Source organism: Pseudomonas sp. QS1027 (assembly GCF_002814235.1).
In the GTDB taxonomy this organism is placed as follows: domain Bacteria; phylum Pseudomonadota; class Gammaproteobacteria; order Pseudomonadales; family Pseudomonadaceae; genus Aquipseudomonas.
The window spans coordinates 1-55983 of the sequence record NZ_PHSU01000032.1 but is presented as its reverse complement, the minus strand read 5'-3'; the positions used below and the strand labels follow the sequence as shown (position 1 = coordinate 55983).

Genomic DNA, 55983 nt, shown 5'->3' with positions numbered 1-55983 from the left:
GGGCAGTTGGCGAAGATCCTCATGGCCTGCGAGCGCAACGGTTGGGTCAAGCCGATCAACATGCAGCTGCAACTGAACTGCGCCTACCGCGAAGAAGAGCGCGAGATGCTGCCGTTCTGCCGCGACCAGGGCCTCGGCGTCTCGGTGTTCAGCCCGCTGGCGCGCGGCCTGTTGACCGGCGATGTGCAGTCGACCCGCAACCAGACCGACTTCTTCACCCAGCAGATGTACAGCGATGAAGCGTCTTTCGAAATCGCCCATTCGGTGCAGCGTGTCGCCCGCCGTCGCGGTGTCTCCAATGCGCAGATCGCCCAGTCCTGGGTGGTCAATCACCCGGGCGTGGATTGCATGCTGGTGGGCGCCGATACCACAGAGCAGTTCGATAGTGCCCTGGCGGCCCTGGAGACCCGCCTCGACGCCGACGAGCTGTACGAGTTGGAACGCAACTACACCCCGTGCGATGTGATCAACGACTACACCGCCGGCAAACGTATCCTGCGCTCGGCCCGTCCGGCCGAGGCAGCTTTCACCTTGACCGAGGCCGTGGCATGAGCGAGTTGATCCGTACCGGTAACTACATCGACGGCCAATGGTCCAGCGGTGGGCCGACTTACCCGGTACTGAACCCGGCCAATGGCGAGTTGATCGTTGATGTCCAACGCGCCGGCGCTGAGGAAACTGTCCTGGCCATTGCCGCCGCCGAGCGCGCCTTGTCGGCCTGGCGCAAGCTGACCGCCAAGGAGCGCAGCGTGCGCCTCAAGCGCTGGAGCGAATTGATGCTGAGCAATCAGCGTGAACTCGCCACTTTGCTCAGCCGCGAGCAGGGCAAGCCGCTGGCCGAGGCCATGGGCGAGGTGGTCTATGCCGCCAGTTTCCTGGAGTGGTTTGGTGAAGAGGCCAAGCGTGCCTATGGCGATGTGATCCCGAGCCACAAGGCCGATGCGCGGATCATCGTCACCAAGGAAGCCATCGGTGTGGTCGCGGCCATCACCCCCTGGAACTTCCCGCTGGCGATGGTCACCCGCAAGGTCGGTCCGGCCCTGGCCGCCGGTTGCACGATGATCCTCAAGCCTTCGGAAGAGACGCCGCTGTCGGCCTTTGCCCTGGCGGTACTGGCGGAGCAGGCAGGGATTCCGGCCGGTGTGTTCAACATCGTGTCCGGCGATGCGGTGGCCATCGGCGGTGCGCTGCAAGCCTCATCGGTGGTGCGCAAGCTGTCCTTCACCGGTTCGACCCGCACCGGCAAGTTGCTGATGCGCCAGGCTGCCGACACCTTGAAAAAGGTTTCACTGGAGCTGGGTGGCAACGCACCGTTTATCGTGTTCGACGATGCCGATCTGGACGCGGCGGTGAAGGGCGCGATGGCTTCGAAGTTCCGTAACACCGGGCAGACCTGTGTCTGTGTGAACCGCTTCTTCATCCAGGATGGCGTGTACGAGGCCTTCACCACCAAGCTGGCGGAGGCGGTCAAGGCGCTGCGGGTCGGCAATGCGCTGGACGGCGAAACCGAGCAGGGGCCGCTGATCAACAGTGCCGCCTTGAGCAAGGTCGAGCAGCATGTCGGCGATGCGCTGGAGAAGGGCGCCAAGCTGTTGTGCGGCGGTCGTCGCCATTCCCTCGGCGGGACTTTCTTCGAACCGACCATCCTTACCAACGTCGGCGATGGCATGCTGATCGCCCAGGAAGAGACCTTCGGTCCGGTGGCGGCGTGCTTCCGCTTCAAGGACGAGGCTGAAGTCTTGCGCCGAGCCAATGACACGCCATTCGGTCTCTCGGCGTATTTCTACAGTCGTGATATCGGTCGTGTCTGGCGCATGGCCGAAGGCCTGGAAGCCGGGATGGTGGGAATCAACGAAGGGATCATCTCCACCGAAGTGGCGCCGTTTGGTGGCATCAAGGAATCGGGCCTGGGGCGTGAAGGCTCGCATTACGGTCTGGACGACTACCTGGAAATCAAATACCTGTTGATGGGCGGCCTGTAACCCATCAGCGCCCCCTCCCACACAACCTGTGGGAGGGGGCGGTATCTGCTTTCAATTCTCCTTCAAGAACAATAACTGGAGACGAACATGTCCATACAGCCCGTCAAGATTGACGATCTGCCTATCGGTCGCTTCCATATCAAGATCGCCGGCCTGACCTTCGGCGCCCATTTCACCGACGGCTATATCCTCGGCCTGATCGGTATCGCCTTCACCCTGATCAGCCCGCAACTGCACCTCGATGCCTTCTGGCAGGGGCTGATCGGTGCCTCGGCGTTGATCGGCCTGTTTCTCGGCAGCCTGTTTTTCGGCTGGATCTCCGACCGTGTCGGCCGGCAGAAAATCTTCCTGGTCAGCTTCGTGCTGATCACCCTGGCTTCGGTGCTGCAGTTCTATGCCGAAACCGCGATGCAGCTGTTTCTCTGTCGGGTGCTGATCGGTATCGGCCTGGGCGGTGACTTCAGTGTCGGTCATGCGATGCTGGCGGAGTTCTCGCCGAGGAAACACCGCGGCGTGTTGCTGGGCTCGTTCAGCGTGATCTGGACCTTCGGTTATGTCGCCGCGACCTTTGTCGGCACCGCCATGCTCGGACTGGGTGACGATGCCTGGCGCTGGATGCTGGCCTCCTCGGCGATTCCCGCCGGCTTGATCCTGCTGGCGCGCATCGGCACGCCGGAGTCACCGCGCTGGCTGGTCAACCAGGGGCGTATCGCCGAGGCCCGGGCGGTGGTGCACAAACACCTGGGGGCGCATGTGGTGCTGGACGAAGAACAATCCACGCAAACCCGCTCGGGTTATGGCGTGTTGTTCAGCCCCGAGTATCGCAAGCGCACGGCGTTCAACTGCCTGTTCTTTGTCTGCATCGTCATGCCGTACTTCGCCATCTACACCTTCCTGCCGTCGATCCTGCAGAAGATGGGGTTGGCCGAGGGCTTCGGCACGGAGTTGCTGCTCAATCTGCTGTTGATCGTCGGTGCATTGATCGGCATCTGGTGCACGGTGAAGTTTTCCCGCCGGGGCTTTCTGATCAACTCGTTCATTATCCTGGCGGTGGCTTTGTTTCTGCTGGCGGTGTTGCCGGGCAGTGCGGCATGGCTGATGGTGTTGGTGTTCGGGTTGTTTACCCTGGTGCTGTCGGCAGTGAGCAACCTGGTGGGGGTGTTTCCGGCGGAGAGTTTCCCGACGGAAGTGCGGGCCAGTGGGATTGGTCTGGCGACGGCGGTCAGCCGTCTGGGGTCGGCGGTGAGTACCTTTCTGTTGCCGGTGAGTGTGGCGGGGATTGGCTTGAGTTCGACCATGGGGATCCTCGCGGCGATCCTGGCACTGGGTGCGCTGATCTCCTGGGCCTGGGCGCCGGAGACCAAGTCGCTGACCCTGAGTCAGGCGTGCAAGGCCGAGGAGGTGGTGCCGGCTGAGGTGGTCAAGCCGATGAAGGTGGCGACCCTGTAGGCCTCTTCGCGGGCAAGCCCTGCTCCTACAGGATAGCGTCGAACACAGACTTTATTTACGACGCAAAACTGTAGGAGCAGGGCTTGTCGGATCGCCGCACCGCCGCGAAGGCGTCCTCACAAACACTAAAAACTCAGGGATTGCTCACCAGGCTCAACCACTCGGTAAACAGCCGCACTTTCGACAACCCCTGCTTGTCATTCGCCACATCCAGCCAATAACCATACGGCCCGACCACCTCCACCGGGGTGATGGGCAGCAGGCTGCCATTGGCCAGTTCCTTGACGATCATCTGCCGATCGATCACCGCCAGTCCACCACCGGCCAGTGCGGTGTTGATCACCTGGTCCAGGGTGCTGAATTCCAGCCCTTGCCGGGCATCCACATCCTCCCGGCCCATGGCCGCCAGCCAGTTCTCCCAGACCTTGAGGCGCTTGCCGTCATGCAGGATATGCAGCAGGGGAGAGTGGCGCAGGTCCGGCGCCTCGCCCTGTTCGAACAGCTCCGGGCTCGCCACGGCGATATGCCGCTCCATCACCAGCAACTGACTGCTGCAATGCGGGTCCGCCTCCAGGCCGAAACGGATCTGGCAGTCGACCTCGGCGAGGCTGTCATGGCTGGCCTGGTTGGTCACGCTCAGGCTGATGTCCGGATAACGCTGACAGAAGGCCCGCAGGTGCGCCGACAACCAGCGGGTGGCCCAGGTCGGTGGCGCGAGGATACGCAGGCGCTGGCGCAGATTGGGCACCCGCACGGCTTGCAGGGCGCGTTCGATATGGTCGAAAGCATCGCCCAACTGCGGCGAGAGTGCCGTTCCCGATTCGGTCAGCGACAAGCCCCGTGGTGTACGCACGAACAAGGCGACGCCAAGGTAATCTTCAAGCTGCTTGATCTGTCGGCTGACTGCGCCCTGGGTCACGTTCAGGGACGCGGCGGCCTGGCTGAAGCTGCGATGCCGGGCGACTTCCTCGAACACGCGGAGCATGTTCAGCGAGGGCAGTTGACGCATGAAATAGATACTCCGGACCGGCTGGCACACAGCTGAAGAACACCGTATCGAAAGACGGGGTCGGGGCGTGTGGAGTCGGTTTATTGTTGTTATTTGACGTGCTTTTTCTGTAGGAGATATCTGACTATCAGCGGCGATCCGATGCAAGCGTTGCTTGCGGCTGTTGCATGAAATAGTCGGCGGGAATGGAAAAAGGTGGGAGAGCCCAGGTGCTCCCCCACAAAGATGCGCAACGAAATGAGGAGGTAAAAGGTGGGCGCTCGAACACGACGCAATCTCGTGGACGAGCGCCCATCTGTAGGAGCCGGCTTGCTGGCGATAGCGCCCGCGAGTGCGCTGCAAGACTCACGTGCTTGTCACCCGCAAGCAGCACCCTCAGAAGTAATAACCGATGTTCACATACAGCTGGTTTTTCCAGAGATCGGTACCGCCGGCCGCGAGGCTTTGGGTATAGCTGCTGCCACCGATGTAAGGGTCGTTCTTGCCGATCAGCCATTCGGTGGCGACCCAGAACTTGCTCACCGAAAACGAGGTGCCGAGAATCAGGCGTTGCGAGGTCTTGAAGTCATCCGCCGATTTGTCGAAGGCGCTGTAGTTGGCGTACAGCTTGATCCCGCTGATCTGGTCGAGCAGGTACTTGCCGTCGACGTCGTAGCTCAGGTCGGCGACGTAGAGGTTGCCGCGGCTGGCGACGTTGAAGGTGCCGTCATAACCGCCGAAGGTCACCACCTCGTTGCTGCCGGGATTGCGTGGTGACATCTGCTGGCGCGCCGCCTGCAATTGCAGGCCCCACGGACCGTCCTTGCCCAGGTAGTGGATGGCCACGGCGTTGCGTCGGCCGTCGTCACCGGTGTCGCGGTTTTCCAGGGTCGAGGTCAAACCCGAGATCCCCACCTCGGACTTCCAGTTACCCAGTTGGATGGCCTTGGCCAGGCGCACCACGGCGGTGTTGTGTTCCTGGTTGTTGCTGCCATCGGTCACATAGCTGTCGGCCCGGGAGACCACGGTGGAGTAGGTATCGCCGTTGCTGGTACCGCGCCCTTGCAGGGCCGGGCGCAGGTAGAAGCCGGCTTGCAGGTTCCAGTCGCCGCTCTGCTGGATGTATTTGGCGCCGACTTCTTCCACGTCTTCCAGGCCGACGACGTTGCCCAGGGTTTCATAGAAGGTGCTGCCGAAGTAGGGTTGCAGGCCGAACGGAATCTGGTTCAGGCCGACCTGCACCTGTTGGTCCGGGTTGAATTTGTAGCCGACCCAGGCCGTTTCGGCGAACTGCACCGCGCCGATGCGATCGGTGTACTGGTAAGGGTAGGAGCGCCCGTAGAAGCGATACTTGGCGGCGGCGATCCAGGTGTCGGAGTTGTACTTGGCGGTGAGGAACGCGGTGTCGAAGTCGAACTTCTGGATATCGCGATCCGGGGCGTAGTCCCAGCGATAACGGACGGCACCGCCGATGTCCAGGTTGTCGGTGACCTGGATCGCCATCGCGGGAGTGGAAAGGGCGCCCAACAGCGCCAGCGGGGTTAATGAGCGCAAGGCCCGGGTGGTGTTCAAGTTCATGGTCGCTCCGTCTCTTCTCTAGGTTTATTGTTGGCAACAGCCATCCCGGCCACGGCAAAAGCGCGGTCTGGATGAAAGGGGTAGGGCCCGCTACGACCAAGGCTGTGAACAGCGTCCAGTGGGTAGCGGGCCGGGAGGGTCAGCCGCCGGCGGCACTCAGGTCCGGTGCCGGTCCCGCCTGTGGCGGCGGTCGCACCGAAGCCCCGGGCGCGGCGGCCAGCAGGGTCTGGGTATAGCTATGTCGAGGGTGCAGCAGCACCTGCTCGGCGGTGCCGTACTCGACCACTTCGCCCTGGCGCATCACCGCGATGTGATCGCTGATCTGCGCCGCCACGCGCAGGTCGTGGGTGATGAACAGGATGCTCAGGTTGAGCCGTTGCTGGAGTTCGGCCAGCAGTTCCAGCACCTGTTTCTGCACCGAGACGTCCAGTGCCGACACGCTTTCATCGGCAATCAGGACCTGCGGACGCATGGCCAGGGCGCGGGCGATGCCGATGCGCTGGCGCTGGCCGCCGGAGAACTGCCGGGGCTTGCGTTTCAGCGCGTCGCGCTTGAGGCCGACCTGCTCCAGCAGATCGCCGGCTTCGATCCAGGCGTCCTTGGCCGACACGCCACGCAGTTGCGCGGCACGGGCGATGATGTCGCCGACCCGATGGCGCGGATTGAGCGAGCCGTAGGGGTCCTGGAAAATCATCTGGATCTGCCGCCGGCCCCGGGTCAGCGCCTCGCCCTTGAGGGCGAGGAAGTCGCTGTCGCCGAGCCAGACATGCCCGCTGTCGCTGTCCACCAGACGAATCGCCGCCTTGACCAGGGTGCTCTTGCCCGAGCCGGACTCGCCGACAATCGCCAGGGTCTTGCCCCGTGGCAGTTGCAGTGAGACATCCTTGAGCGCGCAGACCTGACGCCCTTCCACGTGATAGGTCTTGTTCAGGTGTTCGATCCGCAGGGCGATCTCACCGTCGGCGCAGGGCACGTGCAGCTCCGGGTTCAACGCCGGAACCGCGGCGATCAGCTTGCGTGTGTAGGCGTGGCGAGGCGCCTGCAAGACTTGGTCGCGCTCGCCGATTTCCACCAGCCGGCCGCCTTCCATCACGGCGATGCGGTCGGCGATTTCCGCCACCACGCCGAAGTCATGGGTGATGAACAGGATGCCGTGCTGGCCGCGCCCACGCAGTTCGCGGATCAGCTTGAGGACCTGAGCCTGGGTCGTCACGTCCAGGGCGGTAGTCGGTTCGTCGGCGATCAGCAGGTCCGGGTTCATCGCCAGGGCCATGGCGATCACCACCCGCTGGCATTGGCCGCCGGAGAGTTGATGGGGAAAGCTGTTGGCGATCCGTGGTGGCTCCGGCAACTGGGTCGACTCGAGCAACGCGAGCATGCGTTCGCGCCGCTCGGCCGCACCCATCTGCGGGGCGTGGATCTCGAAGATTTCCTCCACTTGCCGACCGATGCGGATCGCCGGATTGAGAGCCGCCATGGGCTCCTGGAAGATCATCGCGATGCGGTTGCCACGCAGGCCGCGCAACTGCGCTTCGGGCATGCTGCAGATGTCCTCGCCGAGGAAATCGATACGTCCTTCGCTGTGGCGCAGGCCCTTGGCGTAGTCGCCCATGATGGCCCCGGAGAGCACCGATTTGCCCGAGCCGGACTCGCCGATCACGCAGAGGATTTCGCCCTTGCGCACATCCAGGTCGATTTTCTGTACCGCATGGCTGCGGTCCGCGCCTGGCGGCAGTTCGATGGACAAGCCCTCGACGCGCAATACTTGTTGGCTGCTCATACTCAACTCCTTGTGCCTTTCTGGGCGTGTTCGTCCAGGCCGTCCGCCAGCAGGCTGAGGCCAAGCATCAGGGTGGAGATGGCAATGCACGGGAAGATCACCAGGTGGGGAAACGCGATGGCCATGCTGCGGCCTTCGTTGATCATGCCGCCCCAGTCCGGGGTTGGCGGTGGCAGGCCGAGGCCGAGGAAACCGAGGGCACCGATCATGATCGCGGTGTAGCCGATACGCAGGCAGAAATCGACGATCAGCGGGCCGCCGCAGTTGGGCAGGATTTCCACGGTCATGATCCGCAACGAGCTTTCACCCTGGGTGATGGCGCTGAGCACATAGTCCCGGGAACGCAGGTCCATGGTCAGGGCGCGCATGATCCGGAAGATCGCCGGGGCGCTGGTGAACGTCACCGCGATCAGGATATTCAGCGCCGAGGCGCCGAGGGCGATGATGATCACGATGTACAACACCAGCACCGGGAACGACAGCACGGTGTCGGCGATATAGGACAGCACCGAGTCGACCCAGCCATTGAAGTAGCCGGCGCACAGGCCCATGGCGATGCCGAAGGCAAACGCGGTGAGGGTCGCCAGGGTCGACCAGAGCAACACCGTGCGGGTGCCCCAGATCAGTCGCGAGAGAATATCGCGGCCCAGCACATCGGTACCCAGCAGGAAGGTCTGGCCGCTGCCGTCGTCGCTGAACGGTGTCAGCAGCGGGGTGAAGCTTTCCAGTGGGTCATGGGGCGCCAGCCAGGGGGCGAAGACCCCGAGGATCACCCAGCCGCCCACCAGGCACAGGCCCAGGGCCGCCAACGGGTTCTTGAATGCATGCAGAAGGTTCATCGGGCGCTCCCGCCAAGGCTGCGCAAGGTGATGCGCGGGTTGAGCCAGGTATAGGCCAGGTCGGAGAAGATCTTGGTCGCGCCCACCACCAGCGCACTGATCATCGCGCAGGCCTCGATCAGGTAGACGTCATGGTTCAGCGAGGCGGTGTAGAGCAGCGAGCCGAAGCCCTTGTAGGCGAAGAACACCTCGACCACGATGACGTTGGACAGCAGCCACGGGATGTACAGCATGATCACCGTGATGGGCGCGATCAGCACATTGCGCAGCGCATGGCGCAGCACGATGCGTGAAGTCGAGGCACCCTTGAGGCGGGCGGTACGGATGTACGGCGCCTGCATCACTTCGACCATCGAGGCCCGGGTGATCCGTGCCAGGTAGCCGACGCCGAACAGGCACAGCACCATCAGCGGCATCGCCAGTTGCAGGGCGCTGAAACCGTCGCTCATGCTGCTCACGCCCGGCAGCCAGTTGAGCCAGAAGACGAAGATCGCCGAGACGAACACCGCACTGGCGAAGTCCGGGATCGAGGTGGTGACGATGGACAGGAACGACACCAGGCGGTCCAGCGGCGAGCCCTGGCGAATCCCGGCCAGCACGCCGAGGGTCAGGGCCACGGGGACCATGATCAACAGCGCCAGACCGGCCAGCATCAGGGTCTGCCCGAGGTTGGGCAGCAGCAGGTCCATCACCGGTTCGCGAAAGTGCACCGAGGTGCCCCAGTGGCCGCTGACGAAGTCCTTCAGCCAGATCAGGTAACGCCACAGGAACGGTTGGTCGTAGCCGTGCTCGGTGAGCCAGGCGGCGCGTTGGTCGGCGGCGGAGTAGGGACCGAGGACGTTGATCGCGACGTCCTCGATATTCAGCTCCAGGGCGAAAAAAACGATCAGTGACACCGACAATAACGTCGCTGCCAGGGCCAGTAGCTTGCGCCACAGAAAATCAGCCATGTTTGCATGCTCCGGCTATACAGTTGCCGGCTCGCCGCACCGGGGTGGGCGAGCTCATTGTTTCAGAGGTCGGATCAGGCGCTGAGCCAGGTTTCGTTCATCGGGTAGAAGTCCGATGGATGAACCTGGAAGCCCTGGACCTTCTGCGACGTGGCGGTGAACTTGTCGGCCCAGAACGGCTGGACGATGACGCAGGCGTCCTGGAGGATCTGCTCGACGCTTTGCATCGCCAGGGAGCGCTGTTTCGGATCGACGATGCCCATGGCCTTGTCCAGGGCGGCGTCGAAGGCCGGGTCGCTGTAGTGGCTTTCGTTCCAGGCACCGCCGCCGCGGTAGGCCAGCTCCAGGGACATCACCCCCAGCGGGCGATGGGCCCAGTAGGTGAGGCTGAAGGCGGCCTTGTCCCAGATCGGCCAGTACTGGGTGGCGGGAATCACCTTGAGGTTGATGCGGATGCCGGCTTCCAGGCAGTTTTGCTGGAGGATCTGCGCGGTGTCCTGCTCGTAGCGACCCTGGGTGTTGCCGACGATCAGGTCGATGTCGATGCCCTTGGGGTGTCCGGCTTCGGCCAGCAGCGCCTTGGCCTGGGCCACGTCGCGGGTGCGCTTGGGCAGCGGGAAGTATTCCGGGTGCGAAGGTGCCACATGGTGGTCCTCGCCCAGGGTGCCCATGCCGCGGTAGGCGATCTTGAGCATCTGCGCGTTGTCGGCACAGAGTGCCACGGCCTTGCGGATGCGCAGGTCGTCGAACGGCTTCTGGTCCACGGCCATGCGCATCACCACGGTCTGTGCCGATTTGCAGGTCAGCAGCTTGGCGTTGGGCAGGCGCTTGGCCAGGTCCAGTTCGGCCACGGTGACGCGGTACAACACGTCGACCTGCCCGGCTTGCAGGGCGGCCAGTTGGGTGGACACGTCGGTGCCCATGTCGACATAGCGCAGCTCGTCCAGATAGGCCGGCTTGCCCCAGTAATCGGCGCGCTTGGCGAAGGTGGCTTCCTTGTTCACGGCGAACGAGGTGAGTTTGAAAGGACCGGTGCCGAGCGGATTTTTCGACCAGTCGTCACCAGCCTTGAAGCTGCGATGGACGATGGCGCAGGTGAAGGCGTTGAGCATTTCCGGAATCGCCAGGATCGGCCGCTTGAGCACCAGCTTGAACTGGTAAGGCCCGAGTTTTTCGAAGGAGGCGATGTCCTGGAACGCGGTGCGGTTGACCGACTTGGACTCGGCGCCGGTCCAGCGTTGGAAGTTGTGCTCGACGTCGTCGGCGTTGAAGGCGTCGCCGTTGCTCCACTTGACGTCCTGGCGCAGGTTGAAGACCCACTCCTTGAGGTCGTCCGAGGGCTTCCAGCTTTCGGCCAGGTACGGATGGGTGATGTTCTGTGCATCGACCCAGGTCAGGTATTCCAGGCTGTTGCGCATCAGGTTCGAGGCTTCGATCCAGGTGATGAGCATCGGGTCCTGGATTTCCTGGATAGCGCAGGCAAAACGCAGGCTGCCGCCGCTACGTGGGGTGCCGACTTCAGCCGCCTGGGCCGAGTCGCTGAACAGCACCGGGCCGAGGAAGCTGCCGGCGCTGGCGGCGGTGATGCCGAGCAGGGTGGCGGTGTGGAGGAATTGCCGGCGGCTGATCTGGCCGCGCTTGGCTTGGGTGCACAGGTCGTCCATGGCTGGATGCGGCGCGGAGCCGTCCAGGGTAGTCAGGTCTTTCATGAGCCTCTCCGATACTGGGGCGTAAATGCGTCTTTTGGGTGCCACTGCGAACAGAGGGTTGGCAGCTAGCGCTGGCGATCCAGGGGAAACCCTTGGTCGGTCAGGCAAAACGTCGACGGCAGTTCAAAGCGCGGAGCATTCAGGAGGCGGGACGTGAGGTTGGACATGGTGCGGCTCTCGTGTTGTTTTTATTTGAGATGCTCGCAGTTTTGTCATCTGGCTCCGGATGAACAAACGATAAATTCAGCGCAGGAAAATTCCTAAAACGCACATTACTGATTGCCCTCCCGCGCCAGACACGCTCCTGATGGCCCTACCTCGCGGGCTGAGTGCCGGCGCGGGGTAGGGCGGCAAGACTTAAACGGGCAGCAGGCGCGGGTCGAACGGATAGTCCGAGAGCAGTTCGATACCGTTTTCGTGGATGTAGATCTGCTCTTCGAGCTTGACCCCTTCACCGCCTTCGTCGTGGCCGATGTAGCTTTCCACGCAGATGGTCATGCCCGCCTCGAAGACCCCGTCGTAGCCCAGTGCATCGATGTCCTCGCGGTGCACCACGTAAGGGTATTCACCGGTCATGCCAACCCCGTGGGCCAGGGCGAAATAACGGTTGGCCTTGTAGTGGTCGGGGATCTTCCAGGCCAGCTCCGCATACTCCTTGAAGCTGCGCCCGGCCTTGAGCATTTCCATATTGGTCTGCACCTGCTCATAGGCCAGCTTGTACAGTTCCTGCTGCTTGTGGGTGGCGGCCTGTTCGCCACAGAGAAAGGTCCGCGAGAAGTCCGCGTAGTAGCCGAAACGACCGACCACATCGGTGTCCAGCGCCACCAGGTCGCCGGCTTCGATGGGCCGCGTGCTGCACTCCTGGAACCAGGGGTTGGTGCGCGGTCCGGAGGACAGCAGGCGGGTTTCCACATAGTCGCCGTCGGTGGCGATCACGTGTTGGTGCAGGTGTGACCAAAGTTCGTTTTCGCTGATGCCGGGTTTGAGCTTGCTTTCCATCAGTTTCACGCCGGCTTCGGTGGCACGCAGGCTGGCGCGGATCATCTTCAGTTCGTTTGGTACCTTGATGCAGCGCGCGCGCTCCAGCGGCTCCTGGGCATCGAAGACCTGGTAGCCGAGCTTTTGCAACTCGAAGGCCGCCGCCGAGGTGGCGCTCTCGATGGCGATGCGCTTGCCGCCCCCGCATTTGCGTACCAGGTCGTCGATTTCAGCGGCCCAGTCGGCGGTGACATTGCTCAGGAAGCTGTCGCAGAAGTAATAGGAGATCGCCTTGGCCGGGCGCACTTCGTCGACGGTATTCAGCGATTCGGCCAGGTGCAGGCAGCCGCCGAATTCGAAGACCACCACCGGGCCTTCGGCGGGAATAAAGGCATAACGCGCCGGGTTGCGCGCCGAGTACACCTGCATGTTGCGCGAGCCAGTGGCGTAGCGCATATGGGTCGGGTCGAACAGCACGCAGGCGGCGTAGTCGCGCTTTTTCAATTCGTTGCGTACCCGTTGCAGGCGGTCCAGCTGGATTTGCTGGATCTCGGCGTAGGTGGGTTCGCAGTCGGCGGGGTTGCGGTTGGGGCCGGAAAGACTCATGGGGTGTTCCTCGCTAATACCGGTCGGTGATGGAAATTCGTTCTTATGGGCACAGCAGTATTTATTGGGTGCGTAGGATCTGTAGGAGCCGGCTTGCTGGCGATGGCGTCCGATCAGGCGATGCAAGATTCACTGGCCCGATTGCCAGCAGGCTGGCTTCTACAAAGGCTGCGTGTATTCAGTCGAGCAGTTGGTCGCTGCGCACCCGGCTGCGCTCGGCCTGCAGATGGGCTTCGGAGAGCCGCCCGTAGAGCTGCTTGGTGCGCTCGGCGCGGCCAATGATTCCGGGCTTCTCCGAGTAGGCGAAAATCGCGGTATTGCGCTCGACCGCGCCTTCGACACGGGTCACCCGGTGCACCGAAAACCGCCCCTTGAAGATCTGCAGGTCGCCGGGATTGAGCTCCAGGTATTTCACCCGGCTGCGGTCCTCCCCCCGCACCACCTGGCCCACCGCGCCGAGGTTTTCCGCCGTGCGCGAGCGGATCATCGGCGCGTATTCGAACAGGCCGCCGGCCTCGGGCTTCTGGGTCATCATGCTGACGATGAATTCGTTGGTGTCGAAGTGCCAAGGCTGCTGGGTGCCCTCCGGCATTACATTGATCACCAGACCGGCAAAGGGGTCGGCATATTCGAAAATCTCAGGTTCCCCCAGGCAGGCACTGATGAAACGTTTCATCATCGGCGAGACGTAGAGCCGGTGAATGATCGCGTCCGGGGCGATCATGTCGCGGGTCACGAAGCCGCTGGTGCGCTCCATGAAGGTGCGACGCGGGTCTTCGGCCGGCAGGGAGGGATCGTCTTCGGTGAAGTAGGCATTGACCTTGCGCACCGAATAAAACGTCTTGTCCGAAAGCGCCTGGCCTTCGAGGCGAGCCTGTTCCAGTACTTCGGGACGCAGGAAGTTCTTCAGCAGGCAGCAACCGTCGATGGCCAGTTCGGCACGGGCATGATCGATCAGCGCCTGTAATTGGACATGGCCCGAATCATGAATGGGATAACGTTCGGTGTTGACGATATCGCTGATATCACCCACTTCGGCATCGGCAAGTTGAAGGCTCATTTCGGGCTCCTGAAGTTAACGATCATTAGTCGCCAGTGCAAGGTTCTAAGTTGTCTCGGCGTTGAATCGATAGTTGCGCAAATTCAGGAGTAATAGAAATGATGAGTTACGATCGAATCCATCGGCAGGAGCGATAGTTATGTCAGGTCATCTGGACGGAACATTGCTCAAGGTGTTTGTGGCGATTATTGAATGCCAGGGGTTTTCGGCGGCGGCCGAGCGCCTGCATAAAACCCAGTCGACCGTCAGCCAGAGTCTGCAACGGCTGGAAGAGGTGGTCGGCACGCCGCTGATCCACCGCACCAGCCGCAGCATCAGCCTGACCCCCAGCGGCGAGACCTTCCTGATCTATGCGCGACGCATCCTCAAGCTGCACAACGAGGCGATCAACGCCGCCCATCTGCCCAATGACCTGGCTTGCATCCATGTCGGGATGCCCGAGGACTACGCGCAATACTGCCTGGCCGGAGTCCTGCGGGATTTTCGCGAACACTTTCCCAAGGTCCGTCCGGACGTTTGCTGTGAAGCCTCGGTAGCCCTGGTCGGGCGCTTGCAGCGCGGCGAGCTGGACCTGGTGCTCGGCGTGCAGCATGCCAATCTGCAACAGGGCGAGTTTCTCTGCGACGAGCCGCTGGTCTGGGTGACCGCTGACAACCGCGCCTGGGCTGATGACCCATCGGTACCGCTGGCGGTCTATGCCGAGGGTTGTGCCTTTCGTGCCAATGCCATCGACGCCCTGGCCGAGGCCGGTCGGGCCTGGCACGTGGTTTACACCAGCCAGAGCCCGCGGGGGATCGGCGTGGCCATCGAGGGCGGCGAGACGGTGGGGGTGACCGCCCGCCGGCTGGTGCCGGAGGGCTGGCGGATTCTCGATGAGCGGGACGGCTTTCCGGCTATCCAACCAGCCCGCCTGATGCTCTGGCGTTCGTCAGCCTGCCAGGAGCCGGGGCTCGAGGCGATGGTGGAGATGCTCGGGCGTCAGTTGCGGCGCTCAGACCGGCTCCTGGAGCAGCGGCCGACGGCGCTGGTGGCGGGCCATGACTTGCAGTAGCAGCAGGCTGGCGAGGACCCAGCCGGCGATCCAGGCATGGATGATGGCGAACGAGCCGCTGGCCTGCAGCAACAGGCCGTTGACCCAGTTCGCGCTGGCGCTGCCCAGGCCGTAGCCGACCATGCTCAGGCTCACCACTTGCAGGCTTTGCACGGGTGTCAGGCGAGCGCTGAGGTAGGCGGCCATCAGGCCCCAGACGGGAAAGTAGAACAATGCGAACAGCCCGGCGGCCAGCCAGGTCAGCAGCAAACCGGGGTGCAGCAGCAGGCCGAGCATGGCCAGGCCGAAGGCGCCGATGCTGATGGCCATCACCCGCAGCGCGCCCCAGCGATCAGCCAGTGACCCCAGGGACATCCCGCCCAGCGCGCCACAGGCACCGATCAAGGTCCAGAGCGAGCCGGTGACCTGCGGGCCGGCGCCCAGGCGTTCGCTGGCGAAGGCCGAGAGGAAGTTGAGGAACGGGCCGCTGATACTGCCGATAAAGCCACTGAGCAGCAGGATATGCACGGCGATGGGTTGTTCCAGGCAGAGGCGCAGCCAGTGCCTGAGTACCCGGCCCAGGGAGGTGGCCGCCCTGGAGCGGGCGTCCGGCTGGCGGCCTAGGGGCGCCAGGGCCCAGAGGGTCAGCCCGGTGACGATCAAGGTGAGCCCGGCGCAGATCAGCCAGAAAGCGCCCAGGGAAATACCCTGGAGCAGGGCGATCAGGATACCGTTCAGGCAGATGGCAAAGGCCGCCCCGGAAGACGCCAGGCCCAGCACCCGGCTGCGGTGAGACGCGGGAATCACTTCGCCGGCCAGGGCGGCAATCGCGTTCCAGTTGGACACCGCGCAAGCCGAGACCAGTGCCAGGCAGAGGGCGAAGGGCAGGACCCAGGGCGTGGCGACCGCCAGCGCCAGCAGCACCGGGCTGAGCAGCATGGTCAGGCGCACCATGTTCAGGGGGCTGATCCAGGCGGCGGCGATCCCGCTGGCAATCGAGGCGCCCATATAGAAGAGTTGCAGCAAGGCAGCGATGGAGGCGGCCTGGCTATAACTCAGGGAGAAGTGCTGGCGGATCTCGGGTAACAAGGCGGAATAAAGAAAAATACTGAAGCCGTGGGTGCTGGCATTGCAGCAGGTGAATATAAAGGCGAGCAGGCCGAGGGTTCTTGTTGGCGTGTTTTTTATTGCTGTCATTGCGCGGCCCAAAGGAATAAGTTGTTGGAAAGGTGCAACACAATGGGGCGAAAGTTGGCGTGGCGCCCAATGTAAGTGCGTGGAAACTTTCTATTTAAAGTTATAGGGCAGGGTAGCGTTTATAAGTTGAAAAGAACCAGTGCTGAATACTCATGAGGGCTGTGCGAAATACTCCTGCTATTTATCTCCAGGCGACGGTTTTCTTGCAAAAGCGACCTTGAGCGACACAACCTGTAGGAGCCGGCTTGCTGGCGATGGCGTCCGGATAGGCGCTGCCAGGCTCCGGGGCCTCATCGCCAGCAAGCCGGCTCCTACAGATCGCGTTCGGCGCGGATTGCGTGACCACTTTTCTGTGGGGGGCTTTGTGTTTTTTGTAGGACGATAGACAAAAAGGAATGTTACCCACCCCGACCCCATGCGATGCTTGTGGCTGTCCGCCCCTTGGTGAGTGTCTTTTCTTGAAACGCAAAATGCCCGCGCTCAATGCGCTCAAAGCCTTCGAAGTGGCTGGCAGCACCGGCAGCTTTACCCGCGCCGCCGAACTGCTGAACGTGACCCAGAGCGCCGTCAGCCGCCAGGTCCGTCAGCTTGAGGAACAACTGGGGGAAAGTCTGCTGGAGCGCCGTCATCATCATCTCGAGTTGACCAGTGCCGGGCGGGTGTTGCTGCGCGCGCTGCATCAGTCCTTCGACAAGATCGAGATGACCGTGCGTGGCATCCAGGAGAAGAACCACGCCAACCGCCTGCGCATCAATGCGCCGCCGACCTTTACCAGCCGCTGGCTGCTACCGCGCCTGGGGCGCCTGCGCCAGCAGCATCCGGGGTTGGAACTGAGCATCACCACACGTCTGCAGGACAGCCTGGCCGAGACCAGTACCCTGGACTGCGCGATCCGTTTCGGCGATGGCGAATGGGATGGCCTGGACAGTTCGTTGCTGATGCACGAGCGGCATATCGCCGTCTGCTCGCCGAGCCTCTATGCCCGCGAGTTGAGCGGACAGGAAGAGATCGACCTGAACCGCCTGACCCTGCTGCATGTGCTGGCCAAGGAGGACCAACGCTACCTGACCTGGAAACACTGGCTGGACGCGGCGCGGATCAGTGGCGTCGATACCTTGAGCGGCTATGAGTTCGACCTGCTGGACCTGGCGATTCGCGCGGCCATCGACGGCTTGGGCATCACCATCGCCGACTGGCATATGGTGGCCGGCGAGCTGGCCTGCGGGCAGTTGACCCAGGTGCTCAACGTGCATGTCGACGGTCACCAGTCCTACTGGCTGGTGACCCGCCAGGAACAGACGCAGATCCCTCAGTTGCAGATTTTCAGCCAGTGGTTGCAGGAAGAACTGGAGCTGGCACGGCGGCATCTCGAGCCGTCTACGGCGGCGCCGATGCCGGTTATCTGAAGGTCCGGCGGTAACCTGCATTTTTTGAATGTTTACCGCCTGAATTAATCGTTTGTTCATCCCGCCTCGGATGACAAGACTGCTGGCTTCTCAGATAAGAAAAGTACGAGAACCAGTACATGTCCACCCAGCGCAATTTTGTTAACGGTCAGTTCGTCGAGCCCGCCGGCACTGCCCGGATCGCGGTCTACAACCCGGCCACCGAGGCCTTGATCGATCACGTGCCGGCCGCCACCTCCAGCGAAGCGGTCGAGGCCGTCGAGGCCGCCGCCGCCGCCCAGAAGCTCTGGGGCAAGCTCACCAGCATCGAACGCGCCGAGCATCTGCGCAGCTTTGCCAGCGCCCTGGAAGCCCGCGCCGAAGACATCGGCCAGGCCCTGGCGGCGGAGTCCGGCAAGAGCGTCGCCGACGCCAGTAACGAAGCCCGTTATGCCGCGCAAATCACCCGCTACCACGCCGAATGGGCGCGGCGTATCGAAGGCGAGATCATTCCCAGCGATACCCCGGACGAAAACCTGTTCCTGCAACGTGAGCCGATCGGCGTCGTCGCCTGCCTGATTCCATTCAACTACCCGGTCTACACCCTGCTGCGCAAGATCGCCCCGGCGCTGATCGCCGGCAATACCGTGGTGGTGCGCCCGAGCAACAACACGCCGATCTCGGCGTTTGAGATCGCCCGTGCCGTGCAACAGTCGAGCCTGCCCGCCGGGGTGGTGAATATCCTCACCATGGACCACGACACCGCCGCCAACGTCTGCACCCACAAGGCCGTCGGCCTGATCACCCTGACCGGCAGCGTCAACGCCGGACGCATCGTGCTCGATTACTGCAAGGCCAATATCGCCAAGCCATCCCTGGAGCTGGGCGGCAAGACCCCGGCGATCATCGAGGCCGATGCCGACCTGGAGCAGGCCGCCAGCGCCATCGTTGCTTCCAAGACCACCCATTGCGGCCAGTTGTGCACGGCGGTGGAACGGGTCTATGTCCACGAAAGCGTGCACGACCGTTTCCTCGCGCTGCTGAAAGAGAAGATCAGCGCTGTGCAGTTTGGCGACCGCGCCACGGATGCCAGCCTGATGGGCCCGCTGGTCAATGCCAGCTCACGGCGCAATATCCACGCCATGGTCGAGCGTGCCGTGGCCGACGGCGCGGTGCTGGAAACCGGTGGTGTGATCCCCGAAGGTCCGGGGCATTTCTATCCGCCGACCCTGCTCAGCGGTTGCCGCCAGGACATGGAAATCATCCAGGAAGAAATCTTCGGCCCGGTCCTGCCGGTGCTCAAGTACCGTGATATCGACGAGGCGCTGGCCATGGCCAACGACCACCAGTTCGGCCTGTCCTCGGTGCTCTATACCGAGAACTACCGCACGGCGATGAAAGTGGCGAATGCCATCGAGTCCGGCGAGCTCTACGTCAACCGCACCCCGGCCGACCCCTACCAGGGTTTCCACGCCGGCTGGAAACGTTCCGGCCTGGGCGGCGATGACGGCAAGCACGGCATGCTCGAATTCACCCAGACCCGACTGGTGGTCATGAAGTACTGAGACAGGTTTTACGCGACACGCTATTCCAATAACAACAATCGATAGAGAAGGGCGACCGTGCACTGCCGGATCGCCCGAGGTCCCCGTACATGTCCAAGCCTGCTGCTGTTCAGGTTCACGCCGCCGCCACGTCCGCCAAAAGCGACAAGGGCAGCCGTTATTTCCAACTGATGTTGCTGGTGCTGGCCGCCGGGGCGATCTACCCGATCCTCTACCTGCGCCAGGTCTACCAGACCACCATGCTCGAAGTGTTCCATATCAATCACAGCGAGCTGGGTTACCTGTACTCGATGCTCGGCACCATCTTCCTGCTCAGCTACCTGCCCAGCGGCTGGCTGGCGGATCGCCTGGCACCGCGCTTCCTGATCTTCTTCTCGCTGGTCGCCACCGGCCTGCTGGGGATCTGGTATTCCACCGCGCCGTCGATGACCGGCCTGATGATCATCTTCGGTTGCTGGGGCCTGACCACCGGCCTGACCTTCTGGGCCTCGGTGCTCAAGCGGGTCAAGATGATCGCCGAAGCCTCCGAGCAAGGACGTTTCTTCGGCATCCTCGACGGCGGTCGTGGCCTGGTGGAAGCGATGCTCGCCACCGTGGCCCTGGGGCTGTTCGCCTACGCCACCGAGACCCGCAGCGAGTCGGCGGCCGAAGGCTTCAAGCATGTGGTCTACCTGTACTCCTTTACCTGTATCGCCATCGGTTGCGTGCTGGTCTCGCTCAAGGACCCCAAGTCCGTGGCGGCCATTGAAACCCAGGAAGAAAAGGCTTCGCACAATCTGCTCAGCGACCTGGCCTTCCTGGTGAAGATCCCCGAGTTGTGGCTGGTGACCGCCATCGTGTTCTGCGGTTATCACATCTTCTGGGCCACCTACAGCTTCTCCGACTACCTGCAAGGCAGCGGCATGACCGCGGTCATGGCCGGCACCATCACCACCATCAAGTTGTGGATGCGCCCCATCGGCGGTCTCGGCGGCGGTTACCTGGGTGACAAGTTCTCGAATATCTCGGTGCTGATCGTTGCACTGCTGCTGGCGACCCTCGGCATTCTCGGGCTGATCGTCTTCCCGGCGCTGGGCAGCATCGGCGTACTGGTGGTCACGGTGATCTTTATCGGTTTGATGACCTACGCCATTCGCGGGCTGTACTGGGCGATCCTCGACACCTGCAAGATCCCGCTGCGGATCACGGGCCTGGCCATTGGCATTGTCTCGGTGGTCGGCTACCTGCCGGACACCTTTATCCCGTTGATCAACGGTTATCTCACGGAAAACTTCCCTGGCGCCCTCGGTTACAAGCTGTATTTCGGCTACATCGCCTTTATCGGCGGGCTTGGAACCCTGGCGGCCCTGGCGCTGCGCGCGCTGGTCAACAAAAAGGCAGGTGCCTGATATGAAAATCGTCTCCCTGGAAACCCATATCGTCGCCGTACCGCCGCCGCACATCGGTGGCATGTACTGGCTGTTCGTCAAGCTCAAGACCGACTGCGGCATCGAAGGCGTCGGCGAGATCTACGCCGCCACCTTCGGCCCCAAGGCCATGGTGCCGATCATCGAGGACGTGTTCGAGCGTTACCTTCAGGACCAGGACCCGCACCATATCGAGCGTTTCTTCCGCCAGGCCTATTCCAGCGGTTTCACCCAGCGTCCGGACCTGACCATGATGGGTGTGGTCAGCGGCCTGGAGATGGCTTGCTGGGACATCATCGGCAAGGCGGCGAACAAGCCGGTCTATGAACTGCTGGGGGGCAAGGTCAACGAGCGCCTGCGCTCCTACACCTACCTGTACCCGGTCAACAGCCGTGGCGAGTACGACTACGACGACCCGGACCTGGCCGCCGAATGCGCGATAGAGAACATGAAGCTGGGCTTCACCGCCGTGAAGTTCGACCCGGCCGGGCCTTACACCGCCTATTCCGGCCACCAGATTTCCCTGGAAGTGCTGGAGCGCTGCGAAACCTTCTGCCGCAAGATCCGCGAAGCGGTGGGCGACAAGTGCGACCTGCTGTTCGGTACCCACGGACAGATGGTGCCGTCGTCGGCGATTCGCCTGGCCAAGCGCCTGGAGAAGTACGACCCGCTGTGGTTCGAAGAGCCGGTACCGCCCGGCCAGGAAGAGGCCATGGCGCAAGTGGCGGCCAAGACCACGATCCCGATTGCCACCGGTGAGCGGCTGACCACCAAGTACGAGTTCTTCAAGCTGCTGCAGGCCGGCGGTGCGTCGATCCTGCAGATGAACGTAGCGCGCTGCGGCGGTCTGCTGGAGGCCAAGAAGATCGCCAGCATGGCCGAGGCCTACTACGCGCAGATCGCCCCGCACCTCTACAACGGTCCGATCGGCGCTGCGGCCAGCTTCCAGCTCGCGACCTGTACGCCGAACTTCCTGATCCAGGAAAGCATCATGACCTGGGGCGGATTCCATGCCGAAGTGCTGACCAAGCCGCTGCAATGGGAAGACGGCTACATCATCCCGTCGACCGAGCCGGGCCTGGGGGTTGAGCTGAACATGGACGTGGTGCGCAAGCACACGCCCTACACCGGCCAGCGGCTGCACCTGCAAATGGCGCCGACGCCCGCCGATGTGAAAGACACGTCGCCGGCCAGGGGCTGAGCCATCCTGCCGCCCTGGGACAGGGCGGCGTTTTCAACGAATCAGCGGTAACCTGCATGACATACGACTACATCATCGCCGGCGCGGGCGCCGCCGGTTGCATCCTCGCCAACCGCTTGTCGGCTTCGGGGAAATATTCGGTCCTGTTGCTCGAAGCGGGCGGCAAGGACGCCTCGTTCTGGTTCAAGATCCCGGTCGGTTTCGCCAAGATGTATTACAACCCGACCTTCAACTGGATGTACTACAGCCAGCCGCAGAAGCAACTGCACAACCGGGAAATCTATGCGCCCCGGGGCAAGGTCCAGGGCGGTTCGGGTTCGATCAACGCCATGGTCTACGTGCGTGGTCAGGCCCATGACTTCGATGACTGGGCGGCCAACGGCAATGACGGCTGGGCGTTCAAGGACGTGCTGCCGTACTTCCGCAAGCTGGAAAATCACCCGCTGGGCGATACCGAGTATCACGGCGGCAGCGGGCCGATCAGCATCACGCCGATGCAGGGGCATACGCACCCGATCTGCGATGTGTTTCTCGAAGGTTGCCAGCAGCTGGGTTATCAGCGCAGCGACGACTTCAACGGGCCGAAGTTCGAAGGGGCGGGGGTCTATGACGTCAACACCCGCAACGGCCAGCGTAGCTCCAGCAGCTTCGCTCACCTGCATCCGGCCCTGAGCCGGCCGAACCTCACCGTGGAGCACCATGCGCTGGTGGACCGGGTGCTGTTCGACAATGACCTGCGGGCCATCGGCATTTCCATCAGCCAGCACGGCGTGGCGCGCTCGTTCAAGGCCAACAAGGAAGTGATCCTCTGTGCCGGGGCGGTGGATACACCGAAGATCCTGCAATTGTCGGGGGTCGGCGACCAGACACTGTTGAGCGAACACCGGGTGCCGGTGGTCAAGCATCTGCCCGCGGTGGGGCAGAACCTGCAGGATCACCTGTGCGTGAGCTACTACTACAAGGCCAATATCCCGACCTTGAACGATGAGCTGAGCTCGCTGTTCGGCCAGCTCAAGCTGGGCCTGCAATACCTGCTGACCCGCAAGGGCGCGCTGGCCATGAGCGTCAACCAGGCCGGCGGGTTCTTCCGCGGCAATGAAGAGCAGGCGCACCCGAACCTGCAGATGTACTTCAATCCCTTGTCGTACCAGATTCCGAAGAACAACAAGGCCAGCCTCAAGCCGGAGCCGTATTCGGGCTTCCTGCTGTGCTTCAACCCGTGCCGGCCGACCAGTCGCGGCAGCGTGCGGATCGCCTCGAAGAACCCGGCGGATGCGGCGCTGATCGACCCGAACTACCTGAGCACCGAGAAGGACATCGACGAGGTGCTGCAAGGTAGCCGGCTGATTCGCAAGATCATGCAGGCGCCGGCGTTGCGGGCGATTACCGTCGATGAGGTGTTGCCGGGCAAGGCGGTGAATGACGACGCGGCGATGCTGGAGTATTTCCGCGAGAACAGCGGGTCGATCTATCACCTGTGCGGTTCTTGCGCGATGGGGTCGGACCCGCAGGTGTCGGTGGTCGACAAGCGCCTGAAGGTGCATGGGATGAAGGGGTTGCGGATTGTCGATGCGTCGATTTTCCCCAACGTGACGTCGGGCAATACCCACGCGGCGGTGCTGATGGTGGCGGAGAAGGGCGCGGACCTGATTCTCGAGGATGCCTGAGCGACCGCCTGACCCGTGTTGATTCGTCATCGCGGTTAACGCTGTCCTTGTAGGAGCCGGCTTGCTGGCGATGAGGCCCGTGAGTCTTGCATCGACTATTCGGCCGTCATCGCCAGCAAGCCGGCTCCTACAGGGTTTGCGGGGCTGGCGCGGGTTATTTCTGCGGGTGCACCAGCAGGAAATTCCCCAGCGCCTCGAACGCCGGCAAGGTCACCGGGTCGTTCGCCGAATTGCTCGCCACCGGATGGGAGGCATAACGCACGATCACCATCTCGGCCTTGGGATCGATATAGATCCGTTGGCCATGGACGCCCCGGGCCATATAGGCGCCGTGGTCGTTATGGGTCACCCACCACATATTGCGGTAGCTCCAGCCCTTGAGCAGCGAGTAGCCGGCCTTGGCAAACGCTGCCCTGTCAGCCCCACGCCGAATATCCTCGACCACGCTCGCGGGTAGGATCTGCTGGCCGTTGGCGCGGCCGTCGTTACGGAGCATTTCGCCGAAGCGCGCCAGGTCCCGCAGGCCGGTGTTCAGGCCACCACCGGCGAACGGCGTCCCAATCGAATCAACGGTGAAATAGGCATCCTGCTCGGCGCCCATCCGGCTCCAGATCCGCTCCGACAGCACCTGCGCCACGTTATGCCCGGTGGCCCGGGCGATCACCCAGCCGAGCACATCGGTATTGACGGTCTTGTAGGCGAAGGCCGCGCCATGTTCGCCTTCCGGCTGCACGGTCTGGAGAAATTCGTAATAGGTACGCGGCCCCTTGTAGTCGGCCGGCTTGGGCAGCGGGTTGCCAGCTTGGGCGTGGGCCCAGACACCGGCGTTCGGGTCGCTGTAGTCTTCGCTGTAGTCCAGCGCCGTGGTCATGTCCAGCACCTGGCGCACACTGGCACTGCCGAAGGCCGACTTCGCCAGTTCCGGCACATAGTCCTTGACCTCCTTGTTCACATCGATCAGCCCTTCGGCCACCAGCGCCGCGCCGAGGGTGCCGATCACCGACTTGGTCACCGACATCGCGGCGTGTTGGCCCTGGGGACTGAGCGAGCCGAAGTAGCGCTCGTACACCACCTTGCCACGGTGCAGCACCACGATGCCGTCGGTATAGGTCGCCGCCAGGGATTGTTCCCAGGTCATCGGGGTTTTCGTGTCGAGGGTGGTGAAGCTCAAGCGGTCGATGTCATTGCGCAAGGCCGATGGCAACGCAACCGGCCCTTCAAGGCCCCGGGACACATTGGTGGTGGGCATCAACTGGCGAAAGTGCGAGACGCTCCAGCGCAGGGCGGGGAAACGGAAATAGCTGCCATCCTCGAAGCGCAGGATGCGATCGGCCGGCGGTGGGGCGCCGATCATCCAGCCAAGTTTCGTCGGGTCGCTGGCGATGGCATCCGGGAAGGTCGGGGGCGCTGTCTCGGCGAAGGCCGTGGAGCAGGCCAGTGCGGTGAACAGCAGGCACAGGCCCGGTCGGGCCCTGTTGAAATACGTCTTGAACATATGAGCCATCCTTGAATCAGTGGGCAGAGCTTGGACAAGCGGGCGCGTTTGTGCAACCCGCTGCGACGTCGCAGGTGATCGGATCGGGGGCGGGAAGAGCGGCTTTCGGCAGCGGGCGGCCTTTTGCGCGGTAGTGATTCGTATTGAGCTGCCACAATGCTAAAGTCGCTTCTTTTTTTCGGCAGGGAACGGTCATGCGGATGTTAATCGGAACGTTGGCGGTAGTGGCGTTGGCGGGCTGCATGGGGCCAGCCATGAACCAGACCCGTACCACCGGGCCGACCAAGAGCTTCACGTCGAGCAAGGCCGAGGATGTCGTGGCCCAGTGCATTCAGTTTGCCTGGCAGGATGAGGCGGTGTTCGGTGTGGATGCGGCGGCTTATCTGCAACCCGGCTACAAGAGTGGCTCGACCGTTTATACCCGTGGCTCGGAGTTCTTTGCCGACGTGCGTCACGAAGGTGCGGACACGCTGGTCGACTACTACGCGACCGCCAGCAAGCCGATTGGCGTGAGAAGGCTGGCGGCAGTGGCAACCTGCCTGTAACTCCCCCTATCTTGAATAAACCGCAACCCTTGTAGGAGCCGGCTTGCTGGCGATGGCGGCCGGACAATCGATGCAGGACTCACGGCCCTCATCGCCAGCAAGCCGGCTCCTACAGGGGGCGTGGGTCTCCGGAAGGCAGGGTTAGCGCGCCCTTGACCGCCCCCAGCGCGATATTGTGCATCAACGCCCGATAGGTCGCCGAATCCAGTCCGGCTTCCTCGGTCCAGGCCGGCAGGTTGTTCAGCAGGCAGAGAAAGGTCCGTACGGTGGTCAGTGCCAGGGTGGCGTCGGTCGACAACCCCAATGGCCCCAGCAACTTGATCAGATGACTTTCATAGCGCCTGCGCAAGACCAGGATCGCCGCCTGGTGCGCGGCTTCCAGGCAGTGGAACTCATGCTCGGCGACCCGGAAGAAATCGCCCTTGGCGCGATGCAGGTCCAGGTGCGCGGCGATCAACTCGTTCAGACGTTTTTCCGCCGAGCGCGCGCTGCGCACCGGCTGTGTGACAATCCCCAACAGCTCCAGGTGCAGGCTCTCGATCAGTTCGAAGAGCAAGGCCTGCTTGCTCTCGATATGGTTGTAGATCGAGCCCGCCTGGATGCCCAGGTGCCCGGCCAGCTCGCGCAGGCCCACCTGGGCAAACCCGCGTCGGGCAAACAGCGCCACGGCCTTTTCGCGGGTCTGCAGATGGCGCGAGGCCCTGGCCTGAAGCTCGGCTTCAGGCACGGCGGCGAGGGCGCTGCGGGGCATGATGATCAGCGCTCGTACGTATGGAAGCCGCGACCGCTTTTACGGCCCAGATAGCCGGCGGCAACCATTTCCTTGAGCAACTGCGCCGGACGGTACTTGGGTTCGTCGAAGCCCGAGTGCAGGCTCTCCATGATTGCCAGCAGGGTATCCAGGCCGATCAGGTCCGCCAGGGCCAGGGGGCCGATCGGCTGGTTGCAGCCCAACTGCATGCCGGCGTCGATATCCTCGGCGCTGGCCAGGTCCTCCTGGAGCACGAAGATGGCTTCGTTGATCATCGGACAGAGGATGCGATTGACCACGAAGCCCGGGCGGTTGCGGGCGGTGACCGCGGTCTTGCCGATCTGGCTGGCCAGGGCCATGGCCTGGGCATGGGTGGCATCGCTGGTCTGCAGGCCACGGATGACTTCCAGCAGGCCCATCATCGGCACCGGATTGAAGAAGTGCAGGCCGATAAAGCGCCCGGGCTGGTCGATGGCCGCCGCCAGTTCGGTGATCGACAGCGACGAGGTGTTGGTGGCGATAATGCATTCGGCGCTGGCCACTTCAGCCACCTGCCGCAGAATGCGTTTTTTCAGCTCGAGGTTTTCCGTAGCCGCCTCGATCACCAGTTCGGCTCGGGCCAGCACCGCGTAGTCGCTGCTCAGGCTGATGCGGCCGAGGGCGGCCTGCTTGTCCTCGGCGGTGATCACCGCCTTGCGTACTTGTCGGTCGAGGTTGCCGGTCAGGGTCGCCAGGCCTTTGTCCAGAGCCTGCTGCGAAACGTCGATCAGCGACACTTCCAGACCTGCCACCGCACAGACCTGGGCAATCCCGTTGCCCATGATGCCGGCGCCGATCACGGCGATACGTTGAATACTCATGTTCTGTTGTCCTTAAACCCGTTCGAAGATGACGGCGATGCCTTGCCCGCCGCCGATGCACATGGTGGCCAGGCCGTAGCGGCCGCCGGTGCGATGCAGTTCATGAATCAGTTTGGTGGCGATGATCGCGCCGGTGGCGCCCACCGGATGGCCCAGGGCAATCCCGGAGCCGTTGGGGTTGACCTTGGCCGGGTCGAAGTCCAGTTCCTGGCTGACGGCGCAGGCCTGGGCGGCGAAGGCGACGTTGGCTTCGATCACATCCAGGTCAGCCACCGTCAGGCCGGCGCGCTTGAGCGCCAGGCGCGTAGCGGGGATCGGGCCCAGGCCCATCAGTTCCGGTTCTAGCCCGGCATGGGCGTAGGCCACCAGGCGTGCCAGGGGTTTCAGGCCGTCGGTCTGCAGCGCGGCGCCGGTGGCCAGCAACAGGGCGGCGGCGCCGTCATTCAGGCCCGAGGCGTTGCCGGCGGTGACGGTGCCGTCTTTCTTGAAGGCGGTTTTCATCTGTGCCAGCTGTTCCAGCGAAGTCGCCCGTGGGTGCTCGTCGACGCTGAACAGTTGCGTGCCCTTGCGGCTGCGTACTTCCACCGGGACGATCTGCGAGGTGAAACGACCCTCTTCGATGGCGCGGCTGGCACGCAGTTGTTCTTCCAGGGCCAGGTCGTCCTGCATCTGCCGGGTAATGCCATTGCGTTCGGCAATGTTTTCGGCGGTGATGCCCATATGGATGCCGTGGAACGGGTCATGGAGAATGCCCAGCATGTAGTCGATGGCCTGGACATTGCCCATGCGCGCGCCCCAACGCGCCGAAGGCAGCAAGTAAGGGCCACGGCTCATGGATTCGGCGCCGGCACCGATGGCGATATCGGCGTCACCGAGCAACAGGGTCTGCGCTGCCGAGACAATCGCCTGCAAGCCCGAGCCGCAGAGGCGGTTGACGTTGTAGGCCGGGGTTTCCTTGGGAATGCCGGCGTTGATCGCGGCGACCCGGGACAGGTAGGCGTCCAGGGTGTCGGTGGGGATCACGTTGCCCATCACCACATGGCCGACCCGCGCCGGATCGACGTCGCTGCGTTGCAGGGCGGCCTTGACGGCGGTGGTGGCCAGTTCGCTCAAGGGAACGTCTTTCAGCGAGCCGCCGAAAGTACCGATGGCGGTACGGGCGGCGCTGACGATATACACTTCGGGCTTTGACATGGGGGCAGTCCTGATTATTGTGAGGATCAGCTTGCATGATCCTGGTTGGAGTGGAGGCAGTTCATCCAGTGCGGCCAGTCTAGGACCGTCGGTCCACTCGGCCTATGCCGAAACTGCTCAGTAAACCTGTGACTTTTTGCCATACGCAGCTTGGGATTCATGAAAGAAAAACATTCGGTGTCGTCCTACTTCATTAAAGCCCTGCTGGTGCGTTTTCTCGACCGCCCGCAGCGCATTGCCGAGCTGCTGCAGGCCGCGGGTTTTGCCGAGCGTTCCCTGGACGAACTGGGCGAGCGGGTCGCGCCCAGGCTGCTGGCGCAACTCTGGTTGACAGTGATCCGCGAACTGGGCGACGAGTTCTTCGGCTTCGATTCCCACGGCATGCCCATCGGCAGCTTCGCCCTGATCTGCCGGGGGCTGATCCAGGCGCCGACCGTGGGCAAGGCCCTGGGCCTGTCGCTGGAGTATTTCGCCTTGTTCCTGCGGGATATCGATGCCCAGGTGCAGGTGCGTGGCAAGCGGGTGGTCGTGGTGATGCGCACCGAGACCCAGGACCCGTACCTGCAAGCGGTGATCACCGAAACCTTCCTGATCCTGATCGTCGGCCTGATGTGCTGGCTGGCCGGACGGCGGATTCCCATCAGCCGCGCCCGTTTCGCCCATGCCCGTCCGCCCCATGGCGACGAGCACCTGTTGTGGGGCGCCTACGTGGAGTTCGATGCAGCGGTGACCGAGATCGAATTCGAGCGCGAATACCTGCGTTTGCCGGTGCTGCAGGATCGCAAGTCGCTCTACACCTTTTTGCGGGACGCGCCGCAGTCGGTGTTTATCCGTTTTCGCAATCGCGAGGGTTTCAGCGCCCGGGTCCACCAGCGCTTGCGCGCCTGCGGTTATGACCACTGGCCGACCCTGGAGCAACTGGCGCTGGAGTTCGATATCCACCTGGCCAGTCTGCGCCGGGCGTTGCAGCGCGAGGGCTTTTCCTATCAGGAAATCAAGGACGAGGTGCGTCGGGCCATTGCCTTCGAGCGTCTGCGCAGTACCACCATGAGCATTGCCGCGATTGCCCAGGAAGTCGGTTTTCGCGAGCCCAGCGCCTTTCACCGTGCGTTCAAGCAGTGGACGGGGGAGAGCCCCGGGAGTTTTCGTTTGCGCGGCTCGCAAGGAACCGCACAGCGCTGACGGATTCAGCTATAACCTTCGTTTCATCCATCGCTGTTCTCTCACCGAGGAGCCGTTCATGCCGTCCCAGCATCTGACCGAATACGAAGACGCCAATCCGGAAGTTCGTGCCGTCTACGACGACATCATGCACACCCGCAAGGTCGAGCAGGTCAACAACTTCTGGAAGTGCCTGGCCGCGCACCCGCCGACCCTGCGCCGGACCTGGGAAAGCCTCAAGGAGATCATGGCCCCCGGCGCGCTGGACCCGCTGACCAAGGAGCTGATCTACGTCGCGGTCAGCGTCACCAACAACTGTCCGTATTGCATCGCTTCCCACACCGCCGCCGCACGCAAGGCCGGGATGACCGACGAGATGTTCGGCGAGTTGCAGGCGGTGGTCGGCATGGCCAACGAAACCAATCGCCTGGCCAACGGTTATCGCATTCCGTTGGATGAGGCATTCAAGCTGGATTGAGGCGACACTTCGCCGCCGCAGAGACCCAAGGAAGGTTTGTCATGTTCAGTCATATCCAGCTCGGTGCCCGTGATCTGCCGTTGATGATCGCTTTCTATGGGGCGGTACTGGCCGAGCTTGGCCTGGTGCGCATGGCCGACGACCAGGACAGCGGTCCGCCCGGTGCCGGCTGGCAGATGCCGGGGCGGGATTGGCCGCAGTTCTTTGTGCAGAAACCGTTCAACGGCCTGCCCGCGACCTGGGGCAATGGCGTGCAGGTGAGTTTTGCCGCCGGGTCCCAGGCCCAGGTTCGCGCAGCCTGGACCAAGGCGCTGGAGCTGGGGGCCCGCGACGAAGGCGCGCCCGGTTTGCGGCCTGACTATGCCGCCGATTATTACGGTGCCTATTGCCGTGATCCGGAGGGCAACAAGCTGTGTTTCGTGCACACGGCTCAGCTGGCGCAACTCAACGCCCGATAATCGTGTTTCGTGATCGGACAGCGCTACACGATCTCCTACAGGGATCGCGGCCAACCCGTCAGCGCAAGGGCCTAGACCTTTGTCGTTGTGCCGCGCTCGAGAAACCGATAGATCCGCTCATCCTCCGAGTGCGCCACGTTGAAGCGCAACCAGGGCACCACTCGCGCATCGGGCATGAACAGTTGGCCCGGTGCGAGCAGGATGCGCTCTTCACGGGCCTGCATCGCCAGTGTCGTGGAGTCCTCCAGCGCCGGATGTCGCGCCCAGAGAAACAGGCCGGCGCGGGGTTCGGTAAACAGCTCCATGCCGACGCCTTCCAACCGCCGGGCCACCGACTCGTGGGCCTGGGCCAACTGTTCCTGCAATTGCTTGACGTGCTTGCGATGCCGGCCCTGCAACAACACGTCCAGCACCAGTTCTTCAGCGAGCTGTGAGGAGGTCAGGCCACTGACCAGCTTGAGCGGCACCAGCTCTTCGATCAGCTCCGCATGGGCGGCGATAAACCCGACCCGCAAGGCCGGTGCGACGGTCTTGGAAAAGCTGCCGATATAGACCACCCGCGACAGCTGGTCCATGCCGGCCAGGGCCTGCTGGCCGCTGGGATCGAGGTCGGCGTAGATATCGTTCTCGACGATCAGGAAGTCGTGTTTCTCCGCCAGTTGCAACAAGCGATGGGCCACCGCCAGGGACAGGCTGGTACCGGTCGGGCATTGCAGGCGGGTGTTGGTGAAGAACACCTTGGGCTTGTGCAGTTGCAGCAGCGCCTCCAGGGCCATCAGGTCGATACCGTCGCGGGTCCGTGGCACACCGATCAGCCGCGCGCCCTGCAAGCGCAGGTTGAGAAACAGGTTGTGATAACCCGGCTCGTCCACCAGCACCGTGTCGCCGCGTTGCACCAGGTAGCGCACCATCAGGTCCAGGGCGTGACTGCCGCCGCTGGTGAGCAGGATCTGTTCCGGGTGGGCGGCGATCCGCGTGTCGGCGAGTTTTTCCGCAAGGCGGGCGCGCAGTTTCGGGTTGCCCTTGGCGTTGCCGTAGCCGCAGAAGCTGTCCGGTTCACTGCGGGCCAACGCGCGCAGGCTGCGCTGTACGCCGTCGTGATCGGACCAGGATTCGGGCAGCAGGCCGATGCCCGGACGCATGTCCATGTCCATGCCCTGGAAGACCTTCTGCAACAGCAGGTAGGCGTCGAAATCGAACTCGTTGTCGTCGTCGGCCAGCGGTGGCTGGGGTTCGCTGCTGACCGCGCCGGCGAGGTCGCGCACATAGAAACCGGCATTGCGCACCGGCGTCAGGTAGCCCAGGGCGACCAGCCGATCGTAGGCCTCGACGGCGGTGAAATGACTGACCTTGTGGGTTTGCGAGAACTTGCGGATCGACGGCAGCTTGCTGCCGGGACGCAGGCGCTGGTCCTTGATCGCCTGGCTGATGCCGGTGACGATCTGGCTGACCAGCGGGGCCTGTGATCCGGGGTCGAGGAACATCATGGGAGCGTTCATCCAGGCAGGGGGTGAGCGGCAGGTGTACTGGTAAAAAGACCATCACAGTGATGCGTGCACGTCGCCTGTTCTGTGCATGGTCGCCGGTAGACCGGTGCTGCAAGATCGGTTCATCGCCGATCACTGTTGTTGGCCAAAACATACCACGAACCAGGATGCCCCATGCACGACACCCACTTGCCGATTGATCGCACGCGGATTTCCAACCAGGAGTGGGAGGCCCGTTGCGAGCTGGCCGCGCTCTACCGACTGATCGCGTACTTTCGCATGACCGATCTGATCGACACCCATATCTCGGCGCGGGTCCCCGGTGAAGAGGGGCACTTCCTGATCAACCGTTATGGCGTGCTGTTCCATGAGATGTGCGCTTCGGACCTGGTCAAGATCGACCATGACGGCGCGGTGGTGGATGCGCGGCCAGGGGAACACCACGTCAACCGGGCCGGTTTTATCATCCACTCGGCGATCCATGCCGCCCGTACCGATGTGGCCTGTGTGGTGCACACCCACACCTCGGCGGGCATCGCGGTAGCGGCCCAGGAAGAGGGGCTGTTGCCCATCAGCCAGCATGCACTGAAGTTCTATCGACGCCTGGGCTATCACGACTATGAAGGCATTGCCCTGAACCCCGACGAGCGTGCGCGGCTGGTCCGTGACCTGGGTTATCACAACGCGATGATCCTCCGTAACCATGGCCTGCTGGCGGTGGGTCGTTCGGTTGCGGAGGCGTTCAACCAGATCTATTTCCTCGAACGCGCCTGTCAGGCCCAGGTCCAGGCCATGGCGGGTGGACGGCAACTGCGCTTCCCATCTCCGGCGGTCTGCGAACTGACCGCGCAACAGTCCGACAACGAACTGGACGAGGATTACCCGAAGCTGGCCTGGCAATCGGCCTTGCGTCTGATTGCCGGGGACCTGCGCGACCACCGTCGCTGAAACCGGGGCGTTCCACCGTGCAACTGGCCCCAGAAGCCAGGCCAAGGGGGCGAGGTCCCCATCGCACACCCATGCAAGGCATGCTTCAACGCTATGAAAGCCCACTCTGCCAAAACCAATAATCCTAGAGGTAGACATGAAGAACAAAGCAATCGGCGCACTGGCCCTGACCCTGATGGCGTCCACGGCCATGGCCGGCGAGATCACCGTGATTTCCTTTGGCGGCGTGAGCAAGGATGTGCAGACGCAAGCGTTCTACCAACCCTTCGAGAAGGCCACCGGCAGCAAGGTGGTGGCGGGGGAGTACAACGGCGAAATGGGGCGGATCAAGGCGATGGTCGATACCCATAGCGTCAACTGGGATGTGGTGCAGGTCGAGGGGCCGGAACTGATCCGTGGCTGTGAGGAAGGGTTGTTCGAGCACCTGGACATGAGTGCCATTGGCAAGCCGGCGGACTTTGTCCCCGGGACCTTGTCCGAGTGCGGCGCGGGGTTGCTGGTGTGGTCGATGGCCATGGCCTACAACGCCGACAAGTTGAGTGTCGCGCCGACCGGCTGGGGGGATTTCTGGGATGTGAAGAAGTACCCGGGCAAACGCAGCCTGCGCAAGGGCGCCAAGTACACCCTGGAAATCGCCTTGATGGCGGACGGTGTACCGCTGGCGGATGTCTACAAGGTCCTGTCCACGCCAGCGGGTGTGGACCGGGCATTCCGCAAGCTGGACCAGATCAAGGGCAGCATCCAGTGGTGGGAGGCGGGCGCCCAGCCGATGCAGTTCCTGGCCAGTGGCGATGTGGTGATGAGCACCGCGTTCAATGGCCGGGTGTTCTCGGCCCAGGAGTCCGGCGCGAATGTGAAGGTGGTGTGGAACGGCAGCATCTATGCCATCGATGCCTGGGCGATTCCCAAGGGCAGCCCGAACAAGGCGCTGGCGGAACAGTTCATCGGTTTTTCCCTGCGGCCGGAGAACCAGAAACTGCATACGGAGAAGCTGGGTTATGGTTCGACCAACCTGAAGATTCAGGCGCTGCTGGCGCCAGCGTTGGCGGCCCGGTTGAATACCGCGCCGGACAACCTGGCCCAGGCGATGCCGATGGACAACGGTTTCTGGGTCGATCATGGCGAAGAGCTGGAACAGCGCTTCAATGCCTGGGTGGCGAAAACCCACTGAGATCGGGTTTCGCGGTGTTCCCAAGGGTTGACGCAAGTGTTGCCTGGGCAACAGCGGTCGAACAGTTTTCCTGTTTTGCCGTACAGTCCAGGTCTCTGTATCTAACCTATCTGTTTGATTTAAATTAATAAATTTTATGGCATGAGCCCTGCAACGGCCTCCGGTGAATTCTTTCACCGGTCGTTCAGCGGAGCCTTCCATGCCTTGCACCTTTCCCTCGTTTTCCCGTTTGATCCGACTTGGCGCGTTGCTGCTGCTGGGCCACAGTGCGGTGTCCCTGGCCGCCGAGAGCAGCGACCCCGTTCCCTCGCTGGCCGGCAAGCGCATTGCCGTGAGCATGACCGGCACCAGTCACTACTTCGATATCAAGGCCTTCCAGGCCCAGGTCGATGAGATCAAGCGCCTGGGTGGCACCCCGATCACCCTCGACGCCGGCCGCAACGACAAGAACCTGGTGACCCAACTGCAGACCGTGGTCACCCAGAAGCCCGATGCGGTGATCCAGACCCTCGGCACCCTGAGCGTGATCGACCCCTGGCTCAAGCGCATCAGCAAGGCCGGCATCCCGCTGTTCACCATCGACGCACCCTCCCAGTACAGCATCAACAACACCACCTCGGACAACGTCGCCACCGGCCGGGCCCTGGCCGACCAGTTGATCAAGGACGCCGGCGGCAAGGGCAAGATCCTGGTGTTCAACGGCTTCTATGGCGTACCGGTGTGCGCCATCCGCTACGACCAGTTGAAGCTGGCGCTCAAGGATCATCCGCAACTGGAAATCATCGAGCCGGAGTTGCGCGACGTGATCCCCAATACGGTCCAGGACGCTTACTCCCAGGTCTCGGCCCTGCTCAACAAGTACCCGGCCGGCAGCGTCTCGGCGATCTGGGCGGCGTGGGACATCCCGCAGTTGGGCGCGAGCAAGGCACTGATCGATGCCAAGCGCACCGAGATCAAGACCTACGGGGTCGATGGCACGCCGGAAGTCCTCGAACTGCTCGGACAGAAGGATTCGCCAGTAGGTGCGGTAGTGGCCCAGCAGCCGGCCTTGATCGGCCGGACCGCGGTGCAGAACGTCGCACGCTACCTGGCCGGCCAGCATGACTTGCCCAAGGAAACCCATGTACCGACGCTGCTGACCACGGCGGCGAATCTGTCCCAGGTCCAGCAACTGCGAGGTGACTGATGACGGCCGCGGCGGCGTTGGAGTTGCAACATATCCGCAAGCGTTTTGGCGCGACCCAGGCGCTGGATGACGCGAGCTTGCGGGTTGAGCGTGGAACCATCCACGGGCTGGTGGGCGAGAACGGTGCCGGCAAGTCGACGCTGATCAAGATCCTCGCCGGCCTGCATACGGCGGACGCCGGTCAGGTGAGCATTGACGGCCAGGTGTATACGTCGCTGTCACCACGTCAGGTGGAGGCGCTGGGGGTGCATTTCATCCATCAGGAGCGCCTGTTGCCGGCCAGTTTCACCGTGGGCGAGGCGCTGTTCTTCGGTCATGAGCGGCGCCGCGGACCGTTGCTCGACCGCGGGGGGCAGCAGCGTGAAGCCGACCGCTTGCTGGCCGAATATTTTGACCTGCAACTGCCGGCAGGGGCGCTGGTCCGTGAGTTGAACAGCGCCCAGCAGCAGGTCCTGCAAATTACCCGGGCGCTGTTGCGCAAGCCGAAGATCCTGGTGTTCGACGAACCCAGCGTGGCGCTGGTCAAGCGTGAGGTCGACCAGTTGCTGCGGATCGTTCGGCGCTTGCGCGAGCAGGGCTTGTCGATCCTCTACATCTCCCACTATCTCCAGGAAATCGAGGCCCTGTGCGACCAGGTCACGGTGCTGCGCAACGGCCGCGATGTGGCGGTGGTCGAGCCGCGCAGCACGTCCACGGCGCAGATCGCCCGGTTGATGGTCAACCGTGAAGTAGCCGAGATGTACCCCAAGGTGCGCGTCGAGCCGGGGCCGGTCCTGTTGCAGGCCCGTACCCTGAACCTGGCACGGACCTACCGCGATATCGATTTGCAGGTCCGCCAGGGAGAAATCGTCGGCCTGACCGGACTGGTCGGTTCGGGGGCCAAGGAATTGCTCAAGACCCTGTTCGGCGTGATACGTGCCGACAGTGGCGAGATCTTGCGCGACGGGCGTCCGGTCAAATGGCGCAGCCCCGGTCAGGCCATCGCCCAGGGCATGGCGTTGTTGCCGGAGGAGCGCCGCTCCCAGGGGATTTCACCGCTGTTGTCGGTGCTGGAAAATATCACCCTGGCGGGGCTCAAGGGTTTCAGCCGCTGGGGCTTGCTGAGCCGGCGCCGGGAGCGTCTGGAAAGCCGACGTCTGGTGAATGAGCTGGTGATCAAGACCGCCGGGGTCGACGCGGCGGTCAGCCAGCTCAGCGGCGGCAACCAGCAGAAGGTGGCCCTGGCGAAATGGCTCAGTCGGCACTCGGCGGTCTACCTGCTGGACGAGCCCTGCGTCGGTGTCGATATCGGCGCCAAGGTGGAGATCTATCGCCTGATTGGCAAGCTGGTGCAGGAGGGCGCCGGGGTCCTGGTGTTGTCCTCGGACCTGCCGGAGCTGCTCGGCATCGCCGACCGTATCCTGGTGCTGCACCGTGGGCAGATCGCGGGCGAGTTCCTGGCGGGAGAGGCGGATGCCGACCAGTTGCTGGGCTGTGCCACGGGAGCGCTGCGTCCTGCACGTCTGGCCTCGGTCACGCGGGAGGTGGAGCATGTCCCGGCCTGACGAGCTGTTGCTGGCCGAGCAGAGTCCGGACACGACCCGACGCTGGCCGGTGTTGTTGCTGCGACACGGCTCCCTGGGTGTCTTTGCGCTGATTCTGTTGGGGTTCGCCGTGGCAGCACCGAACTTCCTGACACCGGGCAATCTCGCCAATGTGTTCAGCCAGTCGGCGATCCTCGGGTTGCTGGCGTTCGGCCTAACCTGCGTGATTATCGGCGGTGGATCGAATGTGGTGGCCGGCGGCCTGGATTTGTCGCTGGCGGCCAACCTGGGGTTGTGCGCGGCGGTGTTCAGTCGTTTGAACAATGCTGGCCTGGAACCCTGGCTGAGTGTCGGCCTGACCCTCGCGTGCGGCCTGGCGGTGGGCCTGCTCAACGGGCTTGCAGTGGTGTTGCTGCGGTTGCCGCCATTGCTGGCAACCCTGGCGAGCATGAACCTGCTGGCGGGACTGGAGCTTGTTTTGACTGAGAACACCGTGGTGCCCACCGATGCGGCCTTGCTCGATCTGCTCAGCAGCGGAACCTGGCTGGGTGTACCGGCACTGGCCTGGGTGTTGTTGGTCACGGCGGGTCTGCTGACCCTGTTGATCCAGCACAGTGTCTACGGGTTACGTCTTTACGCGGTGGGGGAATATCCCCACGCGGCCGAAGCAGCGGGTATTCGGGTGCCGGCCTACGTGCTCTCCAGTTACCTGCTCTCGGGCGTGTGCGCGGCTATCGCGGCGTTCTGCTCGGCGGCGTTTTTCAGCGGCAGCACCACCGGTTCCGGCGAGATGTTGTTGTCGGTGGTGGCTATCGCTTTCCTGGGCGTGGTGTTCTCCCGGCGCTGGGTGGCGAGTATTCCCGGGACCTTGCTGGCAACCTTGTTGATCGGCTTCCTGATCAATGGCTTTCAACTGCTGAATATCTCCAGCTTCTGGGTCAACGGTGTCCAGGGGCTGCTGATTCTATTGGTGGTGGCGGCTTCCAGCGCCCTGAGTCGAGGAGAGGCTTCATGAGTGTCGGCACTGCGTCACTGGGTGGTCGTGGGGGCTGGCAAGTTGTGCTGCCGTTGACCTTACCCCTGGTATTGCTGGTTATCACAGTGCTTTTCGCCTGGCGGGCACCGGGCTTTCTCAGTGGCGGCAACCTGACGAGCCTGTTGCTGAACGGCTTTGTCCCGCTGGCGATTGTCGCTATCGGCATGACCTGCGCGGTGGCGGCCGGGGGCATGGACCTGTCGGTGGGCACGGCACTGGATTTCGCCAGTTTCAGCTTCGTGGTGTTGCTCAATGCCGGTCACGGACTGGGCTTGGCCCTGGTCGGAGCGCTGGGGGCCGGCTTGCTGGTGGGGTTGTTCAATGCGGGGCTGATCGCCGTGTTGCGGATCAGTCCTTTCCTGGCGACCCTGGGCACTCTGTTTATCGGCACCAGTGCCCAGCAGTTGCTCTCGGACGGCGGCCAGCCGATCTATATCGCCGCGGATGTACGGCCGGGCCTGACCAGCCTGACTTTGCTCGGCGCGCCCTTGCCGCTGCTCGCGGTAGGGGTGTTGGCGCTGCTGTACGGGGTGATATTGGGGCGCGGTCGCTTGGGTCGTGAGCTGCTGGCCCAGGGCACGCAACCGCTGCTGGCGTATTACTCGGGCTTGTCGGTGCGGCGTATCGCGACCAGCGTTGCACTTGCCGGTGCCTTGGCCTGTGGCGTCGCCGGGGTACTGCTCGCGTCCACGGTCAATGCCTACGTGCCTTTGTCCGGCAATGCGTTCCTGCTCAATGCGATTGGCGCGGTGTTTATCGGCACCACCCTCAACCGCCAGGGCCGGGCGAATATTCCCGGGACCTTGCTGGGGGTGTTGTTTATCAACGTGATCGCCAACGGGCTGCTGCTGATCGGCTGGAATTTCTACTGGCAGCAGGTGGCGACCGGGGCGTTGATCTTTATCGTGCTGGCGTTCAGCTTTGCCTCACGGCGGCTGGCCGGATAGGTCCAGCCGGTCGGCGCGTCTATGCGGCCTGTGCAGGTCTCAGCATCTTGACCCATTCAGCCGACAGGCGATGGCAATCTCCCGGCCAGCGTGCGGTCAGCAGGTTGCCGTCGCGGACCACGAAGCCACGGCCCGGTTTGGCCGCGGAATCGCGCAGCAGTGCCGGCGGGCCTTGGGAAAAGTCTTTTGGACTGGCCAGTGCCGCCTTGATCTCGGACTCGACGGTTTGCGGATAGGTCCGGTAGTAGCGTCCGAGCCACGGCGCGGTGATCAGCCAGGCGGCCAGTTCCATGGTGGTGGACAGCAACGCGGTGACCTTGCGCCCGTGGAGCACCGAGCGCCCGCTGTCGGGGTCGAGGGTGCGGGCCAGCAGCAGCGGGCCGTGGCACACCGAGCCGACGGGTTTGCCGGTCTTGAAGAAGTGCAGGACGATACGTTTGGCCACATCCGACTCCAGCAGGCTGCGCATGCCCTCGGCATGCCCACCCGGAACGAACAGGCCTTCGAACTGCGTGGGGTCGACATCGGCGTAGGCCAGCGGTTGGCGAAAATGCTCGTCGGTGATCATCGTGTTGTAGCTTTGCAGATCGCTGTCGCGGGTCATCAGCATGGGGTTCAGCAGGCCGAAGCCGTGCTCCACCAGACGTGGATCGGCGTAGGCCGGGGCGCCCAGCGGGGTGGCAAAGCGCACCTCGATTCCGGCCCGGCGCATGGCCTGCCAGGGGACGCTGCTTTCGGTGGGGTCGTAGTCGGAGTGGGGGAGCAGGATAAGGATCATGCAGGTGGCTCGATTTCTACAGGGTAGAGCTCGAGGATAGCAGCAGGATCGTTACCTGGCTGTGCCAGATAACGCCATGAAACTTGTAGGAGATGGCGCAGTGACAGCGTACGCCGACCTGTAGGAGCCGCCTTGCTGGCGAGGGTATCGACGCGGTCTCTGCAAAACCGCGTCGCCTGGATCGCCAGCAAGCCGGCTCCTACAGGATTGGGGGCCGTCGGGCGAGGGTTGCTCGCCCTGGGGAACTAGCGCTCGATCGCCAGCGCCACGCCTTGCCCACCGCCGATGCACAAGGTCGCCAGGCCTTTTTTCGCATCGCGCTTGAGCATTTCATGCAGCAGCGTCACCAGCACCCGGCAGCCCGAGGCGCCGATCGGGTGACCCAACGCAATCGCACCGCCATTGACGTTGACCTTGGCCGCGTCCCAACCCAGCTCCTTGCCCACCGACAACGCCTGGGCGGCAAAGGCTTCGTTGGCCTCGATCAGGTCCAACTGGTCGAGGGACCAGCCGGCCTTGTCCAGGCAACGACGGGTGGCGCTGACCGGACCGATACCCATGATCGCCGGGTCGACACCTGCGTTGGCATAAGCAGCGATCTTCGCCAGCACCGGCAAACCAAGGGCCTTGGCTTTGGCGGCGCTCATCAGGATCACGGCGGCGGCACCGTCGTTCAGCGACGAAGCGTTGCCGGCGGTGACCGTGCCGTCTTTCTTGAACGCCGGCTTGAGCTTGCCCAGCGACTCGGCGGTGGTCCCGGCGCGTGGTTGCTCGTCGGTGGCGAAAGCCACCGGGTCGCCCTTGCGCTGGGGAATCAGGATCGGGGTGATCTCGTCGACGAAGCGCCCGGCTTCAATGGCGGCAACGGCTTTCTGCTGGGACGCGGCGGCAAACGCATCCTGCGCTTCACGGCTGATGTCGTACTTGGCCACCAGGTTCTCGGCGGTGATGCCCATGTGGTAGTCGTTGAACGCATCCCACAGGCCGTCGCTGATCATGGTGTCGACGATCTGCGCATGACCCATGCGCAGGCCGGTGCGGGCGCCGGGCATCACGTAGTTGGACAGGCTCATGTTCTCCTGGCCGCCGGCGATGATCACCTCGGCATCGCCGCAGCGAATCGCCTGGGTCGCCAGGTGCAGGGCCTTGAGGCCCGAGCCGCAGACCTTGTTCAGGGTCATGGCTGGCACCGCGTGAGGCAGGCCGGCCTTGATCGCGGCCTGGCGTGCGGGATTCTGCCCGGCACCGGCGGTGAGCACCTGGCCCATGATCACTTCATCGACCAGCGCACCGTCCAGGCCGGTCTGTTCCAGCAACTGGCGGATCACCGCAGCGCCCAGGTCCACGGCGGAGATATTCGCCAGCGAACCCTGGAAACTGCCCACCGCGGTACGGGTGGCGGCCACAATCACTACATCTTGCATCGCTTCATTCCTCATCAGGAAAACTGCATTTCAGGCACGTGGTCGGGAACGATCAGTTTACCCGCGGTCTTGCTGACAATCTCTTCGACGCTGACGCCAGGCGCCCGCTCCTTGAGAATGAACGCACCGTTTTCGATTTCCAGGTAGGCCAGGTCGGTCAACACGCGCTTGATGCAGCGAGCACCGGTCAGCGGCAGGCTGCAACGCGACAGCAGTTTCGACTCGCCGTCCTTGGACGCATGGGTCATGGTGACGATGATGTTGTCCGCGCCGGCCACCAGGTCCATGGCGCCGCCCATGCCCTTGACCAGTTTGCCGGGGATCATCCAGGAGGCGATATTGCCTTCGACGTCGACTTCAAAGGCGCCGAGCACCGTCAGGTCGATATGGCCGCCGCGAATCATCGCGAAGGACTCGGCCGAGGAAAAGATCGACGCGCCGATACGGGCGGTGACGGTTTGTTTGCCGGCGTTGATCATGTCGGCATCGACTTCGTCATCAGTCGGAAAGGCGCCCATGCCGAGCAGTCCGTTTTCCGATTGCAGCATGACTTCCATGCCGGCCGGGATGTAGTTGGCGACCAGGGTCGGAATACCGATGCCCAGGTTCACGTAGTAGCCGTCCTGCATTTCGCGGGCGACGCGCTGGGCCATTTGTTCGCGGGAAAGTGCCATGTTCTTGTTCTCCGTTAGTCGAGGGATGGGCCGGGGGTCACTTGCGCACGGTGCGCTGTTCGATGCGTTTCTCGAACGTGCCGCAGATGATCCGGTCGACGTAGATGCCAGGGGTGTGGATCTGCGCCGGGTCCAGCTCGCCGGGTTCGACGATTTCCTCGACTTCGACCACGGTGATCTTGCCGGCGGTCGCGGCCAACGGGTTGAAGTTCTGGGCGGTGTGGCGATAGATGACATTGCCGAAGTGGTCGGCTTTCCAGCCTTTGACGATGGCGAAGTCGCCGGTGATGGACTCTTCCATCAGGTACGGACGGCCGTTGAATTCACGGGTTTCCTTGCCGTCGGCGACCGGGGTGCCGACCCCGGTGGCCGTGAAGAAGGCCGGGATACCGGCGCCACCGGCGCGCATTTTCTCGGCCAGGGTGCCTTGGGGGGTCAGCACCACTTCGATTTCACCGCTGAGCAGTTGTTTTTCGAAGAGGGCGTTTTCACCGACATAAGAGGCGACCACTTTACGGATCTGCCGGTCTTCCAGCAGCACGCCGAGGCCGAAACCGTCGACGCCGCAGTTGTTCGAGACCACGGTCAGGTCACGGGTGCCTTTGCGCTTGATCTCGGCGATCAGGTTCTCGGGGATGCCACACAGACCGAAGCCGCCACTCAGGACTGTCATGCCATCCTCGAGCCCGGCCAGGGCTTCTTCATAGGAAGACACGCGTTTATCGAAACCTGCCATATGCACCATCCTCTTGTTGTTTGTCGGACTCGCCGTTGGAGGTCAGTGTTGCTCCGGGAGATATATTTGTTAAGTTGATTTTTAGGGTCGATTGATTGATAAAGATCAACAATACCCTTTTCTTCAGTAGAGACCTCGTTCATGACCGTTAAACAGCTTAGGGCCTTTCTTGCCGTTGCCCAGAGCCTGAGCTTCGCCGTGGCGGGCGAGCGTCTCTATTTGTCGCAATCGGCCCTGAGCCTGACCATCAAGGCCCTCGAAGAAGGCCTGGGCGGGCGGCTGTTCAGCCGCAACACGCGCAACGTCGCGTTGACCCCGGAAGGCGAGGTCCTGGTGCCACTGGCCCGGCGCCTGATCGCCGATTGGGACAATGCCGAGGATGAATTGCGCCAGCGCTTCACCTTGCAGCGTGGTCGCGTGACCCTGGCCGCCATGCCGTCATTCGCCGGTAACCTGCTACCACCGATCCTCAAGACTTTCCGTGCACGCTATCCCCAGGTCAATGTTACGGTCAACGACGTGATCAACGAGCAGGTGCTGGAGATGGTGCGTGATGGCCAGGTGGAACTGGGGGTGGCCTTCGAGCCGCAGCAGGGCTCGTCGCTGACCTTCACGCCGCTGTATATCGACCGTTTCGTCGCCGTGGTGCCGGCGGATTCGCCCTGGGTCGATCAGGCGCAGATCGATTGGCCCACCTTGCTGACGCAACCCTTCATCACCTTGCAGCGCCCGTCCACGGTACGGGTGATGCTGGAGGAGCATCTGCGGGCACGGGACATGAGCTTGCCGGTGGAATTCGAGAGCCATCAACTGGCTACGGTAGGGCGGATGGTCGCCAGCGGGTTGGGGGTGAGCGCGGTACCGGCGTTGTGTGTCGGGCAGATGCGCGAGCTGGGCGCGCGCTGCATCACCTTGTGCGATCCGGTGGTCGAACGGGCCATCGGTGTGCTGACCAAACCCGGCCATGAGCTGTCGGCGGCGGCCCAGGCATTGTTCGATGTGTTACAGGAGGAAAGATCAAGTTACTTGAATTTCGAAAAATAACTGCGTTGCGTGTGGACCTTTTCCGGCGATGCGCAATCATTACCCCATGAATATCCGAAGGAGGTGTGTATGTTCATCCGGTCTTTGACCCTCGCTGTACTGTCCATCGTTGCTGCAAGTCCCGTCTGGGCGGCCGATGATCCGTCTCCGCTGGCCCAGGATCTGGGGAAGAACCGCCCGTTGATCGTGATTGCGCCGAGTACGGTGGATCCCACATTGGTCAGCCTGACGAAGGCCATCGCTGACCCGGCCAACAAGAAGGACATCGATGATCGTCAACTGGTGCTCTACGAAGTGGCCCAGACCGTCGGCAAGCGCGCGGGCAAATGGATGGAGCAGCCAGCTACCATGGCACTGATTCGCGGGCTCAAGCTGGGGGTCACGCCGGAGGACAAGTCCACGGTGATCCTGGTGGGCAAGGACGGCGTGCAGAAGATCCTCGAACACGATGGGCCGATTGCATTCAAGGATGTGCTCAGTGCGGTCGATGCCTTGCCGGCCTCGGAGAAAGCCACTGTCGCGCCTGCGCCACCGGCGCCGCCTGAAGCCAAGCCGGCGAAGGGTGCAAAAGGTGCCAAGGCCGAGAAGGCCGGTAAGCAGGCTGCGCCGCCCCAGGGGCTGGATGACTGACGCTGGGCTGTATTTATCGGGTTAATCCAAAGAGGTTATGGTCATGTCGGGCGTTCACAAGGCAGCACAAGTCGGTTTCAGCGCTGAAGCCAAAACTTATGCCCACGGGCGTCCTGACTATCCTGCCGAGTTGCTGTCGTGGTTGCGCGACAGCCTGGGTATCGTGCCCGATGCGCAGGTTATCGATCTGGGGGCCGGCACTGGCAAGTTCACTCGGCTGCTGGCGACGACCGGTGCCACGGTGACGGCCGTCGAGCCGGTCGAGGCCATGCGGGCCGAATTGGTTGCACGCCTACCGACGGTTCGGGCGCTGTCGGGGACTGCCGACGCCATACCGCTGGAGTCCGAGGTGGGCGATGCGCTGCTGTGTGCCCAGGCGTTTCACTGGTTTGCCCATGAAGCGGCGCTTGCCGAGATTCACCGGGTACTCAAGCCGGGCGGACGGCTCGGGCTGGTGTGGAATGTGCGTGACGAGTCGGTTGACTGGGTGGCCGCCATTACCCGGATCATTACTCCTTACGAGGGCGATACCCCGCGTTTTCACACCGGTGCCTGGCGCAAGCCATTCAACGGCCACTACTTCTCGGCGCCGGAGCTGAGTTGTTTTGAATACAGCCATGTGGGCACGCCCGAGGAAGTCATCATCGACCGCTTTCTGTCGGTCAGTTTTATTGCGGCATTGCCCGCGGCGGAAAAGGCACAGGTCACCGAGCAGCTTCAGACCCTGATTCAAAGCCATCCGGCCTTGCGCGGAAAAGAGATCATTGCCTTTCCTTACCGGACCGAGGCGTATCGCTGCATCCGCCTGGACTGATACCGGCTGGCCAGCTTGACGCCCGCTGGTTAGGATCGTGCCTTGAAACGGATCATGGTCAAGGAGCGGGTATGAAGGGCAGCTGTGCTTGTGGGGCCGTTGAGTATGAAATCGACGCTATCGATATGCCGATCGGGCATTGTCATTGCCACACCTGTCGCAAGACCCACGCGGCCGCGTTTGCGACCACCGCCGGGGTCAAGCGCGGGCATTTTCGCTGGCTCAAGGGCCAGGAAGCACTGACCGCCTATGAATCCTCGCCGGGCAAGCTGCGTCATTTCTGTTCGCGGTGCGGCTCGCATTTGATGGCCGAAAGACCGCATCTGCCTGTGGTGATCGTGCGTGTCGCAACCCTGGATGACAACCCGGGCGTGGTGGCCGAGCATCACATCTGGGTATCCCATGATGTGCCGTGGTTGCAGTATGACGGGCTGGCCGAGCATTCGGAGTGGCAGCCGGGGCGTTGACTGGATGGCTCCGCGCCAATAGGCGGATTGTGATCCGCAGCGCTCGCGTGTCGCGATGGTTATAACGTTAGATTATATTTATATAAAGAGTCATAACGTTAGCCGCTATGCTGCCCGCCAGATTTTTATGTCGTCTCGCTAGATTCTCCAGGGCTTGCTAATGGATGTCGGTAATTTCGGTTTTGTCGTTGCAGGCTTGGTGGTCGGGTTTATTGTCGGGATGACCGGCGTCGGTGGCGGCTCGTTGATGACGCCGATCCTGCTGTGGTTCGGCATCAACCCGGCCACGGCCGTGGGCACGGACCTGCTCTACGCCGCGATCACCAAGTCCGGTGGTGTTCTGGTTCACCGGAAGAACGACAATATCGACTGGAAAATTACCGGTTGGTTGACCCTGGGCAGTGTTCCGGCAGTGCTGTTGACCTTGTGGTTTCTGAGCAGCCTGCATACCGCGCCCGAAGCCTTGAACAGCATCATCAAGCAATCGTTGGGTTTTGTGCTGTTGCTGACGGCACTGGCGGTACTGTTCAAGAACAAGTTGCTGGCGTTTGCCCATCGGCGTGGTGTCGATCACTCGAAGATCAGTGACTCGAAGTTGAACGGGCTGACGGTATTGACCGGCCTGATCCTCGGCACCATGGTCGCCTTGACCTCCATCGGTGCCGGCGCCCTGGGCACGGTGGCCTTGTTTATCCTCTACCCGTTCCTGCCGACCCGGCGCCTGGTGGGCACTGAGATCGCCCACGCGGTGCCGCTGACCCTGGTTGCGGGTTTGGGGCATGCAAGCATGGGCAATATGAATTGGGAGCTGCTGGGCTTCCTGTTGATGGGCTCGTTGCCGGGGATCTACATCGGCAGCCATCTGGCCGGGCGAGTACCCGATGGCATCTTGCGGCCTTTCCTGGCGGTCATGCTGTTTTCCATCGGCTATAAGCTGGTGTTCTGATCGCTATCTGTTGAACCCGGCGAGCAGGGCGTCCAACACACTGCGCACGGCGGGAACCATGCCCCGCCGCGAGGGGTAGATTGCGTGCAGGCTGCCGCTGGGCGATGGGCATTCGGGCAGGATTTGCACCAGGCGGCCCTGCATCAGATCGCTCTGAACCAGGCTGCTCGGTAGCTGCGCGACACCTATCCCCCTCAAGGTTGCTTCCAGCAGTGTTTCCAGGTCATCGGTGGCCATCCTTGGCTGGTGGGTCAACACGACGGGGTGCGGCGCCTGGAAATGCCACTGATACTTATTGTTGGTGTTGGCCATGGCCAATGTTGGCATACGCGCCAGATCGTCCAATTGCGTGAGCGGTGCATGCTGTGCCAACAAGACCGGGCTCGCGACCAGGATGCGCTGGGAGGTCAGCAGTGGCAGCAGCGTCAGTTCGGAGTCATCCAGTGGCAGCAGGCGTACGCGCAGGGCGATATCCAGTCCTTCCTCAATGACATCGACACGCCGGTTGGTCGCATCCAGCATGATTCGCACCGACGGGTTGTCCTCCAGGTATTGCGTCAGGATAGCCCTGGCGCCCATCTGCAAGACCCCCAATGGACAACTGATCCGCACCAGGCCTTGTGGCGAAGCCCGTGTCTGGTCGATGGCTGTCTTTGCCGCCCGGGCTTCCTCCACCAGGGCCACGCAATGCTGGTGAAACAGACGGCCGGCGTCGGTCAGGGAGACACGTCGCGAATTGCGATTGAGCAGGCGCACGCCCAATTCCGCTTCGAGTGCACTGACACGGCGGCTGAGCTTCGACGTTTGCAGCCCCAGCGCCTTCGCCGCGGCCGTAAACCCGCCGTGATCCACCACCTTGGCGAACAGGTACATATTGTTCAAATCCGTCAGATGGTCCATTGCCTGTCTCGTGCTGGTCTGATCGTTCTATTTTCTACAAGGTATCGTTGCTTTTACAGCGGTTCTTCTTTGTTCGTTTCAATTTTATGCTCTTTAACGCGGCAATCAGCCGCTTTTTCAGGAGCTGAAATGTTGGAGCATCGATTCAAGGCCGACCTCGGCGGTGGCGACTATGGCTGGCTCAAGGCTCGCCATCATTTCAAGGTGACGGCCGACGGCAATCCCACACACCGTCCGCTCGGGGCATTGGTGGTTTGGAACGACGACGAGATTGCCCCGGGCACCGGGTTCCCGATGCATGGTCATGAAAGCATGGAGATCGTTTCCTACGTGCTGGAAGGTGCGGTGAGCCATCGCGACAGTCAGGACGGGCAGGGCCGCACCGAGGCCGGTGACGTGCAGGCGATGAGTGCCGGGACCGGCATTCGACATCAAGAGCGCAACGAGGGAGAGGTTCCGTTAAGGCTGTTCCAGATCTGGTTGCGGCCGCGGGAAAACGGTGGGCTGCCCAACTGGGGCACGCGTCCTTTTCCTAAGTCTGATCGGGCCGGTCAATGGGCGGTGCTGGCCAGCGGGAGGCCCGACGATGAGGGCGCCTTGCCGATCCGCGCCGACGCTCGTGTGCTCGGAGCGACGCTCAAGGCCGGCCAGTCCCTGAGCCATTCCTGGTGGATTTCCCGCCATGCCTATCTGGTGCCGACGCTTGGTGCGGTGAGCGTCAACGGAGAGCGGGTCGAGGCGGGTGACGGGATTGCCATCACCGAGGAGTCGATGCTGATTGTCGAGGCGATCGACGATACCGAAGTCGTACTGGTCGAGGTGTTTTGAGCATGAAGACGATCATCATGACCGGCGGGACTTTCGGTCTGGGGGAAGCGACAGCCAGGCAATTGAGCGCCACCCCCGACACCCAGTTGATCCTCGGCGGGCGAGAAACCCGTTTGCCGCTGGAGTTGGCGAGTCTGAACAGTGTCCGGCAATTCGCCAGGCAGGTGCTCGACATGCTGGGCAAGACGAAGATCGATGCCCTGGTACTCAACGCCGGGCTCAGCTTTCCCAAGGCCGCGCGCACGCTGGATGGTTACGAGACCACCTTTGCGGTCAATCACCTGGGCCACTACTTGCTGTTGCGTCTGCTGGCGCCGGCGTTGGCGCGAGATGCCATTGTGGTGATCACCACTAGTAACACCCATGATCCGCAGTTCAGTCCGGTTGCGCCGTTTGCCGTTGTTGATGCGCAACAGCTGGCGCAACTGGATCTTGGTAAAAGCGCGCAGGGTAGCGTGGCGTTCGAGCCCGGGTTTCGCGCCTACGCCACCTCGAAGTTGTGCAATCTGCTGACGGCCCGTGCCTTTGCGGCTTCATCCGAGGTCAAGGCGCGGCGTTTGCGGGTTGTGGCTTACAACCCGGGTTATATCCCCGGCACAGGGCTGGGACGCAATTTGCCTGCCGGAGCGCTTCCGGCGCCGGCCATGGCATTGAGTCCCTACTTTGCCGATGTCATGCGTATACAAGCCGGGGAGGTCCTGGCCGATCTGGCGCTGGGGCGGATTGTCCCGCCGAGAGGGCGGATTTATGCGTCCCTGGTGAGGGGGGAGCTGACGTGGCCGCAGCCGTCCGAATTGGCTCGTCGTGACGATGTGGCGCAGAAACTGTGGAGTGACAGTGCGGTGTTGGTGGGGATGGGGGGCGCTGGGGAGGCGCAGTCAGAGTCGTAAGTGCGTTCAATATTCCTTCGTGATTTGCGCCTGATATGTCGTGTTGTTGATGAGTTTTCCTGCTGGCGCAAATATTGTGCTCCGTGAAGCAATAGTTCACGCTATTGGCCGATTACCTGGGTTTTCACTGTAAAGGAGGTCATCGATGGCCATGCACAATCCTCCACATCCTGGTTTCATGATTCAGGAGATGTTGCCGGAGCTGAATATCAAGATTGCCGAGATGGCTCGGCGCCTGCATTTTTCGCGTGAAATGCTTTCACGGGTGATCAATGGCCGCGCGCCCATCAGTCCTGATCTGGCTGTGCGTCTGGAGCGTTCCGGTTTGAGTACCGCCCGTTTCTGGCTGGGCCTGCAGATGAACTATGACTTATGGCAAGCCGAGCACCGTGAGCAACCTGTAGATCGTCTGGTCGCTGCCTGAGTCTCGAGAAGTCGCTTTGTGCAAGGGTGAGAGCACCGACAAGAGTCCTCGACTTTCCCCAGTACGTTGCTACTTCATCGCAGATTGCTTTTCAGGATCGATTCAGGATAACTGGAACCCTCCGTATCTTGAGGTGAAACACGATGTTCGGTCTGGAATCTGTTGCGACCTACATCGCTGTAGTCATTGGCCTTTTTTTGATCCCAGGTCCAGCGGTGCTGCTGGTGGTCACGCGTACCCTTCAAGGTGGCCGTAAAGCAGGCATCTTGTCGGGGCTTGGTATTGCTTCTGGCGATCTCATCCACACGCTATGTGCGGCACTGGGGTTGTCGGCGCTGTTGATGACTTCTGCGCTGGCCTTTAACGTCGTCAAGGTAGTGGGGGCTTGCTACCTGATTTATCTTGGCGTGCGCGCATTTCTCGCAAAGCCCAGTACTGCTGAGAAGCCTGTATTAACCCAGGTGACACCGGCCAAGGCGTTTGTTCAGGCCGTGGCTGCGGAAGTACTGAATCCCAAGACGGCCATTTTTTTCCTGGCGTTTCTTCCGCAATTCGTTCATCCGGAATCGGGCTCCCCTCTGGTCCAATTTGCCGCGCTGGGTTTGATTTTTTCGGCGCTTAGCGTGGCGTATACCAGCCTCATGGTCATTTCTATTCGCCCTCTGAGCCAACGGCTCAAAGGCCTTTCCAAGCTACGCCAATGGGAAGGGAAAATAGTCGGCACGCTGTTTATGTCGTTGGGACTGAAGGTGGCTTTTCAGCACCGATAGATTAAGCCATCAGTGCTGATGACTGAGTGATTGTCAGGGATATCAGCCTGGAAACTGATCGCCGAACATGGGATGACCACCGACGGAGCTTTCGCGCGTCGCCTCGTCCTGGATGACATCCCAATGTTCGACCATCACGCCGTCCTCAAGGCGCAGGATATCGACCACGATCCAGTTGGTCGGCTGTCCGAGGCCAGAGAACCGGCCATGCAGCATGACAAAATCGCCTTCCGCTACCGCAAGCTGGCATTCGTAACGCAGGTCGGGCGGTCCCGCAGCGACCAGTCCAAACAATCCCTCGCGACCTGCGGGCACATGAGCACTGTGTTGGGTATAAGAGGGCGACCAGAAGTGTTCGGCCGCAACCAGATCCTTGCGATTGAATAGGGTTTCGAAACCTTCGAGAACGATGGCCTTGTTCTCGGTTGCTGTGCGTGTGCTCATGGTCTTGATCCTGTTGGTGATGTGAGGGGCGGACGACCGCTGGGGTCGCCCGGCGCGGTCAGCCGAAAGCCGGACCGTTTGCGATCATGTCGTTGAACTGGTTGACCCACGCATGCTCGTTCGGACCAGGGTTGGCACGCATGGCCTCGGCCGGGGCGACAAGGATTTCATCCACGCCGCTTTCGAACTGTTTCATCGCTTCTGTAATGAATTGATCGAGAGGAATGGCACGCTCTTCCTCGCTGCTATCGAGCAGCTCGGTGCGTACCCAAGGTGGCGCGATTTCGACCAGTTGGATGCCCTGTTCCCGCAGCAGATAACGCTGTGACAGCGTGTAGGAATGGAGTGCGGCCTTGGTCGCCGAATAGACCGCCGTCACGGCCATTGGCACGAAGCCGAGAACCGAAGAGACGTTGACGATCACCGCATCAGGCCGTGCTTTCAGATGCTCGATCAGTGCCGAGGTCATGCGGATCGGGCCGAGCAGGTTGGTGGTGACGGTCGACAATGCGAGTGCATCGTCCACGGGTTTGTCGGCGTGATCCAGCAGCATGATGCCGGCATTGTTGATCAGCACATTCACGTCCGGGTAACTGGAAATGAGCGTTTGCGCTGCCGCCTGGATGCTGCCCGGATCGGTGATGTCGAGCTCAATGGCGCCCATGCCGGGGTTGGCGTCGAGAGTCTCCTGTAGCCGCTCTTTGCGCCGGCCGGAGATGATCACCTGGTTGCCGAGTGTGTGGAAGGCTTCGGCCAGGCCTCGGCCAATGCCGGAGCCGCCGCCGGTGATGAAGATAGTATTGCCGGTCATACGCATGACACTTCTCCTGAAGAGGGAAAATAAAGGCCGTTCAGCGCGACGCCCGGGTGAACAGGTCGACCGATGCGTCGTGCAGGCTGGTGGCACTAAATTGACAACTTCAGCGAGGGCTGAGTAGCCACTCTTTTTCGCTATCTTCTATGCGCGGGATGCATAGGCAAGGCTGCGATCGCCATCAAGCTACACGCTCGAAGTGTCACGGCCCTCACCAAGAAGGTTGGCTACAAGGTGCTCGATCAAGGCCCGGCCGGCACTCCGGGTGCGCGAACCATGGGGGAAGTAGGCGTGGACAGGGACGGACTCGGTCTCCCAATCGGTGAGCAGTGGGACGAGCTCACCCCTTTCTAGCTCGCGTCGGCAAGCCCAGGCCGTTGTCGACGTGATCCCCAATCCAGCGGCCGCGGCCGCGACAGCCCCCTCATTTTCGTCGGTTGAGAAGTGAGCCGCGAGCTGAATGGTCCGAGTCTCTCCGTTGCGGGTGAACATCCAGCCGCTCGGGACAGTCGAGGCAGGCCCCGCGATGATTCGATGGGATTGCAGGTCTTCCGGTGTCGTCGGCTCCCCAGCGGCGCGCAAGTAGGCGGGGGAGGCGAGAATGAATCGGGGAATCGTCATGATCTGACGGCTCGTTGCACTGGAATCCAACAGGTGCCCGAGCCTGATCGCCACATCGATATTTTCGCGGACCAGATCCTGCCAGTGATCGGCGAGCATGACCTGGATATGCAGGTTGGGGTGTATCGACGCGAACGAGGCCATACGCGGAATGATTTCCCTCACGCCGATGCTTGTTGGCATGCTGATCCGGACGACGCCTCGCAGTTCTCCACCGCCGCGGACGCTCTGTTCAGCTTCTTCCACCGCGGCAAGGATGGGCTCTATGCGCGACAGAAAATCCGCGCCCGCTTCAGTGGGCACGACTGCGCGTGTCGATCTGGCCAATAGCAGGGTGCCGAGATCGGCTTCGAGTTCGGCAATACTCCTGGAGACCTGGGATTGAGAAAGACCCACTTCGCGTGCCGCGGCCGAAAAGCTGCCCAGTCGTGCCACCCTTGTGAAGAGCCTGTAGGTGAATAGGTCCTTCATAAGGCTTGGCTCCTCCCATCGGCCAGAATGCACGCTGACAGACGTTTGCGTGATAGGCGTACAACCCCATTGCTGAGGTTATGGACAGCTGGGGCACTATGACCCCAGTGACTAGTGGTGCGGATTATTATGCCGCTTCGGTATGGAAAGGATAGTCCGTGTAACCCACCTCTGTGCCGCCGAAGAACGACTCGCGGTCGTACGGGTTCAGCGGCCAGCCGTTGCGCAAGCGCTCTGGCAAGTCAGGGTTGGCGATGAAGTGGCGCCCAAAAGCGACCAGGTCGGCATCGCCAGCCTCAAGGATCGCTTTGGCCGAATCACCGGAGAAGCCGCCCGCAGCGATAAGGGTGCCCTTGTAGTGCTGGCGGATAAGTTGGGACGCCAACGGATTCTGGTCCCGGCGCTCGTCCTCGATGACACCCAGGATGCGTGGCTCGATCAGATGCAGATAGGCGAGGTCCAGTTTGTTCAGTTCGCGTGCGACATAGGTGAACAGGCCAACGGGGTCGCTGTCGGACATATCGCCGAAATTGCCACTTGGCCCCAGGCGCACCGCCACTCGATTGCTGCCCCAGACGGAGATCACCGCCTCTGCCGTTTCCAGCAGGAACCGGCTGCGGTTCTCGAACGAGCCACCGTAGCTATCCGTACGTTTGTTGCTGCCATCCTGCAGGAATTGATCGAACAGGTAACCGTTGGCCGAGTGCAACTCCACGCCGTCGAAACCGGCTGCGATACCGCGTACGGCCGCGTCGCGGAAGCTTTCCACCAGACCGTGGATTTCAGCGATGGTCAATTCGCGCGCCGGGCTGCCGGGAGTCCAGCCGGTTTCGGTGAAGGCCAGGCCGCCGTGGTCCACGACGGAAGGGGCCACCGGCTGGTCGCCGTTCGGCTGCAGCAGGCTATTGGACTGACGCCCCGCATGGTAGAGCTGCAGGAAGATTTTGCCGCCCTTGGCATGGACGGCGTCTGTTACAAGCTTCCAGCCGGCGATCTGGCTGTCGTCATACAGGCCGGGGGCACCGAGGTAACCGTTACCGTTGGGTGCGGCGATAGTCGCTTCGCCGATCAGCAGCCCGCCGGCGGTGGTACGCTGGGCGTAGTACTCGGCCATCAGTTGGCCGGGAATGGCTCCGGGTTCGGCGCGCATGCGGGTAAGCGGCGCCAGGACGACGCGGTGGGCAATTTGATAAGGGCCTACATTGATGCTCGTATGCAGTTTGGACATGAATCGATTCCTGTCAGTAGTGGGGCCGATGCGAGCAATATAGGGATGCGAGTGTTGAAGAAAAATGGCTCGCGGGGCCGAACATTTCGGACGGTTCTTCCGTAATCCCGCCTTGTGGGTGGGGTACTACCGGGGCAATCAGGAAAGGTGATGGAAAGTCTGAGCGGTATTTCGATGTTCGTGCAAGTTGCCGAAACGCGCAGCTTTACCGAGGCTGGCCGGCAGTTGGGGGTGTCGTCCTCGACCGTGGGCAAAACCATCGCCCGGATGGAAGAGCGCTTGCGTGTACGTCTGTTTCACCGCAGCACACGCAGTATCACGCTGACTGCCGAGGGGACTCTGTTCCTTGAGCGATGCCGTCGCATCCTCAATGAGGTTTCCGCTGCCGAGTCCGAGCTGTCAGGTCTGGCCGGTAGCCCGCGTGGACGGCTTCGCGTGGGTACTCCTCTACTGAGCGACCTGATGATGCCGGCCTTTGATGGGTTCATGGAGCGGTATCCGGAAGTCGAGCTGGATATCGATTTTTGCGATCGAATGGTCGATGTGATCGAAGAGGGGTTCGATGCGGTGATTCGGACCGGCGAGCAAAACGATTCTCGTTTGGTCGCGCGTCGCTTGGGTTCCTGCGCGCATGTGCTGGTGGCGTCGCCCACCTATCTTGAGCGGCAGGGCGTACCTACCTATCCGCGTGAACTGGAACGCCATTTCTGCCTGCAACACAAGTTTCCCTCAACAGGAAAGCTGGAACGTTGGCCGCTGCGGCTTGAAGCATCCGAGGCCGAATTGATGCTGCCCGCCACGATGACGTCGAACACCATCGAGCCCCTTGCCTATGCCGCCATCCAGGGCAGAGGCATTGCCTTTCTGCCTGTTTTCCTGGTGCGCGAAGCGCTGGAAAGTGGCCAACTGGTAACCGTGCTGGACGACTACCTGGACCGCGAGGTGGTCTTCTGGATGCTGTGGCCAGCCAGCCGCTATGCTTCGCCCAAGCTGCGGGTTTTCATTGACTATATGAGTGCGCATTTGCGCATCTGAGACTGCCGGCAGGGGGCCATAACCTGTCATCACCTTGGGCAGTACATCCTCGGCAACGATAAAATCGAATAATTGGTGTTCATCCGCAAGATGTGGGCGGCCGTCAGACCTCTGCTCTCAGGTCGACACAAACGGAAAAGCCCTGGGCGAGGGCAGGGCCTTTCGGTATCTATTGCAGCGGTAGCATCATTGTTATGGGGGAGACGCCGGGGCAGGGGATGAAGCCGGCGTGTCGGGCATAAAAATCTGCGAGCCGGTCATTCAGGGGATGGACCAGAACGGCTGTTGAGCCCACTGTTTCGGAGGCGTTGATACAGCGTTCGATTGCATCCTGCAGCAGGTCGATAGCATAACCGTTGCCCTGAGCGACGAGACTGATGCCCATCCGGCCGATGATGGTAACGGGATGCTGTCCCGGCGAATTACGTTGCCGACTCTTCGGTACTACGGACGCGCGCATGACTGATCCGTTGGATAGGGTGTAGTAGCCGATGACCTTCTGGGTACCTTTGAGACAAATCACATAGACCACCGCGTTTTTGGCGGCCTGGGCCTTATGTGCTTTCTTGATGAGGTATTCATTGACCGAGCTTTCACCACAATCGAAATCGTTCAGATCGTGTTGTTCGCTTAGCCTTACGGGAGCGCTCAGCTCCAGCGTTTTGGCCTTGCCAGGAGTTTTTGCAGGCACTGGTTCCCTCGCACCGGGTTGTCTTCCAAAGCTTTCTCGAATGAGTCAAACGCGCCCTCATCGAGTACGAACAAGCGCTTGTCGAGGATGACCTCTTCGGCTTTCTGGCAGGCGGCTTCCAGAATGAAGCTGGTACGGTCACGGCCTGACAAGGCAGCAGCGATATCAATCAGATTTCGTTTCTTGATGTCTGCCCGCATATTGATAGGTACGGGCTTTTCTTTCGTCGGTTCTGGCTGGCTGGTCTTCAGCATCATAAAACCCTCTATGGGGGCGCTCTCTGTCGTCGGCAGGTGGAGCAGACCTGCGGCACAATCGTAGCATTCCTGTGTATCAGATGTAAGTGTTGTGTATCTCATTGATATACGGTCTCTGCTATGAGTTGTGTTCGAGCGTGGATGCCAGCCAGGCGTTGATGCGCGCTTAGATTGCACTCGGAGTTTGAGGGCGTCCACACATCGAAACCTGCTGAAACAAAGGCTTTACGCAGTGCCCAGACACAAACAAAAAAGCCCTGAACAGGTTCAGGGCTTTTCGGTATTTCAGCTATTCACCCAAGGTGAACAGCGGCATCAATCCCAGCTCAACGCCCCACCAGTCTGATACTCGATCACACGCGTCTCGAAGAAGTTCTTCTCTTTCTTCAAGTCCATGATCTCGCTCATCCATGGGAACGGGTTGGTAGTGCCTGGGTACTCTTCCTTCAAGCCGATCTGCGACAGGCGACGGTTGGCGATGAACTTG

Annotated in this window: 54 protein-coding genes and 1 pseudogene (1 of these 55 only partly in view); 29 read left to right on the top strand and 26 right to left on the bottom strand. The window is 62.1% G+C overall.

Annotated features, from left to right (window positions below):
- From CWE01_RS26655 to CWE01_RS26645, 3 genes are all read left to right on the top strand, one after another.
- Positions 1 to 552, top strand: partial view of an aldo/keto reductase gene (locus tag CWE01_RS26655; protein ID WP_100943542.1) — the 3' portion only. Its footprint begins 483 nt before the window's first position; the window shows 552 of its 1035 coding nt (coding positions 484-1035); its start codon lies off the left edge, out of view; its stop codon occupies positions 550 to 552.
- Positions 549 to 1982 (top strand): NAD-dependent succinate-semialdehyde dehydrogenase, encoded by a 1434-nt coding sequence (locus CWE01_RS26650; RefSeq protein ID WP_100943541.1) that lies wholly within the window; start codon positions 549 to 551, stop codon positions 1980 to 1982. Before CWE01_RS26655 ends, CWE01_RS26650 begins: the two co-directional genes overlap by 4 nt.
- A gap of 87 nt (positions 1983 to 2069) precedes the next feature.
- Complete coding sequence (locus tag CWE01_RS26645; RefSeq protein ID WP_100943540.1) at positions 2070 to 3431, top strand: MFS transporter; 1362 nt, start codon at positions 2070 to 2072, stop codon at positions 3429 to 3431.
- A gap of 133 nt (positions 3432 to 3564) precedes the next feature.
- On the opposite strand, the gene CWE01_RS26640 is transcribed toward CWE01_RS26645, so the two are convergent.
- The 8 genes from CWE01_RS26640 to CWE01_RS26605 all read right to left on the bottom strand — a co-directional run bounded on the left by CWE01_RS26640 (position 3565) and on the right by CWE01_RS26605 (position 13919).
- A complete protein-coding gene (locus CWE01_RS26640; protein WP_100943539.1) occupies positions 3565 to 4440 on the bottom strand; it encodes a LysR substrate-binding domain-containing protein in 876 nt (291 codons plus the stop codon).
- A 375-nt stretch (positions 4441 to 4815) separates the two neighbouring features.
- Complete coding sequence (locus CWE01_RS26635; protein ID WP_100943538.1) at positions 4816 to 5997, bottom strand: hypothetical protein; 1182 nt, start codon at positions 5995 to 5997, stop codon at positions 4816 to 4818.
- 139 nt (positions 5998 to 6136) lie between these two features.
- Positions 6137 to 7777, bottom strand: a complete 1641-nt coding sequence (locus CWE01_RS26630) for an ABC transporter ATP-binding protein (protein ID WP_100943537.1) — start codon at positions 7775 to 7777, stop codon at positions 6137 to 6139.
- 2 nt (positions 7778 to 7779) lie between these two features.
- Positions 7780 to 8616, bottom strand: a complete 837-nt coding sequence (locus CWE01_RS26625) for an ABC transporter permease (RefSeq protein WP_100943536.1) — start codon at positions 8614 to 8616, stop codon at positions 7780 to 7782.
- Positions 8613 to 9566, bottom strand: coding sequence for an ABC transporter permease (locus CWE01_RS26620; RefSeq protein ID WP_100943535.1), 954 nt, complete (start codon positions 9564 to 9566; stop codon positions 8613 to 8615). Before CWE01_RS26620 ends, CWE01_RS26625 begins: the two co-directional genes overlap by 4 nt.
- Positions 9567 to 9640: 74 nt before the next feature.
- Positions 9641 to 11275 carry an ABC transporter substrate-binding protein gene (locus CWE01_RS26615; protein WP_100943534.1) on the bottom strand — a complete coding sequence of 545 codons (1635 nt, stop codon included), beginning with the start codon at positions 11273 to 11275 and terminating at the stop codon, positions 9641 to 9643.
- A 357-nt stretch (positions 11276 to 11632) separates the two neighbouring features.
- Positions 11633 to 12859: a Xaa-Pro peptidase family protein gene (locus CWE01_RS26610; protein WP_100943533.1), complete on the bottom strand. Its 1227-nt coding sequence runs from the start codon at positions 12857 to 12859 to the stop codon at positions 11633 to 11635.
- Between the two features lie 178 nt (positions 12860 to 13037).
- Positions 13038 to 13919 (bottom strand): hypothetical protein, encoded by an 882-nt coding sequence (locus CWE01_RS26605; protein WP_100943532.1) that lies wholly within the window; start codon positions 13917 to 13919, stop codon positions 13038 to 13040.
- 139 nt (positions 13920 to 14058) lie between these two features.
- Between CWE01_RS26605 and CWE01_RS26600 the strand changes: the two genes are divergently transcribed.
- Positions 14059 to 14970: a LysR family transcriptional regulator gene (locus tag CWE01_RS26600; RefSeq protein WP_100943531.1), complete on the top strand. Its 912-nt coding sequence runs from the start codon at positions 14059 to 14061 to the stop codon at positions 14968 to 14970.
- Here the strand turns inward: CWE01_RS26600 and CWE01_RS26595 are convergent.
- Positions 14911 to 16146: an MFS transporter gene (locus CWE01_RS26595; protein ID WP_100943530.1), complete on the bottom strand. Its 1236-nt coding sequence runs from the start codon at positions 16144 to 16146 to the stop codon at positions 14911 to 14913. The genes CWE01_RS26600 and CWE01_RS26595 overlap by 60 nt on opposite strands.
- Before the next feature lie 458 nt (positions 16147 to 16604).
- Between CWE01_RS26595 and CWE01_RS26585 the strand changes: the two genes are divergently transcribed.
- The 5 genes from CWE01_RS26585 (at position 16605) to CWE01_RS26565 (ending at position 23370) form a co-directional block, all read left to right on the top strand.
- Entirely contained in the window at positions 16605 to 17552 is a 948-nt protein-coding gene (locus CWE01_RS26585) for a LysR substrate-binding domain-containing protein (protein WP_100943528.1), read from the top strand.
- A gap of 119 nt (positions 17553 to 17671) precedes the next feature.
- Positions 17672 to 19096, top strand: coding sequence for an aldehyde dehydrogenase (gene aldA / locus CWE01_RS26580; RefSeq protein ID WP_100943527.1), 1425 nt, complete (start codon positions 17672 to 17674; stop codon positions 19094 to 19096).
- Between the two features lie 89 nt (positions 19097 to 19185).
- Positions 19186 to 20484: a nitrate/nitrite transporter gene (locus CWE01_RS26575; RefSeq protein ID WP_100943526.1), complete on the top strand. Its 1299-nt coding sequence runs from the start codon at positions 19186 to 19188 to the stop codon at positions 20482 to 20484.
- Position 20485: 1 nt separating this feature from the next.
- On the top strand, positions 20486 to 21703 hold the full coding sequence (locus tag CWE01_RS26570) for a mandelate racemase/muconate lactonizing enzyme family protein (RefSeq protein ID WP_100943525.1): 1218 nt from the start codon (positions 20486 to 20488) through the stop codon (positions 21701 to 21703).
- A 56-nt stretch (positions 21704 to 21759) separates the two neighbouring features.
- A complete protein-coding gene (locus CWE01_RS26565) occupies positions 21760 to 23370 on the top strand; it encodes a GMC family oxidoreductase (protein WP_100943524.1) in 1611 nt (536 codons plus the stop codon).
- Between the two features lie 154 nt (positions 23371 to 23524).
- Here CWE01_RS26565 and CWE01_RS26560 read toward each other — a convergent pair whose 3' ends face one another.
- A complete protein-coding gene (locus CWE01_RS26560; protein ID WP_100943523.1) occupies positions 23525 to 24865 on the bottom strand; it encodes a serine hydrolase in 1341 nt (446 codons plus the stop codon).
- A gap of 194 nt (positions 24866 to 25059) precedes the next feature.
- On the opposite strand from CWE01_RS26560, the gene CWE01_RS26555 reads away from it, so the two are divergent.
- Entirely contained in the window at positions 25060 to 25410 is a 351-nt protein-coding gene (locus CWE01_RS26555; RefSeq protein ID WP_177410518.1) for a hypothetical protein, read from the top strand.
- A 109-nt stretch (positions 25411 to 25519) separates the two neighbouring features.
- Here the strand turns inward: CWE01_RS26555 and CWE01_RS26550 are convergent, their stop codons facing one another.
- The 3 genes from CWE01_RS26550 to CWE01_RS26540 are packed head-to-tail and all read right to left on the bottom strand — an operon-like array spanning position 25520 to position 28215.
- Positions 25520 to 26161 (bottom strand): TetR/AcrR family transcriptional regulator, encoded by a 642-nt coding sequence (locus CWE01_RS26550; RefSeq protein WP_100943521.1) that lies wholly within the window; start codon positions 26159 to 26161, stop codon positions 25520 to 25522.
- 5 nt (positions 26162 to 26166) lie between these two features.
- Entirely contained in the window at positions 26167 to 27021 is an 855-nt protein-coding gene (locus CWE01_RS26545) for a 3-hydroxybutyryl-CoA dehydrogenase (protein WP_100943520.1), read from the bottom strand.
- A gap of 12 nt (positions 27022 to 27033) precedes the next feature.
- On the bottom strand, positions 27034 to 28215 hold the full coding sequence (locus CWE01_RS26540; protein ID WP_100943519.1) for an acetyl-CoA C-acyltransferase family protein: 1182 nt from the start codon (positions 28213 to 28215) through the stop codon (positions 27034 to 27036).
- Positions 28216 to 28374: 159 nt separating this feature from the next.
- Between CWE01_RS26540 and CWE01_RS26535 the strand changes: the two genes are divergently transcribed.
- The 3 genes from CWE01_RS26535 to CWE01_RS26525 are packed head-to-tail and all read left to right on the top strand — an operon-like array spanning position 28375 to position 30312.
- Positions 28375 to 29397: an AraC family transcriptional regulator gene (locus CWE01_RS26535; RefSeq protein WP_100943518.1), complete on the top strand. Its 1023-nt coding sequence runs from the start codon at positions 28375 to 28377 to the stop codon at positions 29395 to 29397.
- A gap of 58 nt (positions 29398 to 29455) precedes the next feature.
- Positions 29456 to 29854 carry a carboxymuconolactone decarboxylase family protein gene (locus tag CWE01_RS26530; protein ID WP_100943517.1) on the top strand — a complete coding sequence of 133 codons (399 nt, stop codon included), beginning with the start codon at positions 29456 to 29458 and terminating at the stop codon, positions 29852 to 29854.
- 41 nt (positions 29855 to 29895) lie between these two features.
- Positions 29896 to 30312 carry a VOC family protein gene (locus CWE01_RS26525; RefSeq protein WP_100943516.1) on the top strand — a complete coding sequence of 139 codons (417 nt, stop codon included), beginning with the start codon at positions 29896 to 29898 and terminating at the stop codon, positions 30310 to 30312.
- A 71-nt stretch (positions 30313 to 30383) separates the two neighbouring features.
- Here CWE01_RS26525 and CWE01_RS26520 read toward each other — a convergent pair whose 3' ends face one another.
- A complete protein-coding gene (locus tag CWE01_RS26520) occupies positions 30384 to 31799 on the bottom strand; it encodes a PLP-dependent aminotransferase family protein (protein WP_100943515.1) in 1416 nt (471 codons plus the stop codon).
- A gap of 174 nt (positions 31800 to 31973) precedes the next feature.
- On the opposite strand from CWE01_RS26520, the gene CWE01_RS26515 reads away from it, so the two are divergent.
- The 6 genes from CWE01_RS26515 to CWE01_RS26490 all read left to right on the top strand — a co-directional run bounded on the left by CWE01_RS26515 (position 31974) and on the right by CWE01_RS26490 (position 38610).
- On the top strand, positions 31974 to 32747 hold the full coding sequence (locus tag CWE01_RS26515; RefSeq protein ID WP_100943514.1) for a class II aldolase/adducin family protein: 774 nt from the start codon (positions 31974 to 31976) through the stop codon (positions 32745 to 32747).
- A 136-nt stretch (positions 32748 to 32883) separates the two neighbouring features.
- Complete coding sequence (locus CWE01_RS26510; protein ID WP_100943513.1) at positions 32884 to 33918, top strand: ABC transporter substrate-binding protein; 1035 nt, start codon at positions 32884 to 32886, stop codon at positions 33916 to 33918.
- A gap of 199 nt (positions 33919 to 34117) precedes the next feature.
- Positions 34118 to 35104, top strand: a complete 987-nt coding sequence (locus tag CWE01_RS26505) for a sugar ABC transporter substrate-binding protein (protein ID WP_100943512.1) — start codon at positions 34118 to 34120, stop codon at positions 35102 to 35104.
- Complete coding sequence (locus CWE01_RS26500) at positions 35104 to 36648, top strand: sugar ABC transporter ATP-binding protein (protein WP_100943511.1); 1545 nt, start codon at positions 35104 to 35106, stop codon at positions 36646 to 36648. The genes CWE01_RS26505 and CWE01_RS26500 overlap by 1 nt, the downstream gene beginning before the upstream one ends.
- Complete coding sequence (locus CWE01_RS26495; RefSeq protein WP_100943510.1) at positions 36635 to 37642, top strand: ABC transporter permease; 1008 nt, start codon at positions 36635 to 36637, stop codon at positions 37640 to 37642. The genes CWE01_RS26500 and CWE01_RS26495 overlap by 14 nt, the downstream gene beginning before the upstream one ends.
- Entirely contained in the window at positions 37639 to 38610 is a 972-nt protein-coding gene (locus tag CWE01_RS26490) for an ABC transporter permease (RefSeq protein ID WP_100943509.1), read from the top strand. Before CWE01_RS26495 ends, CWE01_RS26490 begins: the two co-directional genes overlap by 4 nt.
- A gap of 19 nt (positions 38611 to 38629) precedes the next feature.
- On the opposite strand, the gene CWE01_RS26485 is transcribed toward CWE01_RS26490, so the two are convergent.
- The 4 genes from CWE01_RS26485 to CWE01_RS26470 form a co-directional block, all read right to left on the bottom strand.
- Positions 38630 to 39388, bottom strand: a complete 759-nt coding sequence (locus tag CWE01_RS26485) for a DJ-1/PfpI family protein (protein WP_100943508.1) — start codon at positions 39386 to 39388, stop codon at positions 38630 to 38632.
- A 245-nt stretch (positions 39389 to 39633) separates the two neighbouring features.
- Positions 39634 to 40812 (bottom strand): acetyl-CoA C-acetyltransferase, encoded by a 1179-nt coding sequence (locus tag CWE01_RS26480; RefSeq protein WP_100943507.1) that lies wholly within the window; start codon positions 40810 to 40812, stop codon positions 39634 to 39636.
- A gap of 14 nt (positions 40813 to 40826) precedes the next feature.
- A complete protein-coding gene (locus tag CWE01_RS26475; RefSeq protein ID WP_100943506.1) occupies positions 40827 to 41486 on the bottom strand; it encodes a CoA transferase subunit B in 660 nt (219 codons plus the stop codon).
- Positions 41487 to 41523: 37 nt separating this feature from the next.
- Positions 41524 to 42222 (bottom strand): CoA transferase subunit A, encoded by a 699-nt coding sequence (locus tag CWE01_RS26470; RefSeq protein WP_100943505.1) that lies wholly within the window; start codon positions 42220 to 42222, stop codon positions 41524 to 41526.
- Between the two features lie 141 nt (positions 42223 to 42363).
- On the opposite strand from CWE01_RS26470, the gene CWE01_RS26465 reads away from it, so the two are divergent.
- From CWE01_RS26465 to CWE01_RS26445, 5 genes are all read left to right on the top strand, one after another.
- Positions 42364 to 43266: a LysR family transcriptional regulator gene (locus CWE01_RS26465; protein WP_100943504.1), complete on the top strand. Its 903-nt coding sequence runs from the start codon at positions 42364 to 42366 to the stop codon at positions 43264 to 43266.
- Between the two features lie 69 nt (positions 43267 to 43335).
- Positions 43336 to 43896: a DUF4174 domain-containing protein gene (locus CWE01_RS26460; protein WP_100943503.1), complete on the top strand. Its 561-nt coding sequence runs from the start codon at positions 43336 to 43338 to the stop codon at positions 43894 to 43896.
- A 43-nt stretch (positions 43897 to 43939) separates the two neighbouring features.
- The gene (locus tag CWE01_RS26455) at positions 43940 to 44710 is read left to right on the top strand and encodes a class I SAM-dependent methyltransferase (RefSeq protein ID WP_100943502.1); all 771 of its coding nucleotides are present in this window, start codon (positions 43940 to 43942) and stop codon (positions 44708 to 44710) included.
- A 71-nt stretch (positions 44711 to 44781) separates the two neighbouring features.
- Positions 44782 to 45177 (top strand): GFA family protein, encoded by a 396-nt coding sequence (locus CWE01_RS26450; RefSeq protein ID WP_100943501.1) that lies wholly within the window; start codon positions 44782 to 44784, stop codon positions 45175 to 45177.
- A gap of 160 nt (positions 45178 to 45337) precedes the next feature.
- On the top strand, positions 45338 to 46123 hold the full coding sequence (locus CWE01_RS26445) for a sulfite exporter TauE/SafE family protein (protein WP_100943500.1): 786 nt from the start codon (positions 45338 to 45340) through the stop codon (positions 46121 to 46123).
- Between the two features lie 3 nt (positions 46124 to 46126).
- Here CWE01_RS26445 and CWE01_RS26440 read toward each other — a convergent pair whose 3' ends face one another.
- Complete coding sequence (locus CWE01_RS26440) at positions 46127 to 47023, bottom strand: LysR family transcriptional regulator (RefSeq protein WP_100943499.1); 897 nt, start codon at positions 47021 to 47023, stop codon at positions 46127 to 46129.
- A 129-nt stretch (positions 47024 to 47152) separates the two neighbouring features.
- Here CWE01_RS26440 and CWE01_RS26435 point away from each other — a divergent pair, with 129 nt between their 5' ends.
- The 4 genes from CWE01_RS26435 to CWE01_RS26420 all read left to right on the top strand — a co-directional run bounded on the left by CWE01_RS26435 (position 47153) and on the right by CWE01_RS26420 (position 49935).
- Positions 47153 to 47851 carry a pirin family protein gene (locus CWE01_RS26435; protein WP_100943498.1) on the top strand — a complete coding sequence of 233 codons (699 nt, stop codon included), beginning with the start codon at positions 47153 to 47155 and terminating at the stop codon, positions 47849 to 47851.
- 2 nt (positions 47852 to 47853) lie between these two features.
- Positions 47854 to 48741, top strand: a complete 888-nt coding sequence (locus CWE01_RS26430) for an SDR family NAD(P)-dependent oxidoreductase (protein WP_100943497.1) — start codon at positions 47854 to 47856, stop codon at positions 48739 to 48741.
- A gap of 145 nt (positions 48742 to 48886) precedes the next feature.
- Positions 48887 to 49165 (top strand): HigA family addiction module antitoxin, encoded by a 279-nt coding sequence (locus CWE01_RS26425; protein WP_100943496.1) that lies wholly within the window; start codon positions 48887 to 48889, stop codon positions 49163 to 49165.
- A gap of 143 nt (positions 49166 to 49308) precedes the next feature.
- On the top strand, positions 49309 to 49935 hold the full coding sequence (locus CWE01_RS26420; protein ID WP_100943495.1) for a LysE family translocator: 627 nt from the start codon (positions 49309 to 49311) through the stop codon (positions 49933 to 49935).
- Positions 49936 to 49977: 42 nt separating this feature from the next.
- On the opposite strand, the gene CWE01_RS26415 is transcribed toward CWE01_RS26420, so the two are convergent.
- The 4 genes from CWE01_RS26415 to CWE01_RS26400 form a co-directional block, all read right to left on the bottom strand.
- A complete protein-coding gene (locus CWE01_RS26415; RefSeq protein ID WP_100943494.1) occupies positions 49978 to 50379 on the bottom strand; it encodes an ester cyclase in 402 nt (133 codons plus the stop codon).
- 58 nt (positions 50380 to 50437) lie between these two features.
- On the bottom strand, positions 50438 to 51196 hold the full coding sequence (locus CWE01_RS26410; RefSeq protein WP_100943493.1) for an SDR family oxidoreductase: 759 nt from the start codon (positions 51194 to 51196) through the stop codon (positions 50438 to 50440).
- Between the two features lie 183 nt (positions 51197 to 51379).
- Positions 51380 to 52285, bottom strand: a complete 906-nt coding sequence (locus tag CWE01_RS26405; protein WP_100943492.1) for a LysR family transcriptional regulator — start codon at positions 52283 to 52285, stop codon at positions 51380 to 51382.
- Positions 52286 to 52412: 127 nt separating this feature from the next.
- Positions 52413 to 53513, bottom strand: a complete 1101-nt coding sequence (locus tag CWE01_RS26400; protein ID WP_100943491.1) for an alkene reductase — start codon at positions 53511 to 53513, stop codon at positions 52413 to 52415.
- Positions 53514 to 53663: 150 nt separating this feature from the next.
- Here CWE01_RS26400 and CWE01_RS26395 point away from each other — a divergent pair, with 150 nt between their 5' ends.
- On the top strand, positions 53664 to 54548 hold the full coding sequence (locus tag CWE01_RS26395; RefSeq protein WP_100943490.1) for a LysR family transcriptional regulator: 885 nt from the start codon (positions 53664 to 53666) through the stop codon (positions 54546 to 54548).
- A 169-nt stretch (positions 54549 to 54717) separates the two neighbouring features.
- Here CWE01_RS26395 and CWE01_RS26390 read toward each other — a convergent pair whose 3' ends face one another.
- The 3 genes and pseudogenes from CWE01_RS26390 to CWE01_RS26380 all read right to left on the bottom strand — a co-directional run.
- Positions 54718 to 55239, bottom strand: coding sequence for a GNAT family N-acetyltransferase (locus CWE01_RS26390; RefSeq protein WP_256579420.1), 522 nt, complete (start codon positions 55237 to 55239; stop codon positions 54718 to 54720).
- On the bottom strand, positions 55197 to 55496 hold the full coding sequence (locus CWE01_RS26385; protein ID WP_256579418.1) for a DUF1778 domain-containing protein: 300 nt from the start codon (positions 55494 to 55496) through the stop codon (positions 55197 to 55199). Before CWE01_RS26385 ends, CWE01_RS26390 begins: the two co-directional genes overlap by 43 nt.
- A gap of 315 nt (positions 55497 to 55811) precedes the next feature.
- Positions 55812 to 55983 (bottom strand): annotated as a pseudogene (locus tag CWE01_RS26380) (ribonucleotide-diphosphate reductase subunit beta); the annotation flags it as partial.

Bases quoted from the DNA above. Each gene is read 5' to 3' on its own strand.
- CWE01_RS26560 (WP_100943523.1), bottom strand. From the start codon at position 24,865: ATGTTCAAGACGTATTTCAACAGGGCCCGACCGGGCCTGTGCCTGCTG.
- CWE01_RS26635 (WP_100943538.1), bottom strand. From the start codon at position 5,997: ATGAACTTGAACACCACCCGGGCCTTGCGCTCATTAACCCCGCTGGCG.
- CWE01_RS26490 (WP_100943509.1), top strand. From the start codon at position 37,639: ATGAGTGTCGGCACTGCGTCACTGGGTGGTCGTGGGGGCTGGCAAGTT.
- CWE01_RS26460 (WP_100943503.1), top strand. From the start codon at position 43,336: ATGTTCATCCGGTCTTTGACCCTCGCTGTACTGTCCATCGTTGCTGCA.
- CWE01_RS26445 (WP_100943500.1), top strand. From the start codon at position 45,338: ATGGATGTCGGTAATTTCGGTTTTGTCGTTGCAGGCTTGGTGGTCGGG.
- CWE01_RS26640 (WP_100943539.1), bottom strand. From the start codon at position 4,440: ATGCGTCAACTGCCCTCGCTGAACATGCTCCGCGTGTTCGAGGAAGTC.
- CWE01_RS26475 (WP_100943506.1), bottom strand. From the start codon at position 41,486: ATGGCACTTTCCCGCGAACAAATGGCCCAGCGCGTCGCCCGCGAAATG.
- CWE01_RS26525 (WP_100943516.1), top strand. From the start codon at position 29,896: ATGTTCAGTCATATCCAGCTCGGTGCCCGTGATCTGCCGTTGATGATC.
- CWE01_RS26435 (WP_100943498.1), top strand. From the start codon at position 47,153: ATGTTGGAGCATCGATTCAAGGCCGACCTCGGCGGTGGCGACTATGGC.
- CWE01_RS26510 (WP_100943513.1), top strand. From the start codon at position 32,884: ATGAAGAACAAAGCAATCGGCGCACTGGCCCTGACCCTGATGGCGTCC.
- CWE01_RS26465 (WP_100943504.1), top strand. From the start codon at position 42,364: ATGACCGTTAAACAGCTTAGGGCCTTTCTTGCCGTTGCCCAGAGCCTG.
- CWE01_RS26480 (WP_100943507.1), bottom strand. From the start codon at position 40,812: ATGCAAGATGTAGTGATTGTGGCCGCCACCCGTACCGCGGTGGGCAGT.
- CWE01_RS26555 (WP_177410518.1), top strand. From the start codon at position 25,060: ATGCGGATGTTAATCGGAACGTTGGCGGTAGTGGCGTTGGCGGGCTGC.
- CWE01_RS26575 (WP_100943526.1), top strand. From the start codon at position 19,186: ATGTCCAAGCCTGCTGCTGTTCAGGTTCACGCCGCCGCCACGTCCGCC.
- CWE01_RS26495 (WP_100943510.1), top strand. From the start codon at position 36,635: ATGTCCCGGCCTGACGAGCTGTTGCTGGCCGAGCAGAGTCCGGACACG.
- CWE01_RS26405 (WP_100943492.1), bottom strand. From the start codon at position 52,285: ATGAAGGACCTATTCACCTACAGGCTCTTCACAAGGGTGGCACGACTG.
- CWE01_RS26610 (WP_100943533.1), bottom strand. From the start codon at position 12,859: ATGAGTCTTTCCGGCCCCAACCGCAACCCCGCCGACTGCGAACCCACC.
- CWE01_RS26505 (WP_100943512.1), top strand. From the start codon at position 34,118: ATGCCTTGCACCTTTCCCTCGTTTTCCCGTTTGATCCGACTTGGCGCG.
- CWE01_RS26440 (WP_100943499.1), bottom strand. From the start codon at position 47,023: ATGGACCATCTGACGGATTTGAACAATATGTACCTGTTCGCCAAGGTG.
- CWE01_RS26550 (WP_100943521.1), bottom strand. From the start codon at position 26,161: ATGCCCCGCAGCGCCCTCGCCGCCGTGCCTGAAGCCGAGCTTCAGGCC.
- CWE01_RS26540 (WP_100943519.1), bottom strand. From the start codon at position 28,215: ATGTCAAAGCCCGAAGTGTATATCGTCAGCGCCGCCCGTACCGCCATC.
- CWE01_RS26515 (WP_100943514.1), top strand. From the start codon at position 31,974: ATGCACGACACCCACTTGCCGATTGATCGCACGCGGATTTCCAACCAG.
- CWE01_RS26605 (WP_100943532.1), bottom strand. From the start codon at position 13,919: ATGAGCCTTCAACTTGCCGATGCCGAAGTGGGTGATATCAGCGATATC.
- CWE01_RS26415 (WP_100943494.1), bottom strand. From the start codon at position 50,379: ATGAGCACACGCACAGCAACCGAGAACAAGGCCATCGTTCTCGAAGGT.
- CWE01_RS26450 (WP_100943501.1), top strand. From the start codon at position 44,782: ATGAAGGGCAGCTGTGCTTGTGGGGCCGTTGAGTATGAAATCGACGCT.
- CWE01_RS26520 (WP_100943515.1), bottom strand. From the start codon at position 31,799: ATGATGTTCCTCGACCCCGGATCACAGGCCCCGCTGGTCAGCCAGATC.
- CWE01_RS26535 (WP_100943518.1), top strand. From the start codon at position 28,375: ATGAAAGAAAAACATTCGGTGTCGTCCTACTTCATTAAAGCCCTGCTG.
- CWE01_RS26570 (WP_100943525.1), top strand. From the start codon at position 20,486: ATGAAAATCGTCTCCCTGGAAACCCATATCGTCGCCGTACCGCCGCCG.
- CWE01_RS26395 (WP_100943490.1), top strand. From the start codon at position 53,664: ATGGAAAGTCTGAGCGGTATTTCGATGTTCGTGCAAGTTGCCGAAACG.
- CWE01_RS26385 (WP_256579418.1), bottom strand. From the start codon at position 55,496: ATGATGCTGAAGACCAGCCAGCCAGAACCGACGAAAGAAAAGCCCGTA.
- CWE01_RS26530 (WP_100943517.1), top strand. From the start codon at position 29,456: ATGCCGTCCCAGCATCTGACCGAATACGAAGACGCCAATCCGGAAGTT.
- CWE01_RS26545 (WP_100943520.1), bottom strand. From the start codon at position 27,021: ATGAGTATTCAACGTATCGCCGTGATCGGCGCCGGCATCATGGGCAAC.
- CWE01_RS26615 (WP_100943534.1), bottom strand. From the start codon at position 11,275: ATGAAAGACCTGACTACCCTGGACGGCTCCGCGCCGCATCCAGCCATG.
- CWE01_RS26650 (WP_100943541.1), top strand. From the start codon at position 549: ATGAGCGAGTTGATCCGTACCGGTAACTACATCGACGGCCAATGGTCC.
- CWE01_RS26595 (WP_100943530.1), bottom strand. From the start codon at position 16,146: ATGACAGCAATAAAAAACACGCCAACAAGAACCCTCGGCCTGCTCGCC.
- CWE01_RS26600 (WP_100943531.1), top strand. From the start codon at position 14,059: ATGTCAGGTCATCTGGACGGAACATTGCTCAAGGTGTTTGTGGCGATT.
- CWE01_RS26430 (WP_100943497.1), top strand. From the start codon at position 47,854: ATGAAGACGATCATCATGACCGGCGGGACTTTCGGTCTGGGGGAAGCG.
- CWE01_RS26400 (WP_100943491.1), bottom strand. From the start codon at position 53,513: ATGTCCAAACTGCATACGAGCATCAATGTAGGCCCTTATCAAATTGCC.
- CWE01_RS26565 (WP_100943524.1), top strand. From the start codon at position 21,760: ATGACATACGACTACATCATCGCCGGCGCGGGCGCCGCCGGTTGCATC.
- aldA (WP_100943527.1), top strand. From the start codon at position 17,672: ATGTCCACCCAGCGCAATTTTGTTAACGGTCAGTTCGTCGAGCCCGCC.
- CWE01_RS26625 (WP_100943536.1), bottom strand. From the start codon at position 8,616: ATGAACCTTCTGCATGCATTCAAGAACCCGTTGGCGGCCCTGGGCCTG.
- CWE01_RS26645 (WP_100943540.1), top strand. From the start codon at position 2,070: ATGTCCATACAGCCCGTCAAGATTGACGATCTGCCTATCGGTCGCTTC.
- CWE01_RS26410 (WP_100943493.1), bottom strand. From the start codon at position 51,196: ATGCGTATGACCGGCAATACTATCTTCATCACCGGCGGCGGCTCCGGC.
- CWE01_RS26425 (WP_100943496.1), top strand. From the start codon at position 48,887: ATGGCCATGCACAATCCTCCACATCCTGGTTTCATGATTCAGGAGATG.
- CWE01_RS26455 (WP_100943502.1), top strand. From the start codon at position 43,940: ATGTCGGGCGTTCACAAGGCAGCACAAGTCGGTTTCAGCGCTGAAGCC.
- CWE01_RS26630 (WP_100943537.1), bottom strand. From the start codon at position 7,777: ATGAGCAGCCAACAAGTATTGCGCGTCGAGGGCTTGTCCATCGAACTG.
- CWE01_RS26420 (WP_100943495.1), top strand. From the start codon at position 49,309: ATGTTCGGTCTGGAATCTGTTGCGACCTACATCGCTGTAGTCATTGGC.
- CWE01_RS26620 (WP_100943535.1), bottom strand. From the start codon at position 9,566: ATGGCTGATTTTCTGTGGCGCAAGCTACTGGCCCTGGCAGCGACGTTA.
- CWE01_RS26500 (WP_100943511.1), top strand. From the start codon at position 35,104: ATGACGGCCGCGGCGGCGTTGGAGTTGCAACATATCCGCAAGCGTTTT.
- CWE01_RS26485 (WP_100943508.1), bottom strand. From the start codon at position 39,388: ATGATCCTTATCCTGCTCCCCCACTCCGACTACGACCCCACCGAAAGC.
- CWE01_RS26470 (WP_100943505.1), bottom strand. From the start codon at position 42,222: ATGGCAGGTTTCGATAAACGCGTGTCTTCCTATGAAGAAGCCCTGGCC.